The organism is Ruegeria sp. HKCCA6707 (assembly GCF_013033515.1).
In the GTDB taxonomy this organism is placed as follows: Bacteria; Pseudomonadota; Alphaproteobacteria; order Rhodobacterales; family Rhodobacteraceae; genus Ruegeria.
In genome coordinates this window covers 449,103-494,374 of the sequence record NZ_WQEG01000003.1, presented here as the reverse complement: position 1 = coordinate 494,374, position 45,272 = coordinate 449,103, and the positions used below count along the sequence as shown (strand labels likewise).

Annotated in this window: 42 protein-coding genes and 1 pseudogene; 30 read left to right on the top strand and 13 right to left on the bottom strand. The window is 55.4% G+C overall.

Features of this window, described 5'->3' with window-relative positions; translation table 11 throughout:
* Positions 1 to 194: 194 nt before the first annotated feature.
* Positions 195 to 917: a GntR family transcriptional regulator gene (locus GOW40_RS10925; protein ID WP_171136406.1), complete on the bottom strand. Its 723-nt coding sequence runs from the start codon at positions 915 to 917 to the stop codon at positions 195 to 197.
* 257 nt (positions 918 to 1,174) lie between these two features.
* Here GOW40_RS10925 and GOW40_RS10920 point away from each other — a divergent pair, with 257 nt between their 5' ends.
* The 13 genes from GOW40_RS10920 to GOW40_RS10860 all read left to right on the top strand — a co-directional run bounded on the left by GOW40_RS10920 (position 1,175) and on the right by GOW40_RS10860 (position 15,724).
* Positions 1,175 to 2,158, top strand: a complete 984-nt coding sequence (locus tag GOW40_RS10920) for a TRAP transporter substrate-binding protein (RefSeq protein ID WP_171130383.1) — start codon at positions 1,175 to 1,177, stop codon at positions 2,156 to 2,158.
* A gap of 84 nt (positions 2,159 to 2,242) precedes the next feature.
* Positions 2,243 to 2,734 (top strand): TRAP transporter small permease, encoded by a 492-nt coding sequence (locus tag GOW40_RS10915; protein WP_171130381.1) that lies wholly within the window; start codon positions 2,243 to 2,245, stop codon positions 2,732 to 2,734.
* Positions 2,731 to 4,041 (top strand): TRAP transporter large permease, encoded by a 1,311-nt coding sequence (locus tag GOW40_RS10910; protein WP_171130379.1) that lies wholly within the window; start codon positions 2,731 to 2,733, stop codon positions 4,039 to 4,041. The genes GOW40_RS10915 and GOW40_RS10910 overlap by 4 nt, the downstream gene beginning before the upstream one ends.
* A 46-nt stretch (positions 4,042 to 4,087) precedes the next feature.
* Complete coding sequence (locus GOW40_RS10905) at positions 4,088 to 4,831, top strand: SDR family NAD(P)-dependent oxidoreductase (RefSeq protein WP_171130378.1); 744 nt, start codon at positions 4,088 to 4,090, stop codon at positions 4,829 to 4,831.
* Positions 4,832 to 5,557: 726 nt separating this feature from the next.
* On the top strand, positions 5,558 to 6,859 hold the full coding sequence (locus GOW40_RS10900) for a GAF domain-containing sensor histidine kinase (RefSeq protein ID WP_171130376.1): 1,302 nt from the start codon (positions 5,558 to 5,560) through the stop codon (positions 6,857 to 6,859).
* 28 nt (positions 6,860 to 6,887) lie between these two features.
* Positions 6,888 to 7,619, top strand: coding sequence for a response regulator transcription factor (locus tag GOW40_RS10895; RefSeq protein WP_171130374.1), 732 nt, complete (start codon positions 6,888 to 6,890; stop codon positions 7,617 to 7,619).
* 163 nt (positions 7,620 to 7,782) lie between these two features.
* Positions 7,783 to 7,992, top strand: a complete 210-nt coding sequence (locus GOW40_RS10890) for a 4-oxalocrotonate tautomerase family protein (RefSeq protein ID WP_171130372.1) — start codon at positions 7,783 to 7,785, stop codon at positions 7,990 to 7,992.
* Between the two features lie 23 nt (positions 7,993 to 8,015).
* Positions 8,016 to 8,879 carry an SMP-30/gluconolactonase/LRE family protein gene (locus tag GOW40_RS10885; protein WP_217352278.1) on the top strand — a complete coding sequence of 288 codons (864 nt, stop codon included), beginning with the start codon at positions 8,016 to 8,018 and terminating at the stop codon, positions 8,877 to 8,879.
* A 209-nt stretch (positions 8,880 to 9,088) separates the two neighbouring features.
* Positions 9,089 to 9,544 carry an OsmC family protein gene (locus GOW40_RS10880; RefSeq protein WP_171130368.1) on the top strand — a complete coding sequence of 152 codons (456 nt, stop codon included), beginning with the start codon at positions 9,089 to 9,091 and terminating at the stop codon, positions 9,542 to 9,544.
* Between the two features lie 282 nt (positions 9,545 to 9,826).
* Positions 9,827 to 10,792: a TRAP transporter substrate-binding protein DctP gene (gene dctP, locus GOW40_RS10875; RefSeq protein WP_171130366.1), complete on the top strand. Its 966-nt coding sequence runs from the start codon at positions 9,827 to 9,829 to the stop codon at positions 10,790 to 10,792.
* A gap of 188 nt (positions 10,793 to 10,980) precedes the next feature.
* Positions 10,981 to 11,544, top strand: coding sequence for a TRAP transporter small permease (locus GOW40_RS10870; RefSeq protein WP_171130364.1), 564 nt, complete (start codon positions 10,981 to 10,983; stop codon positions 11,542 to 11,544).
* Positions 11,541 to 12,842, top strand: coding sequence for a TRAP transporter large permease (locus GOW40_RS10865; RefSeq protein WP_171130361.1), 1,302 nt, complete (start codon positions 11,541 to 11,543; stop codon positions 12,840 to 12,842). Before GOW40_RS10870 ends, GOW40_RS10865 begins: the two co-directional genes overlap by 4 nt.
* Positions 12,843 to 14,329: 1,487 nt before the next feature.
* Entirely contained in the window at positions 14,330 to 15,724 is a 1,395-nt protein-coding gene (locus GOW40_RS10860; RefSeq protein WP_171130359.1) for an aminotransferase class V-fold PLP-dependent enzyme, read from the top strand.
* 50 nt (positions 15,725 to 15,774) lie between these two features.
* Here the strand turns inward: GOW40_RS10860 and GOW40_RS10855 are convergent, their stop codons facing one another.
* The 3 genes from GOW40_RS10855 to GOW40_RS10845 all read right to left on the bottom strand — a co-directional run bounded on the left by GOW40_RS10855 (position 15,775) and on the right by GOW40_RS10845 (position 18,941).
* Positions 15,775 to 16,185 carry a PaaI family thioesterase gene (locus GOW40_RS10855; protein ID WP_171130357.1) on the bottom strand — a complete coding sequence of 137 codons (411 nt, stop codon included), beginning with the start codon at positions 16,183 to 16,185 and terminating at the stop codon, positions 15,775 to 15,777.
* A gap of 301 nt (positions 16,186 to 16,486) precedes the next feature.
* On the bottom strand, positions 16,487 to 17,233 hold the full coding sequence (locus GOW40_RS10850) for a hypothetical protein (RefSeq protein WP_217352277.1): 747 nt from the start codon (positions 17,231 to 17,233) through the stop codon (positions 16,487 to 16,489).
* Positions 17,234 to 17,300: 67 nt separating this feature from the next.
* Positions 17,301 to 18,941: a sulfatase-like hydrolase/transferase gene (locus GOW40_RS10845; RefSeq protein WP_171130353.1), complete on the bottom strand. Its 1,641-nt coding sequence runs from the start codon at positions 18,939 to 18,941 to the stop codon at positions 17,301 to 17,303.
* Positions 18,942 to 19,322: 381 nt separating this feature from the next.
* Here GOW40_RS10845 and GOW40_RS10840 point away from each other — a divergent pair, with 381 nt between their 5' ends.
* The 6 genes and pseudogenes from GOW40_RS10840 to GOW40_RS10815 all read left to right on the top strand — a co-directional run bounded on the left by GOW40_RS10840 (position 19,323) and on the right by GOW40_RS10815 (position 27,730).
* The gene (locus GOW40_RS10840; protein WP_171230962.1) at positions 19,323 to 20,681 is read left to right on the top strand and encodes a tetratricopeptide repeat protein; all 1,359 of its coding nucleotides are present in this window, start codon (positions 19,323 to 19,325) and stop codon (positions 20,679 to 20,681) included.
* Between the two features lie 664 nt (positions 20,682 to 21,345).
* Complete coding sequence (locus GOW40_RS10835) at positions 21,346 to 23,688, top strand: tetratricopeptide repeat protein (protein ID WP_171130349.1); 2,343 nt, start codon at positions 21,346 to 21,348, stop codon at positions 23,686 to 23,688.
* 351 nt (positions 23,689 to 24,039) lie between these two features.
* Positions 24,040 to 24,390, top strand: a complete 351-nt coding sequence (locus tag GOW40_RS10830) for a hypothetical protein (protein ID WP_171230961.1) — start codon at positions 24,040 to 24,042, stop codon at positions 24,388 to 24,390.
* 461 nt (positions 24,391 to 24,851) lie between these two features.
* On the top strand, positions 24,852 to 26,279 hold the full coding sequence (locus GOW40_RS10825) for a multicopper oxidase family protein (RefSeq protein ID WP_171130345.1): 1,428 nt from the start codon (positions 24,852 to 24,854) through the stop codon (positions 26,277 to 26,279).
* 180 nt (positions 26,280 to 26,459) lie between these two features.
* Positions 26,460 to 26,798 carry a YdeI family protein gene (locus GOW40_RS10820; RefSeq protein ID WP_171130343.1) on the top strand — a complete coding sequence of 113 codons (339 nt, stop codon included), beginning with the start codon at positions 26,460 to 26,462 and terminating at the stop codon, positions 26,796 to 26,798.
* Between the two features lie 240 nt (positions 26,799 to 27,038).
* Positions 27,039 to 27,730, top strand: a pseudogene (locus GOW40_RS10815) (IS6 family transposase).
* 56 nt (positions 27,731 to 27,786) lie between these two features.
* Here the strand turns inward: GOW40_RS10815 and GOW40_RS10810 are convergent.
* The 4 genes from GOW40_RS10810 to GOW40_RS10795 form a co-directional block, all read right to left on the bottom strand.
* A complete protein-coding gene (locus GOW40_RS10810) occupies positions 27,787 to 28,803 on the bottom strand; it encodes a DUF2955 domain-containing protein (protein WP_171130341.1) in 1,017 nt (338 codons plus the stop codon).
* Positions 28,793 to 29,857: an HlyD family secretion protein gene (locus GOW40_RS10805; RefSeq protein ID WP_171130339.1), complete on the bottom strand. Its 1,065-nt coding sequence runs from the start codon at positions 29,855 to 29,857 to the stop codon at positions 28,793 to 28,795. Before GOW40_RS10805 ends, GOW40_RS10810 begins: the two co-directional genes overlap by 11 nt.
* Entirely contained in the window at positions 29,854 to 30,933 is a 1,080-nt protein-coding gene (locus tag GOW40_RS10800) for an AI-2E family transporter (protein ID WP_171130337.1), read from the bottom strand. The genes GOW40_RS10805 and GOW40_RS10800 overlap by 4 nt, the downstream gene beginning before the upstream one ends.
* 187 nt (positions 30,934 to 31,120) lie before the next feature.
* A complete protein-coding gene (locus GOW40_RS10795) occupies positions 31,121 to 31,435 on the bottom strand; it encodes a potassium channel family protein (protein WP_254430597.1) in 315 nt (104 codons plus the stop codon).
* 351 nt (positions 31,436 to 31,786) lie between these two features.
* Here GOW40_RS10795 and GOW40_RS10790 point away from each other — a divergent pair, with 351 nt between their 5' ends.
* Positions 31,787 to 34,429, top strand: coding sequence for an AsmA-like C-terminal region-containing protein (locus GOW40_RS10790; protein WP_171130335.1), 2,643 nt, complete (start codon positions 31,787 to 31,789; stop codon positions 34,427 to 34,429).
* 56 nt (positions 34,430 to 34,485) lie between these two features.
* On the opposite strand, the gene GOW40_RS10785 is transcribed toward GOW40_RS10790, so the two are convergent.
* From GOW40_RS10785 to GOW40_RS10775, 3 genes are read right to left on the bottom strand one after another with little or no spacing between them, the layout of a single operon-like run.
* Positions 34,486 to 35,235: an SUMF1/EgtB/PvdO family nonheme iron enzyme gene (locus tag GOW40_RS10785; RefSeq protein WP_171130333.1), complete on the bottom strand. Its 750-nt coding sequence runs from the start codon at positions 35,233 to 35,235 to the stop codon at positions 34,486 to 34,488.
* 16 nt (positions 35,236 to 35,251) lie between these two features.
* Positions 35,252 to 36,469, bottom strand: coding sequence for a copper-containing nitrite reductase (nirK, locus tag GOW40_RS10780; protein ID WP_171136407.1), 1,218 nt, complete (start codon positions 36,467 to 36,469; stop codon positions 35,252 to 35,254).
* 53 nt (positions 36,470 to 36,522) lie between these two features.
* The gene (locus GOW40_RS10775) at positions 36,523 to 36,963 is read right to left on the bottom strand and encodes a pseudoazurin (RefSeq protein ID WP_171136408.1); all 441 of its coding nucleotides are present in this window, start codon (positions 36,961 to 36,963) and stop codon (positions 36,523 to 36,525) included.
* A gap of 162 nt (positions 36,964 to 37,125) precedes the next feature.
* On the opposite strand from GOW40_RS10775, the gene GOW40_RS10770 reads away from it, so the two are divergent.
* A complete protein-coding gene (locus GOW40_RS10770; RefSeq protein WP_171230960.1) occupies positions 37,126 to 37,854 on the top strand; it encodes a Crp/Fnr family transcriptional regulator in 729 nt (242 codons plus the stop codon).
* On the opposite strand, the gene GOW40_RS10765 is transcribed toward GOW40_RS10770, so the two are convergent.
* Positions 37,849 to 38,058, bottom strand: coding sequence for a DUF1858 domain-containing protein (locus GOW40_RS10765; protein WP_171130326.1), 210 nt, complete (start codon positions 38,056 to 38,058; stop codon positions 37,849 to 37,851). The two genes, GOW40_RS10770 and GOW40_RS10765, sit on opposite strands and share 6 nt — an antisense overlap.
* A 120-nt stretch (positions 38,059 to 38,178) precedes the next feature.
* Between GOW40_RS10765 and GOW40_RS10760 the strand changes: the two genes are divergently transcribed.
* From GOW40_RS10760 to GOW40_RS10720, 9 genes are all read left to right on the top strand, one after another.
* Entirely contained in the window at positions 38,179 to 38,631 is a 453-nt protein-coding gene (locus GOW40_RS10760) for a cytochrome c (protein WP_171130324.1), read from the top strand.
* A 12-nt stretch (positions 38,632 to 38,643) separates the two neighbouring features.
* Entirely contained in the window at positions 38,644 to 39,993 is a 1,350-nt protein-coding gene (locus GOW40_RS10755; RefSeq protein WP_171130322.1) for a cbb3-type cytochrome c oxidase subunit I, read from the top strand.
* 3 nt (positions 39,994 to 39,996) lie between these two features.
* Positions 39,997 to 40,791 (top strand): CbbQ/NirQ/NorQ/GpvN family protein, encoded by a 795-nt coding sequence (locus tag GOW40_RS10750; protein ID WP_171130320.1) that lies wholly within the window; start codon positions 39,997 to 39,999, stop codon positions 40,789 to 40,791.
* A gap of 5 nt (positions 40,792 to 40,796) precedes the next feature.
* Entirely contained in the window at positions 40,797 to 42,686 is a 1,890-nt protein-coding gene (locus tag GOW40_RS10745) for a nitric oxide reductase activation protein NorD (RefSeq protein ID WP_171130318.1), read from the top strand.
* A 1-nt stretch (position 42,687) separates the two neighbouring features.
* The gene (locus GOW40_RS10740; protein WP_171099983.1) at positions 42,688 to 42,870 is read left to right on the top strand and encodes a protein NnrT; all 183 of its coding nucleotides are present in this window, start codon (positions 42,688 to 42,690) and stop codon (positions 42,868 to 42,870) included.
* Complete coding sequence (locus GOW40_RS10735) at positions 42,867 to 43,106, top strand: NnrT protein (RefSeq protein WP_171130511.1); 240 nt, start codon at positions 42,867 to 42,869, stop codon at positions 43,104 to 43,106. Before GOW40_RS10740 ends, GOW40_RS10735 begins: the two co-directional genes overlap by 4 nt.
* Before the next feature lie 70 nt (positions 43,107 to 43,176).
* Complete coding sequence (locus GOW40_RS10730; RefSeq protein ID WP_171130316.1) at positions 43,177 to 44,370, top strand: NnrS family protein; 1,194 nt, start codon at positions 43,177 to 43,179, stop codon at positions 44,368 to 44,370.
* Positions 44,367 to 44,546: an NnrU family protein gene (locus tag GOW40_RS22345; RefSeq protein WP_171127982.1), complete on the top strand. Its 180-nt coding sequence runs from the start codon at positions 44,367 to 44,369 to the stop codon at positions 44,544 to 44,546. The genes GOW40_RS10730 and GOW40_RS22345 overlap by 4 nt, the downstream gene beginning before the upstream one ends.
* Positions 44,547 to 44,593: 47 nt before the next feature.
* Complete coding sequence (locus tag GOW40_RS10720; RefSeq protein WP_254444395.1) at positions 44,594 to 44,737, top strand: hypothetical protein; 144 nt, start codon at positions 44,594 to 44,596, stop codon at positions 44,735 to 44,737.
* A 283-nt stretch (positions 44,738 to 45,020) separates the two neighbouring features.
* Here the strand turns inward: GOW40_RS10720 and GOW40_RS10715 are convergent, their stop codons facing one another.
* Entirely contained in the window at positions 45,021 to 45,272 is a 252-nt protein-coding gene (locus GOW40_RS10715) for a hypothetical protein (protein WP_171099979.1), read from the bottom strand.

The following is a 45,272-nucleotide window of genomic DNA, read 5'->3' as shown; positions in this document are numbered from 1 at the left end:
GACAAGTATTTGCCAGGAGCATGAAGTGACGTCGCCAATGTCCGAATAGTCCGCAGACTGTGAGTTCGTGCACCCTGAAAATTTGCGCCTGCAGCGAACGGCCGGTTCGACGGGCCGCACCGCAGCGGCGACATGTGTCGATGAACGTCCGCTTCGGGCCGTTTCTCACTTCGCCTAAAACGATCGGTTCGGCACTAATGTTCGAAATATGCGCGGTGCGTTGTGTAGATCGCGTCGATAACCGGATCGAGCCGGCTTAGGTGCTGACGAAGAACCTCTTCGGCCCTTAAGGCGTTATGATCCATCATGGCCTCCAAAATGGCGACGTGATCTGCGAAGAGCGTTTCCATCGTTTCCGGGCTCGTTAGCGACAGCACACAGAGGCGATCCACCTGAGCTTTGTTTTCGGAAATGATTTGAAATGCTGCAGGCCGGCCCGCTGCCTCGCACATCAGCTTGTGGAATTCATAATCCAAATCATGGAAGGCCTGCGTATCGCCGGTGTTCACCGCTTCGCGTTGTGCCTTAATGCTGGATCGCAGTTTCTTGACGGCTCCCGGAACAGGGATTGCCGCCGCTTGTCGGACGACCTCCAATTCGATCGCCAGTCGCATGAACCGCGCGTCTGCAATGAGTTCCAAGGAAAACGGTCGAACGAGCGTGGCACGCTGAGGTCGGATCAGAAGAAGGTTCAAGTTCGCGAGCCGCGTAAATGCCTCTCGGACCGGTTGGCGCGAATACCCCAGGGATTTGGCAACTTCCGTTTCGGAGATCTTTGTTCCGGGCAACAGTTCAAGGCTGACAATTCGCTCGTAAAGAGAATCGAAGATGAGGTCAGTGCTTGTCGTGCGCTCAGCAACATTTGAGAGTGCCATATCGTTCCTTCTTGCGCGATTCTGTGCGTTCCGCTGCGCCACAACGCTCAGTTTCTCTTCGTATCTTGTATGCAAGCATTTCCTAGGCATCGCAAGAGGTCTGAGTTAATCTTATGTTTTTATGGCAATAAATAATCTTCTTCGATTCAGGTTGACTAGTATACAAGTTTTGGCGTCCTATCCGAGACATTCATCTTGGGTTCGTTACGGGCGTGGACCGCGTCTCTTCGAAGCCGGGAACAGACGGTCCGATCTAGCCGGGGGAGCGTCTGGGATAGGGAGCAAAATGGGAGGAAACCATGCTCAATTTTTCACTTAAAGCTGTGGCTGTCGCCGCGATGTTTGTGGGCGGTGTGTCAATCGTGCAGGCACAGACCACGCTCAAGGGTGCCAGCATGTTTGATGAAGAACATGCCTTCACCAAGACGATGCGCGAGTTCGAACGCCTGGTTGGCGAAAAGTATGATGGCGATGTTTCGTTCGACCTGCGCCTGAATGGCGAACTCGGCGTCGAAAGCGACTACGTCACCTACCTGAACCAGGGTGTGGCGGTCGACTATACGATCCTTGCGCCCTCGAACATGGCGGTTTTTTCGGAGTCCATCCCGCTGATGGACATGCCATTCCTTTTCCGCGATCTGGATCATTGGAATGCCGTTCTATCCTCGAATGTACTGGCACCGCTGGAGGACGATCTGCGGGAAGCCGCAGGTATCGTGATCATCGGGTATCACGGTGGCGGCGTGCGCAACCTGGCCTCTGCTGAGCCAATCACCAATATGGAAGAGCTTGCAGGCCACCGGATGCGGGTGATGGGTGCACCTATTCAGGCGCAAACATTCGATGCTGTCGGCGCGGCACCCTCAGCGATTGCATATAACGAGGTCTACAACGCCATTCAGACCGGCGTGATCGCCGGTTTTGAAAACGAAGCGGCTTCTATCCAGAACCTGAAGTTCTATGAGGTTTCGCCGCATATTTCCTTGACGCAGCATACGATCACCGTGCGCCCCATCGTGATGTCGGCCAAGACGTTCGATGCGCTGCCCGAAGACCTTCAGGCCGCGATCATGGAAGCAGGTGCCGAGGCGGGGGCCTTCGGTCGTGACCTTGAGAGCAGTGCCGACGGAAAAATCCTTCAGGAAATGGCCGACGCGGGCCAGATCGAAATTCACGAATTCGAAGGGCGTGAGAAGATGCTGGAACTCGTGAAACCTGTTCAGGATGATTATGCCGCAAGCCTCGGGGCGACCGAGCTTCTGGAGGAAATCCGGGGCATGTAATCTCCTCCCTGCGGGCGCGGGCCGCTGGTCTGCGCCTGCGCCTTTGTGGCACATCACTCCCATGTCTCCATTTAGGACAAAGCTATGATCGGACAGCTTCTGGATCGGTTTTGCACCGGTCTTCGTTTCCTGCTTGGTCTCCTGATGGGGATCCTTGCGATCCCGGTCGCGATGCAGGTGATCTCTCGCTACACAGGCATCATTCCGACGTTTCTTTGGACCGAGGAACTCGCCACTTTCATCTTTATCTGGATCGTGATGATCGGGTCTGTTGTTGCAGTATGGGACGGCACGCATTTCGACGTGCGGGTGATCCCGGACGCCGAGCGGCCTATACTGAAGCTCCTGCAGAAAGGAATCGTGTATCTCTCCATTCTTCTATTTGGACTGATGTTTGCCGTCTACGGCGTTGAATACGCCGAGTTCGGAGCGAAGCAGCGCTCGGTCATGATGCGGGCCAACCTTGTCATCACGCACATCTCGCTTTCGATTGTCGGAACGCTCTGGGCAATCCTCTCCGTGTATCGCCTGGTTGAATGCTTTACAGAATACAGACACGCGAGGAGCGCGGGATGATACTTGAGACCGCCACCGCGTGCCTGATGTTGGTTTCGGCCTTTCTGGTTCTTGTCATCATTAGAATCCCAGTCGCTTTTGCGCTTGGCCTGGCCACGGTCCCGGTCGTGCTGCTGGAGTTGCGCCTGACGCCGTTCATTGTGCTGGATCGGATGTTCCAATCCTATAACTCCTTCATCCTCCTGGCCGTTCCGTTCTTTCTGCTGGCCGCAAACCTGATGAATTCGGGAAAGGTGACCGATCGTCTGATCGAACTGGCCCGCGTTCTGACGGGCTGGATGCCGGGCGGGCTGGGCCATGTGAATGTGGCGGTGTCGATGCTGTTTGCGGGCATCTCGGGGTCTTCAACAGCCGACGCCGCAGGTATCGGGAAAATCCTGATCCCGGCCATGCAGCGCGAAGGCTATGACACCCGCTTTGCCGTCGCGATTACAGCCTGTTCGTCGGTGATGGGCGTTATCATTCCGCCCTCGATCCTGATGATCGTTTGGGGGGGGGTGATGCAGGTGTCTGTCGGGGCCTTGTTCCTCGGGGGCGCGGTGCCAGGCCTGATGATCGGACTTGCTTTGATCGGAACGGTTTACGGCTTTGCCAAAGTGCGGGGATATCCTGTGAATGCTGTTCCAAATTGGGCCGAGTTTTCTGCGGCATGGAAAGGTGCGGCACTTGCGCTGCTGACACCGGTTTTCGTGATCGGTGGCATCGTTGGCGGGATCGTGACACCCACGGAGAGCGCAATTATTGCTGCAGGATATGCGCTGATCCTTGGCATGTTTGTGTATCGCACAGTCAGGCCGCGAGATCTTGGCTTCATTCTTTACGACACGGCACGCTTTGCGGCGATTTCGCTGTTTGCCATTGGCACGGCAACGGCTTTTGGATGGCTTCTGTCGTTCTATAACGCACCGCGCATGATCGTGGCGATGCTGACGGCGTGGGAGTTTGGACCGTTCGGGACGGCCCTTGTGATTGCGGCGCTGTTCCTCATTTTCGGCCTTTTCATCGACGCGATCCCGACCATCATCATTCTGGGTACGGTTTTGATGCCGGTCGCTCAAGCCGGAGGGCTTGACCCGATTGCCTTTGCCATCATCGGCATTGTCTCTTTGGCATTTGGACTGGTGACGCCACCCTATGGCCTTTGTCTCTTGATCGCATCGGCCATTGGAGGGCTGAATGTCGTGCGGGTGTTGCGCGAAGTGGCCGTCATCCTGGCACCGATGCTCGCGATCCTTGTGCTGCTCGCGGCCTTCCCTGACATCATACTTTGGTTGCCACGTCTCTTGATGCCGGCGGCCTTTCCCTGACATACGAAATCGCAGGCACGCCTGCCCAAATCTATCGGAGACACTCATGAAACTTGCAGGTCAGACCGCAATTGTCACAGGCGGGGGGCGTGACATCGGTGCAGCCGTCGCACGCAAGCTTGCCGAGCAAGGGGCGAGTCTCGTGATCAACTACTTTGCGAGTTCCAGGAGTGCCGAGGCACTCGTCGCGGAGATTGAAGCAAACGGTGGGCATGCCATCGCCGTGCAGGGTGATCTGAATGACCCCGCAGCGGTCCAGGCCTTGGTGTCAAAAACAGTTGAGACCTTCGGCGGCCTGAACATCCTCGTCAATAACGCCGGGGGTCTGATCGCCCGCAAGACAGTGGCGGAGATGGAGCTTGAGCACTGGAACGCGGTCATGACGCTGAACCTGACCAGCACGTTTCTGATGACCAAGGCGTGCCTCGCGCACATGACATCAGGCGTGATCGTCAACATCGCAAGTCAGGCCGGGCGCGACGGCGGAGGACCAGGCGCCGTCGCCTATGCCACGGCCAAAGGCGCTGTCATGACGATGACCCGTGGCTTGGCAAAGGAACTGGGGCCGGACATTCGCGTCAATGCCTTATGCCCCGGCATGATCGATACGGATTTTCACAATATCCACACACCAGATGCCGGGCGGCGCGGCTTCGAAGCCAATGCGCCGCTCAAGCGGCAAGGGCACGTGGACGATGCAGCCAATCTTGTGGTGTTCCTCGCAACCGAAGACAGCGCTTTCATGACCGGCACCAACATCGACATCAACGGAGGTATGCTGTTTTCGTGACGGTTTGCGAACTCGTCGACCGCTATGCTCCAGGGTCGAATGTCTGGAATGCAGGCTGTGACTGCAGCATCGTTGATGCTGTTCAAGAGTCCGCAATGGGCCGTACCATAATGGCACGCTTGCAAACACGTGAAGCTGGGACAATGACGGCATTGAGCTCTACCGTGCATCAACAGCCTGCACGCCAATTTCCCAACCTTAAAACGAGGAAGGCTCTTTTAGCTTCGTCTGAAAGCTCCTGGGCTTCAATTGAGCAGCCAAAGTGTTTCAGATTTTATGTGTTTGAGGTTCCGGAGCACTGTCAGCTGAAGCAGGAAGGGCGCAGGCGAAGAGAAATAAATTGGCGAAAATACGCATTTTGACACTCCTGTGTAAAACAAATTGGCCGAGATTTTTTCGACGGGCGTTGCGAAAGAGTAAGATAGCAACAAGCCAAATCATGTCGTAACTATCGATTGGAGCCACTCAAAAGAGGCTGCTCTTGAACAAGTGCGGGTTCCCGCAAAAACGTTGCGGTCTTGACAATTTGCCGAGTGATCGATGTGCGGCATACTTAAAAGCTAAGTCCTCTGAAGGTACAAAACTTTTCTCGATCGCCAAAGGCATTCGGGCGAAGCCCTGGCGTGGACACCAACATCGAAAGTCTAAGGCCATTGCCCTGATCTCCAGTTCGAGTCGATGTCGTGCCTTTCGAGAACATGAAAGCCGGGATTGCACGAGGTTAGATTGAAACGGAAAATAGGCTATCATCAACCAAAGGTATCGGCAGAGGGATTTTCGGCATCAATGCCAAATGCTGACGAGGCTCTTCACTGTTATCTGTCGATTGCGCAAGCGATCGCCGGTCAAACTGAGTACGACTTGGTGTTGGAGAACTTTGCCAATCGTCTGCGTACACTGATTTCCCACGACCATCTCGATATTGTTTTGCTGCACCCATCTGGCACACAAATATGCTATGAGGCGCGTTTACATACCTCGTGGAGTCACACCCAAAACCCAGCGAAGCCGACTACTGAAAGTCCGATCCGCGATGTGCTGCGCGGTGACACGCCCTATATCCTGACCCACGACGCGTGGACCGACCCGCGGTTTCATTTTGAAGGGTCAGACAGCAAACCCCTTTTTGATGCAAATCTGCACAGCCGGATCGTTGTACCCTTGCGGGTTCAAGGTGAGTTGATTGGATCGCTCGCGATTTCCAGCCACAAGACGGATTTTTATGATGAAGAGCTCTTGGTATTAGCGCAAGGGGCAGCAGACCTGGTATCGGCCTACCTTTTTGCGCTTGAGCGGGGCAAGGAAGCCAAAGAGTCCGCTATCGCCGAACTGGAGGCGACTGGGCGTGAACAAGCACTTCGGCTTGGAGCGCTGCGGCTTACCGAAGGTATAGAACGCGAAAGGCAACGCCTTGGCATGGACCTGCATGATCAGACGCTGGCTGATCTCGCGCGAATACGTAGGCGCATGTCGCGGATTGATGGAGGTTCAGCGGCGGCGCAGAAGGAGATTGACGACCTGCAGGATGAGTTGGACCATTGTCTGGACGAGGTTCGAGGTATTGTCGAAAATATGAAGCCCGGCGTACTACAGATGTTTGGTTTTTCCGAAGCCGTCGAAGCGCACTTGCAGCGATGCCAAAAGCACATGCGACGTGAGATAGCAATGCGAGTGCGGGACTTATCGGACGCCCAAATGGATACCCTGCAAGACACAGTTCGCACGGCGGTGTTTAGGATCGTACAGGAAGCCGTGAATAATGCCCTGAAACACGCAGAATGTGATTCACTTGATGTTTGGATCGTAAAGGTTGGTGGCGAAATGGTTGTGACAATTGACGACAGCGGCACTGGTATTTCCGAGTCTGATCTGCGTTCGAACAGTGGGATCAGTAATATCAAAACTCGGGCTGATCTGATATCTGCCAAGGTATCGTTTGAACGACTGAAGGATCAGAAGGGCACTCGCGTAAGAATTACCGTACCACTGAGCGCCGGCAAGACTGTCGGTGAGGCGCTCGTACTATGATCAAATTCTCAAAGCTGCGGGATCTACCATGCGCCTCCTAATTGCAGAAGACGACAAGTTACACCGAGCATTTTTGGAGAAAGTGGCACTGAACACTTTGTCGGATCTGAGCTTTTTGAAGATAGCTGAAGATGGTGAGGAAGCTATCAAGGAATTTGACGCGGCCGAATATGAGTCAGTGGTACTGGATTTGCAGATGCCGCGTCTTACAGGGGTTGAAGTAGCCAAAAATATCTGGGCCAAGAAGCCATGCACCAAGATTCTGTTTTGGTCAAACTACACCGACGAAGCTTATATTCGTGGGATCACTAAGATCGTTCCCGGCGCCTCTGTCTATGGCTATATCCTCAAATCCGCTCCGGCAGAACAGCTGAAATTAGCTATGCAAGGGGTTTTTGTTGCCGAGCAATGCGTAATCGACCGTGAGGTACGCAGGGTACAACAGAGGGCGGGAGATCGGCTTTCTGGGCTGAGCGAGCCGGAATACGAAGCGCTGGTCGACCTCTGCTTAGGTCTGACGGACAAGGCGATGGCTGCGCGGCGCAATGTATCCTTGCGAGGTGCCCAGAGCCGGCTGCAGCATCTTTATCAGAAACTTGGTTTGGACAAAGGCGATATTCCCGTGGGCCAGTGGGGACCAACCTATAACTCTCGTACACGGGCCATATGTCTTGCATTAAGCCAAGGCATCTTAAACGCGGACGCGTTGCGCAAAGAGGAAGAAAACCTCCGCGTTTGGACCGGGCGTCATCTGAAGTAAACGTCCCTGCCGTTGTGTTGCGGGAACCCGCAGCTTTCTTGTGGGTGTCCGCTCAATTCCTGCGTAAGCCGACGCATACTGCCGCTTCCCGGTGATCTACCGTTGTTCTCACACGACCTGCGAGGTCGGTAGCATAGGGCTTTGATCGCAAGGGAGGATGTCGATGCCGTTTGTCAATATTCGCATCGTGAAGCAAGTTATTGAGCGTGACCCTGAAGGGATAAAATCTAGGGTGCAAACCTCAGTGACGGAGTCAATTGCTGAGTCCGCAGGAATTCCGAAAGAAAATGTTTGGGTAACCTTCGAGGAAGTCGATGAGACGGATTGGTTTGCGGGTGGTCAACGCGTGAAAGAACTCCGGGCCGAGTCATGAGTGTCGAGGTTCGGAATTATGGGATGCACGACATCGTAGATGCTGAAGCGACCCTCGAGAAAGTTGCGGAGGGGTTTCTCTTTACCGAAGGTCCAATCTGGCATCCGGTGGAAGCACATCTAACGTTCTCGGATATTCCAGGAAACGAGATGTTTCGCATGGATGCAAATGGCAATGTGACGTCGTTTCGCAAGCCGAGTGATATGGGTAACGGGAACACATACGACCACAAAGGCCGGATGTTGACATGCCACCATGCCACCAGCTCTGTCACCCGCACTGAACTAGACGGGACCATTACTACCCTTGCTACGCACTATGAAGGCAAAGAGTTAAATAGCCCGAATGACTTAGTGGCACGCCGCGATGGATTGATCTTCTTTACTGACCCGACTTATGGGCGCATGGAATACTACGGCGTGATACGCGAACCGGAGATGGGTGCGCAGGGTGTCTATTGTTTGACACCCGATGGTGGAACAATCACGCGGATCGCCGATGATTTCGCCCAGCCCAATGGGCTTTGTTTTTCGCTCGATCACAATACGCTTTACGTCAACGACACCGAGCACAAACACATCCGCAGGTTTGAGGTTGCTGAAGACGGCTCCGTTACAGGCGGGGACGTTTGGGTCGAGGTGACAGTCGGGGAGGGCGACGGCCACCCGGATGGAATGAAGATCGACAGCAAGGGCAACGTGTATTGCACTGGTCCTGGTGGAGTCCACGTGATTACGCCGGACGGGGAGACACTGGGCGTAATCCGCATGGCAGAGTTCACAGCAAATTTTGCCTGGGGGGGTGATGACTTGACGGATCTCTATTTCACCTCGTCCACGTCGATCTATCGCATTGCGGTCAAAACGCCGGGACTAGCGCTGTTCTAGTCTCTAGCTCGACAAGATAACGGACGGGTGACTGTCCGACATCCGGCACAGATGTCTGGGATCGTATCCTCCCAAAACGTGGTCGCGGCATCTGTTGCCGGATGATCTTTGGAGCGCGCCGCGCCGGAAGATCTGAAAGTACAATTCACGGATTCATTCAAGTTCATGGTGCTTGTTAAGCATCGAAATTCGGAAATAAGGAGAAGTTTATGGCACATGTGATGCCAGATCTGTTCAAGATTGATGTGCTAGGTCACGCAATCACACATGCCCGCACAGAGATGGTGGCGCGTGGTAAGGTCGTTAACACCGATGAGCCACCGGAACGTGGCGGCACCAATCTCTTTGCGACACCGCTGGAAACGATGCTGTCTTCCTTTCTAGGCTGTACAAATGTGATCGCGAACTACGTGGCCGGTCTGTTGAAGATCGAACTGCGTGGCATGGAAATGTCGGTTTGCGGCCACTTCGATACTCGAGGTGTATTTGGTAAGGCCGAGATTGCGTCGCCCTTTCCAGTCATTGAACTGCGAGTGGTTCTCGACACCGATGTGGGCGACGAACAGATCGCAGAATTGCAGCGAATGACAGGTGAGAAATGTCCTGTTTCCGTTCTGTTGCGCCGCGCGGGCTGCCAGATTCAAGAGAGTTGGGTGCGAAAGTAGGTGTCCAAGGACGTTGCTGCGGATGTACCCGTCAATGCTGCGGGTTCCCGCAAACTCAAAGCGCGATCCCCGGTACAAATGGATTGGTTTACGGCGGTATCAATCGACAGGAAGCGTGAAGAGCGCGAAACGACCTGAAGGGAGGAATTTAGCGTTTGAACGCAGGTATGCCTGAAGGGGCCAGCGGCCTCAGTATTTGACTAAGAAACTACGATAGGGAGAGAGACTAAGATGAAATCCTTCAGAACGCTGTTTGCAAGCGCGCTTGTCGCGGTCACAGCTTTGACCGCACCGGCAACCTCCATGGCAGAGGAAATTGACCTGAAGTACCATGCCTTTACCGGAGTAGGGCCTTCCAACCTTGCGACTCGATGGTTCATGGATGAAGTTGAGAAGCGCACCGATGGCAAAGTGAAATTCACTCGGATCTTCGGCGGGCCGCTTGGCAAGTTGTCTGGCCAGCCGGAGAACATCAAGGTCGGCGCTTTCGACATGGGAGAGTTTTCACCCGTATATAACCCGGGCATCTTTCCGCTGGCCAATGTGACATCGCTTCCATTCATGACGGACAACCCGATGGCGCACGCGCAAGCCGGGCACGAACTCTTCAAGACTCCAGCGGTCGAGGCTGAATTCACCGCGATGAACCAGAAGTACCTGTTTCCGGGTCAATGGGGTTCCATTCAACTACTGTCGCACGACCCCATTCGTACGATCGATGATCTAAAAGCGGCCAAGATAAGGGCCCATGGTGGGGCCGCTGAAATTCTGAAACAACTGGATATTTCTGTTTATGGAATCCCATGGGGCGAACTGCCTGCAGCTGCGGAGCGCAAAGTGGTGACAGCTGCAATCATCGGAGCGCCTGCAGATGCCTATGCCTTTGGCTTCGGGGAAATCTTCAGTTACTGGGACAACGTGGACTGGTTCTATTTCCCGATGCCGGTATCTATCAACCTTGACACATGGAACGAACTTCCAGCCGACGTGCAGGAGGTGATGGTACAGGTCGGCAACGAAACAGTAGCGCAGGCGCGCAATCTTCTTGAGGCTGAAGAGATTGAGGCGCGAGAAGCATTACATCGGTTGACAGAGGTGGTGAACTTGGAGCCGGCTGAACAGGCCAAGATGGATGCCGTGCGTGACGCGACCTGGCAGAGTTGGGCGGATGCGCGTGAAGCAGAAGGTCTTCCGGGTCAGGCGGTTCTGGATGATTTCCTTGTGATCCTCCAAAAGCATGGTGGGTGAAAGCTCTGCGGTTTGAGACCCGGGGCAACACCCGAACACAAACAAAGCGCCGCCCGGCACATCTGAGGAGGTTGTGGGCGGCGCAGCAATAATAAGACATTGCGAAATAAGCTGAAAGCACATGAGTTTGGATAAACTGAGCCATGCGCGGTCGAACGGATTTCTCGGTTCATAAGGGGGGGGCGACGATGCCGAATTCGGTGAGCAGCGGTATTGGGCTGCAACGCAGGCTGGAAGAGATCGCTTGTTATTTTTCGGCGCTGGCTGTTGCGACGATGATGTCCATCACCGTGCTAGAGGTTGTGGCAAGGGGGATTTTCAAGATCAGCGTGCCTGGGTCCTATGAATACGTCAGCCTGATGTTCGTTTATCTGATCTATCTCGGCCTGGCCTTTTCCCAGCGACGTGACGCCCATATCACGGTAGGCGTTCTATACGACCATTTGCCACGCGGTGCGCGAAAAACCAGCCAGGCGATTTACCTGCTTGTGGCATGCCTCTTCTTTTCTGCCCTGACTTGGACGAGTGCTGTGTCGGCCTTCAGCGCCTATGTCATGGGCGACACCGTACTTGGCATCATTGAAGTTAAAACCTGGTGGGCGCGTGCCGGAATTCCAGTTGGGCTGGCGCTCCTCTCCCTCCGGTTTTTGGTTCAGCTCTATTATTTAATCACTCAGGACCTGCTGCTTGAAGAAGCTGCTGAAAGCGAGACCGCCCTGCAAGAGACCGTAGAGGAAGAGACAGCAAAATGATGGACGCGCTTCAGTTGCCCTTTGTGCTGGGTATGGTGGTCGTTTTGATGGTCATGCGTATCCCGGTTGGGATTGCCCTGTTGTTGTCGGGCGCCATGGGCTTTGCCTTCATTCGTGGCATGCCGATAACGCTCGACACCATTGGCGGGCGGCTCTTCGATATTGGGTCGGGCTATGCGCTGAGCGCAGTACCGCTCTTTTTGCTTATGGGGCATGTTGCGGCCAAGGCGGGTATCACGCAGGACATCTACCGTGCCGCGAGGGCCTGGTTGGGGCACCTGAAGGGCAGCGTGGTATTTGCGACCACAGTTGCAGCTGTCGCCTTTGCCGCCTGTTCGGGGTCCACCACGTCCTCGACGGCCGTGTTCGGGCGCGTTGCCATCCCTGAAATGTTGCGGCTCAATGTGAACCGAAAGCTGGCTGCGGGATGTGTGGCCACCGTAGGTACGCTGGCTGGTATGATCCCTCCCAGTATCAACCTCATAGTTTATGGAATCATCGCGCGCGAATCCATTCCCAAGCTGCTTATTGCGGGGATTGTTCCGGGCTTGCTGACGGCCTTTGCCTATCTGGTAATGATCTACATCCGCGTAAGCCGGAACCCAGAAATGGCGCCTGCACTTCCGAAGGCGCCGATGGAGGAGCGGTTAAACTCGCTTAAGGGCGTCTGGAGCTTTCTGGCCCTTGGCGGTATCGTCATCGGCGGTATTTATGCCGGTATCATTACGCCAACTGAAGCGGGAGCCATCGGGGCTGTCGGCGCCTTCCTGATCGCGCTCTTTCGCAAGCGGCTGTCATTTTCTGTGTTGAGGGAAGTCTTCCTCGATACTGCGCAGACAACCTCTGTGATCTTTATCATCTTGGTCGGGGCGTTGATATTTTCATCCTATCTTGCGGTCAGTGGCGCGTCCGGAGCAGTGTCGGCCCATATCATTGGGCTTGATATGCCAATGATGGGGATTGTCTGTATATACGTGCTGCTTTTGCTGGTGCTCGGTTGTATGGTGGATCCGGTTTCGGTCATGTTCTTAACGGTGCCAATCTTCGTGCCGCCGCTGGTCGCACTAGGTGCGCATCCCATCTGGCTGGCCATCGTGATCGTCAAAACACTTGAGATCGGGCTGATCACTCCACCTGTCGGACTGAACGCTTTTGTTCTGAAAGGGGTCGTACCGTCGTTTTCGCTAAGAGAAATCTTTGGTGGGATCTGGTGGTTCCTTCAGGTGGAAGTGATCACCCTCATCTTGATCCTGCTCATCCCGTCAATCGCGACTTTCCTGCCCGAACTCGCGTTTTGACGTGGGAGATAACGCTGGTTTTCAGGATGTGTCGCAAACTTTGAACCTCGATTGACGAGCATGCATGATCCGAAGATTGTACTGGTCGACTAGTTTACTTTTGTCTGCGGTACACGGTGACCTAGATGGCGCTCAACGAACATATAGGAAAAGATCAGAAAGGGTTGTCTTCAGAATTAGTTCTTGTCGTCACGCTATAATTCTCATTGCTCTTCTCAAAAACCGATAACCCACGGTTGCTTGCAAAAAAGTAAAATTAAGCGGGATTTAAGGGAACCTAGCTTACAATCCAATCTGCGGTGTGGATAATGCCTAAACCAGCCAGATACCTGTTTTCATCCTGTTTATCGAACAACTTGTGAGACGTGCAGCTTGAAAGAGTGGAGTTATCCGCTCGCGAGAGACACTTTTCCGCTTCTTTTCCGCTAGACAAAACAGCGCTTCAGCCTCCGCCTCAACAGCCTCTAAGCGCCATTTAGGTTGAGTGTGACGGTACCGTGTTAGCCATTGATCACCAAGGACATCAACGAAGTCGGCGTCGAGCGCTCGCCGTAGCACTTGGATTAATGGCTACAAAAGTTGAACTACCATTCGTTCAGCGGAGACGTCTCGGAATAGGCGGCGAGTGAGACGGAGGGCGACGTATTGATCGAATGCATCAAGATCCACTTTTGCCGTGTTGAAAGACGGTGGCGATAGCGTAAGCTCGACATTGGGGTCGGCGTCGAAATCTACTCGGCTAAACTGCATCGGCTCGAAAGTGGAAAAGCTGATAGCCGATCGCGCGTTAATTGGTGCATGACGTGTCGATACTTTCTGAAACACTTCTGCCCCTTGGATAAGTGCTGCCCCTGCTGAGAGCACACGAGAGCTCTGTGACATGGCGGCTTCAACTGTGATTTACCCGCCAGTTGCCTGGTAGGGCGGGTCGAGAGTGATATGGGCATCTTCCTCTACCAAGCCTTTGATCTTAGCGCCAAACGAAATGAAGTCTTGCAGTGTCGCCAAAGCCGACAACGATTTCGAGAAAAGAGCGCGATCTTCTCCGTTTGGACCACCTGGCCGCACAATCAAATTTGCAGGTGCGCTTGCCTTGCATGGAAGAGCGCCGATAGAAAACGAGCATTTGCAGTGTTCGGCGCTGGGCGCTGGTTCTGAGGTTTAGATGAAGACTGGTTGTGTCGCTTAGGCTCGTTCAATAGCGCTGGCTTTGTGGTTCAAAGGAAACCGATTCAAAGTTGGAGTATAGCTGTTAAACATATGATGGCATTTAGCGGACACCCGGTGGTTTCGCAGCGGATGACCGCTAGGAGCCCTTAGTGACCAATGCTGCGCCTCGCTCATTTTGTAGCGATGTGCGGAAAGCCGTCATTGGTCCAGTTCGGGATAGTAATTTGGCAGTATTGCCGCGTGAATACCGCATGTTTCGGGTCGATGAACTTATTCAGCACGGATAGTTTCACACCAAACAACCACAGGAATTCCCGATGTACGGACGCGACGCACTCTTCCCGGATTTCGACCAAATAACAGACGCGGAAAACGCGTTGACCGAGCGCTTGAGCCAGGCACGCCGCGACTATGCCAATCGCAAGGCGACCTCGGCTGAGTTAACGCCTGACTGGTTGGGAGAGTTGAAATCCAAACAGTTTGATCAGGCAGAAGAACTCGAACCCCTGATGGATTGGGTGATTAATGCACTAGATGTCGGCAGCGTTCAGATGACTCATCCGGGATATCTTGGTCTGTTCAATCCCGCGCCAACCTTTGCCTCGGAATGTGCCGACCGGATCGCGTCAGCCTTCAATCCGCAAATCTGTGTGTATTCTCATGCGCCAGCCGCTGTCGAAATTGAACAGCATGTCATCAATGAACTGGCCAGGCGCGCCGGGCTTCCCAAGGGGTCCGGGGGGCATTTTACCAGTGGTGGGGCTGAGGCCAATTCGGCGGCTGTTTTATGTGCCTTGCAGGCCAAATGCCCGGAGTACAGCGACAAGGGCATCTATGAGTTCGGTGGCCAACCAACGATTTACGTTTCGAAGGAAAGCCATCTCGCATGGTTGAAGATGGCGCAATCGGCGGGCATCGGGCGCAACGCCGTTCGATTGATCGCAACTGACGGCCAAGGCCAGATGGACGCAAGTTGTCTTGCGACCGCCATTGATGAGGATTCGAAAAACGGTTGTGTCCCGGTCCTGATCGTAGCTACGGCTGGCACCACGAATGCCGGGATGATCGACCCCCTCAAACCTTGCGGTGCTCTGGCGCGAGAGCATGGTATGTGGTTTCACGTCGATGCGGCATGGGGTGGGGCGATGATCGCCAGCACCGAACGGCGAACCGCACTGGACGGCATTGAGCAAGCGGATTCGATCACGATTGACGCCCACAAATGGTTCGCCACCACGATGGGCGCAGGCATGTTTCTGACCTCGCGCCCCGACATACCCGCACAGGTTTTCCGTATCTCGGCCAGCTACATGCCGGAAAGCGAGGCAGCCAAGGATTTCTATGTGAATTCCAATCAGTGGTCACGCCGCTTCGTGGGATTGCGCCTGTTCCTCGCCCTTGGTGCCGCCGGATGGGACGGCTACGGCGACCATGTCGAGCGTACCATCCGACTGACCAACCGGTTCACGGAAAATCTTAGAAATGCGGGTTGGACAAAGGCAAACCAGTCTCTCATGGGGGTAAGCTGCATGGTTCCGCCGGAAGGGCACGACGCCGTGCAACGCTATGTCGATGCGGTTCACGAAGATGGGCGTTTCTGGATTTCCAAGGCGATGTTCGAGGGCAAACCGGTTTTGCGGGCCTGCGTCACCAATGGACGTACGGATGAAGCGATAATTGATCAGTTGACGGAATTTCTGACGACGGTTTGAGGCAAGGAAACATGCATCCGCCGCAAGAAGGGCGGGTGCTTTCCAGTTGGTCAACCGGCGCGCAGATGCGTGGTTGTCATGTCGATCAACAGACGCCCTGTTTCTCCGCGAACCTCGGTGCGAATGACAATGAGCTTGCCACCGCGTTTGACCGTTGTGGAGGTTGCAATCAGATCGCCTGCCTTTTCATTGCCCGACAGCACGGTATGAAGATCAACGGCGAGCGGAAAGTCTGACCCGTCTTCACCAATACTGTCCAGATCGCCGATGGCACACAAGGTTGCTGCGATATCGGCAAACCAGATCAAAGCGCCCGCGTGCATCGTTCCAAACGGGTTCTTTGCAGCTTCAGTTACCGGCATTCTGGCAACCACGCGTTCAGGCTCGCGGCTTTCAATGGTGAAGCCGATTTCGCCCTTCCATTCATTCTCAGCCAGTCTTTGTCTGATATTCAATTCCATACCCTCAACTTTCAGTGGCGATTGCAGGCTTGCATCTGAGATACCTGAAATCGACCCAGAACTTGCGCATTTGGTCTTACCGATGCGGGTAATGAAATGCGCTGCAACCGGACATTCGAGCAACTGCGGTGAAGGTCCGGAAGATCCGCGGAGCGGTCGCTCGTGGTATTCAGGCGAATGACCGCTTCGAGCCTAAAGGCGACCACGATGATCGCTGGCAGAGCCATAAGGCTTGTCGCAAGTACCATGGCGTATTGAGATGCGGTACAGGGCGCGACCGCAGTTTTAAGGAAATTACGACCTAATAATTGAATCTGAGTCCAATCCCGGCGCCTTGGTCATAGGGGCGATCAGCACCAATTCCGATCAGCACGTCTGCATAGAGCGCCACTCCAGGGCTCAGGTTCTTTCCGAACTGGAATTCTGCGGTCGCGGGCCAGGCGTCATTCTCCCAATCATAGGGCGCTTTAATATCTGCTTTGATCCAATACCCTTCACCAAATGGCTGAAGTGCAATTAGGCGCATCGCGGTTTGGCTGACATCAGTTGGTCCATTGTAAGATGCAAAGTGCTGGACCAGAGGGATCAGAGTCAGCCCAGTATTAGTGTTTGCAAATGCGAACCCACCAAATGGGGCTATCTGATCCGACCCGGTGCCGATGCCTTCGTCGGGGTCACCAAAATCGAGGATCCACTCCAAACCAAGTGCGGACTTCACGCTCCAGGTGTCATCCAAGGGTTTCTGTGAGGGAAAGTAGATCAGCTTGAAGCTTGTCTTTTCGAACCCTTTGAACCTTTCGCCAGTAGCATTCGTTGAATTGTAGTGGAGCTCGTATTTTAGTTTCAGATCGGGGCGTAACATGTATGCACCATCGACAAAGGTATCCCGACGGTCTGCATCCCCTCCAAGATCAAAGTACTGATATCGAATGTCGGTGTTGTCAACCGCAGCCAATGGATTTGACGCGTTTTCCTCAGCTTCGGAAGCAGAGCCTACCACGAGCAATGCACAGATCAGTGGAACAAGACAATGTAAGTTGCGTGACATCATACACCTGAGAGAAGTTGGAGGGTCAGGTGAGACGGCGACAGGTTCTCGCCGCCGTCTACCTTCATCATTGCCAGCTGGAGAAGATTTCTCGGGTCAACTCGCTTTCGGGACGAAGGTTCTCAATACCTTCATACGGCACACCCTTGCCCAGCGGCAGATGCGGGTGCTTTGCAATGGTTTTCTGATGGCGCTTGACCATGTCTTGGAATGATGCACCGGACCACAATGAATATCCGACAAGCGGATGTGCTTCACGTGGGTCGCGATAGACATTGAAAACGGGGGCCGCAGCTCCGGGCTGACCGGGGGCTGGCAAATGCATTTTGAACTCTTGCTTCACGACTGAACGCAACACGGGCCCTTCATACACATAGACGTAGTCGCGACGCGAGTTACCTTCACCTTCAAGTAACAGCGCCGTCTGGTCAATGCCGTCGATCACGCGGTCGCGAGGGATGCGGTCAGTTGCGCCTGCGATCCGCGCGAACGTGGTGAACAGGTCAGATACATGTACGATGTCACCTGCCGCACTGCCTGGCTCAATTGCGCCGGGCCAGCGGATGAACGCGTCAGTTCGCACTCCGCCTTCAAGGTGCTGCGTCTTGCCGCCGCGATAAATCAACTGGTTCAGACCGGACGTTCCTTCGTAGTGATACATCAAGCCATTGTCAGCCATGATCATGACGACGGTGTTGTCTGCCTTGCCAGTTTCATCTAGCTTTGCCAGAACCTCGCCTATCCAGCCGTCCAAAACCTGCAACTTGTCGGCATGGAAGCCACCATTGCGGGAAACAGCCTGATCCGGATAAGCAAAATTCAGCGGATAAAGTGGCCAATATTGCATGAAGAATGGATCATTCTGCGAGGTGAGGCGGTCTAGCTGTTCCAGTGCCTGACGCTGATAGCGCAGGTTCATTTCTTCGTATTTGGCTTGTGTCCATTCTTCGCCCGGCGCCATGTCTACTTCGCGAGCTGGGCCACCTGCTTCCCCTTCAACGCCGGTTACTAGACCGTAGGGCTTGAATCGCTCATCCAACTGGAATTGGTTGGACTGTCCGGACGGATGGAAGCCAAGCATATTGTTGGCAACCATCGCGTCGCGTGTCATCAGGCTGAGTTGAACCTGCTGATGCAAGGGGAATGCCGCCCAGTCAAAACCCTGATTATGCGGATAGGCCTGCTCAATATCGCCCTGATGCCATTTCCCAACGTGCGCGGTGTTGTAACCTTGTTCCTTTAGAATTTCGGCAATCGTGACTTCCTGGGCCGCAAGACCTTCGCCAACCAACGCAACTTTGACCTCCTCCACACCGGCACGTACCGGATGGCGACCGGTCAACATTGCCGTTCGTGTCGGTGTGCAAGATGGCTCGGTGTACATTCTCATCAAAGACATACCTTCGGTGGCAAAGTCGTTGATGTTGGGCGTGTCGAAACCTGTGACATAGTTCATTGTCCGGTTACCCATCTGACCGAAGCTCACATCGTCAATCAGAATATAGAGGAAATTAGGCGGTTGCCCCCCATTCGCGCCACGGATCTCGGCAAGTCGAGCATCTATCTCCATATCCTGTGCGTCCCATTGCTCCCCAAACTGTGCGCGGAGATACTCGAACTCACCATCGTGGATGATAGGCGTTTCCTGAGCAAAGCTCGCGCCAGCCATCAATACTATGGCCGCGACTTGTTTTGAGACTGATTTCATCGGTATCCCTTCCTCTTTTGAACTACGTCTTCCCGGCCCGCCGCAGTGACCGGGCAATTTCGTCCCGAAGACCATCCAAAGTTTCGCGGATGTCGCAGGCAAACTGGTACGACTTACTTCCAGGCTCAGCGCTCAAAGAGAGGTGCTCGTCACTGAGAAGCTGATAGTCTCGGCAAATTTCATCGAAAACCGTGTCCTCCCGCCTTAGGTCCGCTATCGCGGCCTCCTGATTGGGAAATAGATTATCAACAGCGTTACACTTCATTTAGACAGCTCATTCGATGGAGCAGCATGTTTCCAACGCGAACAACGAATTCACTTTTCACAATAGGTTTATCGGGGCATAATACGGTGTAACGATGGATGTAACTCTCTGAAAAAATGGTATTATCCGGCAGATCATCCCCAGCGGCAGAAGATCAGGAAAAGCCCGACGCCAAGGATGTGCGGGCAGCGCTTCAGCGGCTTGTGAACTCCACGACCTTCGAAGGGTCACTGCGACTACAGGACTTTCTCGTGTATGTAGTTGAGGAAACTCTCAACGGAAGGGCAGATCAAATTCGCGCCAAGACAATTGCAATGGATGTCTATGGTGGCTCAGTGGACGAGATAGAGCGCCGCGAGAATGTCGTGCGGGTGGACGCTGGTCGCTTGCGCCGCAAGCTTGCCGAGTATTACGCCGCGGACGGGCTTGACGAAAAGACGGTGTTTGAGCTGCCAAAGGGTGGTTACGCACCTCGAATTTCAAAAAGCGGCTCCGAAACCGCTCAGCCCGAGTTCTCAAAGCTGGAAATCAGTGCGCGCGCATGGGCTCGGCCAGGTGTTGGGGTTGTGGGGATTATCATTCTAGGCTGTTTTGCGGTTGCCTATCGTGTGAACTCGACGAAGCAGGATGTGCCGGCTGATTTGTCGGTAGATGGGCTAAGCCGTGATGAGCGTGGCGCGATTTTTGATGCATCCCCAATGCGACTGCAGGCTGTCAATCTGGCAAATACTGGTCGCGATCTGATCTTTCCCGCCTTGGAACCTGCGCGCCTTGAAGCGGCGTTGACCATTTTCAAAGGCGCAATTGAAAACGACGACAGCTATTTCGGCGGCCATGCAGGTGCGGCCCAAGTAGCTGCAACTATCGCGGTGCTGACACCTGATGCCGACCTCGGCAAAGAAATGTTGAACTACGCCAACGTGCAGGCCAACAGGGCCATTGAGTTGGCCCCGGAAACAGGTTGGAGCCAGTCCGCAATGGCCTGGGTCAAGTTTGCCACGGGAAACTGGCCTGAGGCCATGGAATTTGCGCAAAGAGCGCAGCGTTTGGCACCGCACGACGTTCATGTTTTGGAGTTCGTGTCGCTTGTCCTGCTCTATTCCGGTTCATTTGAACAAGTTGTGGAAATTAGCGAGGAAGCACTCTCAAAAATCGAGCTAGAGCGAGGCTATGTGTTTCAGAACGCGATGGGATCTGCAAAGTTCCATATGAAGGACTATGAAGGTGCCGTGTCGGCCTTTGAGAGAGCAACAGAAAAAGGCGGCCCTGTCGGACCTGTATCCGTTGCTTACCTCATGGCGTCACATCAGATGCTGGGGAATAAGGTGGAAGCTAAGACGCTATCGGAACAACTGTCACGCGAGTGGCCTGACAGTCGCGTGGATGCGCTGTTTGAGAGGCTTTTTGCAAATCCGCAATACGGGAAAGACCTTGGCGACGCTATGAGACAGGCCAATTGGAAACCACCAAGTTAAGAGCATACTCTAGAAGTGCGCCAGCCAGGGATTCTATCATTTTCACTGGGACCGAATTATTCGCAAATCTACCATGTCCGTTGCTTTCGCATTCCTGTCAGTCTGACATCGTCGGGTCTAGCGTCGACGCATGCGGCAATTACTTATAAAAATGCTGGTATGATCCAACAATCGGCGCAGCCGCTAATACGGGTTGCGGCAGACGAAAATTCGATTGACCGCGTCAAAATGATAGTTGCGCGTTGCAAGCAGCTTCCAAGAACCCGAAACTGTCTGAGCTTGGCTCTGTTCGGTCATTTGCAGGTTTTTTGTGAGATTCAGCTTTGCGGACTTTCCGGACTCGTGCAGCCGCAGTGAGTGCGATCGGTGAAGTAAGCTAGTGGTATTCGCGCCTGCGGCGACGCGAGTTCGCCAGCGCAGCGATTTTCCCCTGACGGGTCATTGGCGGGCGCCTTCAACCGCCGGATCCGTTGCCGTCATTCGCTGCGCCGGTGTGGAACTGGGAAGATGCGGACGAAGCTGGCTCCCATGCTGAAGCCCTCATCAGGGTCCACCAGTTTATTATCAATCGAAATTAGACTATCATGTCATGATTGGCAGGCAATTCCAGAGGCACCCGTAGCGTTCACGGGTGTTTCTCCTGCTCGCCCACGAGGATTTGCACATGATCGCGATGCCTCAAGAACGAAAACTCACGACCATACTGTCGGCAGATGTCGTCGGTTACAGCGCGATGATGAATCGTGATGAGAGCGGGACGCTCGCATCGTTGAAGGAACTGCGCCGGAATCTCATCGAACCCAAAATTGAACAATACCACGGACGAACCATAAAACTCATGGGCGATGGAACGCTTATGGAGTTTTCAAGCGTTTTCGACGCGGTCTGCTTTGCGGTGGATATTCAGCACAAGGTAGACGAATTCAATGCAAGCCGGGACGAGGAACCGATCCTGTACAGGATCGGCATCAATGTCGGCGACATTATCGTAGATGAAGAAGACATTTACGGAGACGGAGTGAATATTGCTGCCAGGCTTGAGGCCCTGTCCGATCCGGGTGGCATCTGCCTTTCGGGTTCCGTGATGGAGCACATCGCCGGAAAACTCGATCTCGACATTACACCGCTTGGTGAACGACTGGTCAAGAATATCCCGACTCCAATTCTTATCTACAAAGTCGAGCGAAACGCGAAAGCGGCCAGCCTCTCGACGCCGATGCTGGAAGTGCAATCGCCACCCTCCAAGCGCCAGTTCACCCCTTGGATCGCGGCAGTCATTTTGGCCGTGCTATTCCTCACAGGTCTTGCCGTTTGGCAGCCTTGGAAACCCGAATTCTCCCGCGCGTCCGTTGACCGGATGGCCCTACCATTGCCAGACAAGCCGTCGCTTGTCGTTCTCCCATTCGAAGATTTCAGCGACAGCAAAGAAAACGAGTATTTTGCCGACGGAATGACAGAAGATCTCATCACCGATCTCTCCAAGATATCAGGTATCTTCGTCATCTCGCGCAATTCAAGTTGGACCTACAAGGACAAGGCCGTCAGGTCGCAGCAAGTAGCCGAGGAACTGGGCGTGCAGTACATACTAGAAGGCAGTGTCAGGCGGGCAGGAGATCAGGTCCGCGTGAACGCGCAGCTCATCGACGCGCTCGGGGGGCATCATATTTGGGCCGATCGTTATGACAGCCAGATTGAAGATGTCTTTGCCTTGCAGGACCAGGTTCTTCGGGAAATTACCACCGCTCTTGCCGTTCAGCTGACGGCGATTGAAGAAGGTGGATTGGAACGCGCGGAAACAGAGTCTCCGCTGGCATATGACGCTGTGCTGCGTGGCCTCGACCTTTTGCGACGTGACAACGAAGACGCTACCGCGGAAGCGATCTCTGCTTTCGAGAATGCGATTGAACTCGATCCCGACTACTCGCGAGCCTATGCAGGGCTGGCTGCGGCGCACTGGCGTATCGTTCAAAGTGTTTGGTTCCTTGCCGCCGGAGGCGGCTTCGAACGCTCTTGGAGAGAGGTCCTGAAAAACATCGATAAAGCGATGGAGGCTCCCTCTGCGCTTGCCTATTCGCTAAAAGCGCAGATTCTCGTTGAACAAGGGCGTCACTCCGAGGCGTTTGACGAGTTGGACAAGGCGCTCGCTCTGTCACCGAGCGATCCGGATATACATGTTGCAAAGGCAAAAGTACTGAACGCCACCGGTCGGGCCGCCGAAGCGGAGGTTGCGCTGCGTTACGCGGTCCGATTTGACCCCTTGCAGACCACGCGCTACCTGCGTGAGTTGGGCGTCGCGCAACTTCATCAAAGGAAATACCGGGAAGCGGTAAGCACGATGCGGCGTGTCATTGCAAGGGAAAACGACAGTGCGCCGGATATCATGACCCTTGTTTCCGCTCTCGGCCATCTGAACGAAACAGATGAAGTGCCCGCCTTGATCGAAAAATACAACGAGATCGCGGTCCCTTCTTTTTATGACCCATTCACTGCACAGGAGAGTCTTCTGTGGTGGTACGGAGACATGTTTGGATACGACCCCGAATACAGGCAGCACCTTTTTGAGGGGTTGGTCAAAGCAGGGGTTCCGGAAGGTGCAGGGAGTGATCTGAAATGGTCGACGGTACGCGAACTCGTTTCTCAATCAGAGGGGCTCTATTCGGTCGAAGATGTTCGCATGATCTCAACAGAGGAAGCGCATGAACTTTGGAGGAATAACGCCGCGGTTTTCGTGGACGTTCGTGCCGAACTCGACTTCGATGCCGGTCATATCCCTGGCGCACACTTCCTGTCGTTGATGGTCGGACTTTCACGCGAAGCGTTGATGGAAATCGCGTCAAAAGACGACACGCTGATCTTCAGCTGCCATGGACCACACTGCCCTTATTCTGCATATGCCGCAGCTAAGGCGCAGCTTTGGGGCTTCGAGGAGCCCCGCTACTATCCCGGTGGGTTCCCCGCATGGCAGGAAGCGGGTTTGCCCACAGAAACCACTGAAAGTCAGCAATAACGACATTCATATGAAGGGTGAATGTCTTGTTTGGGTTCAGAGCCCGAATTAGCGGCGTCCGGCGTGATCGTCGCCTACCGATGGGCGAATGTCTCCGGATCGACAGAGACGGCTAAAGATCAAGAACTTCGCGCTCTTGACGAACGGCAGGTTTCATGCGGCCCGAACTCAGCGACCTGTCGCGGTGGCATTGAGCGGCTCAGAGCCCATAGCGACCGATGCTACGGTCGCCTTCAACGTCGGCGATGCGCAGAATGCGTTCATGGCGTATCTGCTGAGAATTCGGCATTCCGGGTATTGAGAGCGGCTATTGTCGTATCTCGAAGACCTTGAGCTGAAGGAGAGACAGCCATGAATAATTATGTTGGCTTAGATGTGTCCCTGACCAATTGCCCAGATTGTGTGTTGCAAGAGGATGGCACGCGCGGTTTTGAGGGTGAGTGTTCGACTGACCCGGACGCGATCAGCGAGACGATTTATCTATATGCTGTCTGCGTTGAACGGTTCTTGCATGAGCCTGTGCCGCTCTCAATTTGGCTCTCACGCGAGTGCGATCGCCCAGCTGTGACGGTGGTATATACTGAGCCCGAAGAGGGAATTTCGCGGCAGTGGCACGGTTTGCGGATTGAGTTACTCTCCGTAACTAGAGAGCGTTCTATGACCCGCCATTTTGGAATGGATCAAAGGCCGATGATGCATTAACAATCAAACGGGGGCAGCCAGATGAGGCTGCTCATGATATATTTGCTGGCAGTTGGGTTTCGGGTTGCGGCTTTAGCTCCGTTTCATCCGTTGGCGCTACAAGACTCTGACTACGCAATCTTTCGTGCTTCGGCGAAATCGCGGGCATTACGGTGCCGGTGCTTGTTTTTGTATGGCTTGCATTTGCCTGGTTCATGAGTGGAACCCTCGCGGCGGTGCTCTCCACAGCTTATGGCCAAGCACTTGTTATCAAGGCAATGCTCTTTTTCGGGTTACTGAGCCTTGCTACCTTTAACAAACTGAATTCGTCCCCGCGTTAGAATATGGTGGCTCAGACGCGGCGTCTAAGTTGCGCCGTTCAATCAAGATTGAGGGCTTTGTTGCCCTCTTGATACTTATTACGACAGCAACATGTTCTTCTGTAACGACTCCGCCTGTGAACCTTTATGAAGAGTAGACTTATGACATCGCTTTCACGTCGCTTATTTGTAACTGGTCTATCTGCGGTCGGAGCAGTTCCCTTGCTACCAATAAACAGCCATGCCAACGGAACTCAGTCGGTACTTCGAGCAACGACATCAACAGCGCAACTCACCCCTGAAGGGTATCCGCGAACGGATGTTTGGGCCTATGCCCAACAAGGTGCCGGATCAGTTCCAGGTCCTGCGATAAGGGTTAAGGCCGGCGAGCGGGTGTCGCGCACGTTGCTGAACGAACTGCCACAGCCTACAGCTGTACACTGGCACGGCATCCGTATCGACAATGCAATGGATGGTGCGGCTCCGCTCACCCAAGCACCTGTGCCAACTGGAGGCGAGTTCGATTACGATTTTGTCTGCCCCGACCCCGGAACATACTGGTATCACTCCCACAACCGGAGCCGAGAGCAGGTGGCACGCGGACTTGCAGGTCCATTGATCGTGGAAGACACCGAGCCCTGGCTGGGCCTGTCCGGCGCGGCAACTCGCGAATTGATCCTCGTGCTAGATGACTGGTTACTCAACGAAGATGGATCGATTGTAGAGGATAGATGGGACGATCTTCATGCAGCGGCTCATGCAGGACGGATGGGCAATACAGGGACAGTAAATGGACAGTCATACCCGGAGTTTGCGCTTCGCCCCGGGGAGCGTGTGCGCCTGAGGATGATCAACTTCGCAACCGACCGGATCATGCCAATTCGCCTGCCTGACCTATCCCCGACCCTGATCGCGCTGGACGGTCATCCCGTTGCACCGCGTAGCCTGGAAGTCTTGGAACTGGCGCCAGCGCAGCGGGCCGACATAGTCGTTGACGCACCGGCGACCTCTCCAGAAACGACCAGTCTCCTGGTCGACATTGGAAGAGGAAATCAAGTGGAGTTTGCCTCGTTCCGTATGGAGGGCAAACCGGTACAGCCCTCGGAAGAAAATGTCCGACCATTACCACCGTGGAAAACACTGCCAGAGGTTGATTTAGCATCTGCGCAAAACCAACCGCTGCTAATGAACGGTGGTGCCATGCGGGGTATTGATGAAGCCATTTATCAAGGCGAGACGATGGATTTCCGCGAACTGACATCTCGCGGCATGGCATGGGCATTCAATGGGGTCGCCCATGGTATGGAGGAACCATTGTTTGTGGCAAGGCTTGGTAGAACCGTGCGCATGGAGTTGGTCAATCGCTCAGCGTTCCCACACGGCATACATATCCACGGACATCATTTTACTGTTCTGTCACGCAACGGTGTTTCTGCCCCTTACAAAGACGTACGGGACACCGTTCTCATCCTTGCTGATGAAACTGTCGAGCTGGCTTTCGTCGCGGATAATCCTGGCAAATGGATGATCCACTGTCATATGTTGTCACATCAGGCGACTGGGATGATGGGTTGGTTCGAAGTCGCTTAGTCATATGAACCCCAGGTCCGCAAAGCAGATGCTCACGAGTACTTTGCGAATGACCGCACCGAGCCCAAAGCAGCCTTCAGACCAACCGTCGCCAACGCCTGCTATACTACTCTGCATTGTCGAAGGTCATCCGAAAAACCTCAACTGGTTCGCGGATAAGCATGAACACTATGGTGGCGCATGACTGATATTGAGGTTACATCCCGTGATCAGCTGTGGGAGTGGTCGAGCACGCATTTTACCCAACGAGATAGCGTCCGCCTGATCACGTGGAAGTCGGCACATCCGCAGAAATATGTCAGTCGGGGAGAGGTGCTGGATGCGCTGATCGCGCATGGTTGGATTGATGGAAGACGATTTATGATCGATGAAGACCGGACGGCGCAACTGATCAGCCCGCGAAAACAGCAAGCTTGGTCCCAAAGCTACAAGGACAGAGCAGAGCGCCTTAGGCAAGCAGGCTTATCGGCAGCGCTCCCAAATACCGATGCGATTTCATACAACTTCAGGCTCACATGAACTCTAGCTGGACCGCAAATAGTGCGGTTTAAAGATGTGTTTGGGGGTACGATTGGGGGTACGTTAGAAAACGTAGATAGTAATTATATTTATATACAAATATTTAGATTTTAATTGGGAAGACGTGTGGGGGCGCCATTTTCCCATATTTCAAAGTGCAGTGACATCCATCTAAGCCATGTAGGTCTTGTCAGCAGAACTTTGCTTGAGCGGGGCAGGGTGCTCTCGTAGCCTTCGCGTATGATTAAACAATCGCCATTCAAGTATTTCAAAACCAGCCCCGAGATCATCCGCCTTGCGGTGATGTTGCACCTCCGCTTCCCGCTGTCGCTTCGGATGTCGAAGATCTGTTGCACGAGCGAGGCATCGGCGCGAGCCACGAAACTGTCCAAATTTGGTGGAACAGGTTAGGGCCGATGTTTGTTGCTGAAATCAGACGGAAGCGTGCGCGCATTCTCGAAATGGAAGTGGCACGTGGACGAGGTTTTCGTGAAGCTGAATGGCAAGCGGCATTATCTTTGGCGGGCTGTTGATCAGGAAGGCGAGGAACTGGAAGCCGTTGTCACCAAACGCCGAAACAAAGCTGCGGCAGTGAAATTCCTCAAGAAATTGATGACGCGGCACGGTTGCGCCGAGGAGGTCGTCACAGATAGCTTCGCTTCCTATGAGGCTGCGCTCAGAGAAATGGGCGCGCTTGCAAAACAACAGACGGGCAGGTGGCTTACCAACCGCGTTGAGAATTCGCACCTCCCGTTTCGACGACGCGAACGCGCGATGCAGCGTTTCAGGCGCATGCGAAGTTTACAGAAATTCGCATCCGTTCATTCCTCGGTCTACAACCAGTTCAACCGGGAAGGATCGCTAACCGAGACGCCTTCAAGCAGAGACGCAGCGCTGCTCTTGCCGAGTGGCGTCAACTTTGGTCCGGATAGGTTCGCGGTTTCTACGGTACACTGAGACTGGTTCGAATTCGTCTGACAGCACCCTGTCAGGTGCTTGCCGAAGTCTGCCGTTTCTTTTCCGGCCAGAACTCATCCACCACGACATAGGCAACGATCACGAAGATCGCGGCACTGGCGACTTGCAGAACGCGCGTGATGCTTTTGACGTCGGCCTCATCCGAAAACGGAGAAATCGATCCACCATAGACGATCAGCACCGTTGTCAGGGCCGAGCCGGCCGCCGCGGCGAGCGAAGCTTGAGATTTTCCGAGCGCCCCAAGCGTTATACAGACGAAAAAGCAAAGCAGAACGGGTGTCAGAATAATAGGGGCGATGACGTTGATTTCGTAACAAAGGATGGATACTGCCGCACCAAGCAGGTTTGCCGTTAGCATTGCCTTTGCCACGGTTTTGCCCGCCGCAGGCATCGCCGCCAACTGCTGGCTGAGAAGCGCAACAAAGAACAGAACCAGCAACGCCGACGCGCCGGACACAAAAAATACCAAAGCAAATGGAACCGTGACAAGCGACATTCTGACGATCCGGCGATACGGATCAAAGTCTGGTGGGGACGCAGCTTTTTTCTCGGTCGCTGTCTGAGGTGCGGCTGGTATCACCACAAACATCAGTGTCGAAACAAAGCCTGCAAACAGCAGGTTCAGTGGGATCCAGAATACAAGCACCAAGGCCAGATCTTGCGATTGAAGCGCAAGGTTGGGGATCATCAATGCCCCCATCAGAGCGATGACCCCCGGTAAAACACCTGCGCCGGAAATCGACCAAATGAACGACAAGATAATCCCCATGGCCACCAGAATGAGGAAAACCAGCGGATAAGGCGCGAAGGTCGATGACAGTAGGAAAGAAATGAACATCAACCCAATTGAGAACACAAACAACTTCGCGAAGGCAGCCAATGGCAGTGCGGCTGGGGCCTGAAGAAACAGGGCCGTGAACACGGCCCCGACAATGGACAAAGGCCACCCCAGAAACAGGCCCAGTGCGAAGACGCTGGTTACACCTAGCGCTAGTCTGTGTACTGCGCGCCGATCTTCAGTACGCATAGGACAGGATCGAAACCACGCGAATGTAGGCGCGGCCCACCGCGTTCAGCAGAGAGCTGTCGCTAAGGTACATGATCACGTCGGCTTGCCCGTTGAGCTGAAAGCGCAGGTCATCCTCAGCGCTTCCGGCCTCGTAGCCCGGCAGCACGATACGTACCGGAAAGCGCTCGGGTTCGCGAAGAAACCCCTTGGTGCTTGGTGGGCTGGCCAACTGTCCGGGTGTGTCGCCACCGCTTAGGGAAACGGCTGCGCTGAAGCTTTCGATGACGCCTGGGACAATTTTGCCGGGATGCATGTCCAGCACCACATCCACGGGAGATCCAACCGACGCCCGGCCCAGGTTGTTTTCGGTGAAATACGCCTCGATCCAGATATCCGTCGCATCCAGGAAGGTCAGCAGGTCCTGCCCGGACCGGGCATAGGTTCCGGGTGCTATCAGCAGGTTAGAGATCACGCCTGTCGCCGGGGCGCGCAGTTCTGTCCATTCAAGGTTAAGCTCTGCATCCGCCAACGCGGCCAACGCGCGCTGAATCTTGGGGTTTTCAATTCCTTCGTCACCCAACCGCTGCTTGGCCTTTTCCAGATCTGCTACGGCGTTTTCAAAATTCGCCTCGGATTCGGCCAGTTGACCTCGCGCATCGTCTGCTTTTGAGACGGCAATCAATCCTTTCTTTTCAAGTGCAAAAACGCGTTCTGTTTGGATGCGCATGGTGTCCAGATCACTCTGCGCCCTTGCCAGTTTGGCCTGAGCGGCGCTTACTTCTGCCGACGAGGCGCCAACCTCTTGGGTTGCTGCTTCCAGGTCAGCTTCGGCTTTGTCGCGATCAATTTCGTACGGTCTTGGGTCGATACGAACCAGAAGATCACCGGCCGAGACGACCTGACCATTTTCGACCAAAACCTCGATCACAGTTCCGGTGACTTGCGGGACGATCTGGGTTGCCACGGCCTTGACCCTGGCATTTCCGGTAAATGGCGTTTTTCGATCAGCAACCAGATACCAGACGAGAAGAATCATTATGACGGCTAGGGTCGTCCATATCGTCTTCCTCATTGCGCCGCTCCGTCCGCAGCGTCATGACCGTCCGGCGTGGCATCGATCCAAACCTTGAACAGCTCGTAAAAAACGGCAAACAGAACCGGTCCCATGAAAATGCCGATCAGTCCATAAGCCATCATACCGCCGAGAACACCGATCAGGATCACCAGCATAGGCGTTTCTAGGCCCTTTGAGATGAAGACGGGCCGCAGGAAGCTGTCCATTATCGTTGTGGGAATGGCGAGAATGGTGAACGCCAAAGCCGCGCCGCCTGACATAGAACTCCACGCGTAGATGATAACTGGCAAAAGAACCAATCCCGGCCCGATCTGGATGATCGAGAGGATCAGGCAGATAAACGCCAGAGTCGCAGCGGATGAAATCCCGAACAGCGACAGCAAAATCCAGACAACCACGGCCTGAATGGCAGCAACACCGATGACACCCTTGGTCACATTCCGGATCGTCGCACCCGCCAGCGTCACGAACTCGCCACCTCGCGGCGCGAATACCCGGTTGGCAAAGCGTTGAAGGCCTTGAACCAAATTCGGGCCGGGGCTGAACATGCCACCCATGATCAACACCGAAAGGGCAAGGCCCAACAGTCCGATTCCGATGCCCAGTACCTTTCCGAACAGCGACTTGGTGATCTCAAGAATCTGCGCCCCGTATTTTGCGAGCGCACCATCCAGATTCCGTTCAAACAACCCCCAGACTTCTGCAATTCTTTCTCCGATCAGGGGCAAGTCCTTGATGCTGTCCGGGGCAGGTGGAATTTTCAATTCGCCGCTGTCAGCCTGTTCGGCAAACTCGGACCCAAGTTCAGCAGCCCCCGACACCGCAGTGGCAACCGGCCCCAAGGTCAGCACAAGACCCAGCAAAACCAGTATCGTTGCGGCCAGCGACTTTCGTCCGCCCAGCTTGGACTGCAGCCAATCGAATACCGGGTAAAGCGCTACACAAAGGATTGTGGCCCAAATCACCACGCTCGCCAACGGGGCGACCATTACCAACGCGCTGTAAAGAAATACCCCGAGAAAGAGCAAACGTATCGCAAGGTCGACGATCTTGGCGTCCTGTGTCTTTTCCATTCCATCCCTCCGTTACTTTGGCAACAATACACTCAAAAAACCCAATATGAATATCTTTTGTGAAATCCGGGCTTTGGTCGTCGTTAGGGCCCTTGCGTCGCCTTGGATGGAGATCTGCCTAATCATCTAGAACCCGACCGTCAGGCGATCTTGCAGCACTTGAGTTTTTTGGCGTTTTTGTCGGTGACTATTCGTCGTCCTGAGATAGGATTGTGTTTGCGATTGTGGTCGCCGCGGCCACAAAGATGCCCAGTCCTACGATGATGTAGACCATCGTAAAGATCTTCCCCGCCGCAGTCTGAGGGGAAAAATCACCGAAACCTACGGTCGAGATTGTCACGACAGAAAAGTAGATGGAATCTAACCAACTCCAGCCTTCAACATAGTGATAGAAAACAGATGCCCAGAGGACCATTCCAAGTGTGAAAGCAAGCAGGCTTTTGACCCGGCCGTCCCGCAAGGCGGCACCTATTCCCCGTGTAATTCTTGTCAGTGAGTTCATTGGTCCCTCATATATTTGAATTATCATATATCATTAATTTTATGGTATGAGAAACCGGCACTTGCTGCCTGCCAGAACCGTTAGAAAGATCGTGCATAGAATGACTTTTCGTTATCGAAATGTCCCGATAGGGCAGGTGTTACCGATATTTGGTGCGAGGCTGCCCGGCATGACGACATCGCAGGTGTTTATGCGGACTGAAGTTGTTTCCTGTTTGATCAAGTCACTGGAAATTGGCAGCTTAACCTTCAGGCGCGCGCAGTGCTCAGAGCATCAGCAGAGCCGCGTATTGAAGTGTCGCACGTGGAATTGGCCTGGCCACACAGTGCTTCGAAACCAAAGGAGTAGAACGTGCGTTTGATATTCAACGGCATTTTGATTTGCTGCGCGATCGCGTTTGTTGCTGTTTTGGCGGCTTGGCTGTTCCTGTCCTCGGCGTTGTTTTCTTCGCTTAGGACCGGTTTCGTTGAAAACCTGATCTCCAAGAAACTTGGTCAGGACGTTTTGATTGAGGACGAAGTGCGTTTGGGCTTTGGTCGGCAACTGCAGGTCTCGGCAGCGGGGCTGGTGCTTCCCGGATCGTCTGGGGTAGACGCGAATCTGGCAGCCATCGACGCGATTGAGTTCCAAATCTCGGCCCGCGATATTTGGAACAGCAAGCTGTCGCTCAGCAACCTTTCCATATCGGGTGTTCACCTGAATCTGATCACCGACAAAGACGGAAACGCGAACTGGCAGTCGCTTTCCATGGCGGAAACCCAAAGGTCTGGGAATTCTCAGGACCCTTCTGTCGGTGGAATTTTGGCGGATCGTCGAATTGACCTGACGGACGTCACTGTTCGTTACCAGAACGACCTGAACGGACTTGATCTGGATCTGCAACTCGAGGACCTGGTGCTGGCGCGTGACGAGGGAACGAAGACGGCATCGGCGGTTGGGACAGGATCGTTAAACGGTGAAACATTTGACCTGAATGGGACATTCCCTGCAAAAAACCCGTTTCAGATGGCAATGGATTTCGAGCAGATATCGATTGCGGCTGAACAGATCCCCCAAGAGAACGGGTTACAGGTCAAGGCGACTGTGGAGGTTGCAGAACTCGGACAGCTACTGGACGCACTGAAACTTAACCGTGTGTTGGAAGGGGCGGGTAGTGTCGCGGCAACCTTCAAATTGGCTGATGGCGTCGCCCGGATTGATGATCTGAGCGTGTGGGCTGAATTGGACGGCGGGCAAAGCCTTTCGCTGACGGGCCAAATCGGAGAGTTGGGGAACCCCGCAGATGTGTCGCTGACGACCCGCATTCGGCTTTACCCCGAAGATGCGGAACCGGCCCCTGCGGCATCTCGCTATGATCTCAAGCTAATTGCGGTTGACATGGTCATGGACAGCGTGCCGGGGCAGGTGCCTCAGCGGCAAATGGTTATCAAAACCAACGGTTTTACCTTGGAAACCGCTGGTGAAGGGCCGCCGCCGATCAAATTTTCGGAACTTTTCAGAACGGCCGACGGTAATTTGCGGGTCGGAAACATAAACCTGCGCATCGGGAACCCGGCTGATCCATTTATCATTCTGAATGGATCAGTTGATAACGCGCTGCAATTGCAAGGCGTATCAGCCGAAGGCCAGATGGATATTCCCGCGAGCAGCTTGATTTCGCCCGAACTCATCGGGCCAGACGATCAGCTGGGTCGGTTTTCGGGTGACTTTCATTTGAACGGGAACATCAATCAACTTTCGCTGACCAACCTTGATGGCAAGACGAGCGAAACGGATGTCTGGTCCCTTGAGGTGCACGGCACGGTCAAGAATGTCCTCAAATTCGAAAACCTGGATCTGGCAATCGATGTCGACGTTCCGTCCGGTGCAGACCTGTTGGCCGCATTGTCGCTGGACCCGGTTGAAACGGGGCGGGCGCGCTTTGGGATCGATTTGGTGAGCGAAGGCACCGATTGGAACGCAAACGCCAGTGTCGAACTCGCCGAGTCCGTACTGCGCATAGAGGCCGATCTTGATGATGCGACAAGCGATCCAGTGCTGCGGGGCACTATTGAAAGTGACCTGATTAAGATCGATCAACTTCGTGACATCGTTCAGGCCGCGGCGCAACTGAGAAAACTCGGCGGCTCAGCGGAGGATGTCGAAGACGCCAGTGGCGAAGCAGATGAACCCGGCGCATTGAGGGATGTGACGCTGAAACCCATCGGACGTTCCATTCTTCTGTCGGGTATTGATATGGATGTTGATATTGACCTTCGGCATATCGAAGGCGCCAAAGGTATCAGCAGCTTGCAGAGTGAACTGACACTCAACAAAGAGGAATTGCGCGCAGGTCCGCTGGCATTTGAATATGGTGGGGCCCAGTTTGATTTGAGCGGGCAGATAGATCTCTCTGATGAGGCGCATCTGCTGACCCTATCCGGCAAGGCCGGTGGTTGGCAGTTGGACGACATCCTTCACAACCTGAACTTCAAAAAGGGTGCAAGTGGCACAATCTATGTGGATTTTTCGGTGACCGGAGGAACCGATTCCGCCAAACACTTTGCCAGTACCATGAGCGGCAGTGCCACGGTTTCTATGCGCGACGGGTCAATCGAGACCCAGTTGTTGGATCTGGCGGGGCTGGGCGTTTTGCCCTGGGTTTTCTCCAAGGAAAAGCAGAAGGTTGCGCCAATCGTATGTATGCGCGCCCCCCTTAGCATTTCCAACGGCACCATTACGACCAAGCAAACCACGTTGGAAACGGATCAGGTGCAAGTCGTCGTCTTCGGCGGTGTTAACATTGCCGACAAGGCCCTGGACCTGAACCTGCAACCGCGCAAAATCGGCGAGCCGCTTTCGCGCAGCCCGTGGCCGGTCACGTTAAAAGGCCCGCTGACCAAGCCGAACGTCAAGGTAAAGGACGGGCCAAAACGGCTCAAACGATCGGACGGTGCGGATCAAATGCCGACACAGCGGAAGCAGTGCATCCCAGATATCCTGCAATTGAAGTAGCGGTGCGGTCGGACCATCAGTAGGGCGAGGACAATCGCATAGGGCGCGTCAGATGCTCAAACCGCTGTGTCGCTGATCAGGCGCATCCCGAGGTGGGCCGGCGGCGTTCCGACAGCGCAACCTCCACGTGCGGGATCCCTGACCAAATAAGACATCGCTGCCAAGTGCTCTCCACCCACGAAGAACGCCGGGCAACGATCAGGAGCGGTGCCACCATCCAGTCCATCGTAGCATTCCGTTGTCCATTCCCAGACGCTGCCGTCGAGATCGATGACGCCTTCGGGGGATGCAGAAAAGCTGCCTTGAGGCTTGAGCGCTCGTGGGGCTAGGCCTTCAACGAGATAGCTGGATGCCCAGGTTAACGACGGGTCCGTAAAGATAGGATCGGGTTTCTCGGGAAGAACCGCGGCGGCCATCGAGTTCCATTCTTCAGCTGTCGGCAGCCGGAAATCGTGGCGGCTTCTTTTGTTGATCCAAGAGACATACTGCTGAACGTCCACATAGCTCAGCCCGGTTGCCGGTGTTGTAGCAGGGTCCTGGTCAGGTCGTGCGCGCAAGGTCAGCTCACAGGCACCTTCGTCCGCGCATCTGTTCCATTCGGTTACGGTGACTTCATACTTTTGCACGTAGACCGAACGCCCATCCGGCAAATTGACGGCCCGCTCGGCCATCGCGGGCAAAAAGGCTGGATCCGGGCCGCGCTGCATGAGCGCGACCCAGACGATGCTTGCCGCCGCAAGACCCAAGATGGCGAAACGAAGGGACGTCTTACCAAGTCTTGCTTCTGAGTTTGCGGCGACCGACATCGGTCCTCCTCCTCTCTTAGGTCTCGAAACTGCGCGGAGCGACAACCTGCTCCATCAGCGCATTGTCCCACTGACCTTCGACCACCACGTGAGCGGTCGCCCCGAGCATCACGCCCTCGATGAGGTTGTGGTTCACGTAGGCATAAACACCCGGTTGTTCGAAGGTGTACATCGCCGCGACCGCACTGCCACCCCGCACGAACCAGGTTTCCATGTCCTGCAAAGGCGGGTCAGTGAACGAGCTTTCCCAGACATAGTTGCCGTGCCCGCCGATCAGGTGTGGACGGGAGTCGCGGTTCGCCTGGTTGTGAACCATCAGCACGGTCTCGCCGACCTTCGCTTTGATCGCGCCTTCTCCGGTCAGAGCGCCCACGGCACCGTTGAACACCGAATGGGTCGGGATCAGACCGCGCATCACCTCAAGACTGTCGGCATAGTCTTCGCCTGCCGCCTCATAGGTGCGATAGTCGCCGTTTTCGTCCTTGGGCAGGTAATAATCCTGCTCACCGAAGTACGCGATGCTGTCATAGCGCAGCGGATTGCCTTCTTTGTCCTTCAGGCCATCGCGCGGCAGCACCATGATCGCGCCGTTCATACCGTGCGTGACGTGGTAGGGGATCATGTCACCACCGGGTGCGCAGTGATAGGTGAAGCAACCCGGTTTCGTCGCCTTCCAGCGGAGCACGCATTCCTCGCCGGGATAGACATGAGTCAGGCCACCGCCCCCCAAAGCGCCGGTTGATGCGTGGAAGTCGATATTGTGCTCCATCATGCTCGACGCGGGGTTGCGCAGGGTGAGTTCGACCATGTCACCTTCGTGAACAATGATCAGCGGGCCCGGCACAGAGCCGTTGTAGGTCAGCGCCCAGATGCTTGCGCCGTTGTCCTCGTCGACGACCATCAGCCGCTCTTCGGTCTCCATGGTGATCTCAATGATCTTAGGCCCCCCGGTCGCGACCTGCTCGTGTACCGGAGCGAAAGGTGGGGGTACGAGTTCTTGCTTCACCCGGGTGTAGCCTGACAAATCAGCAGGTTTGGCATCTGACGCGGCCTCTTCCTTGCCCGCAGCGTTGTAGATTTTGGCCGATGCGGCGTTGATGCCGTGCAGCTTGGGTGCCCGAGGTGCAGCCATTGCACCGGCTCCCGTCATGGCAGCGGCACCGGCGAGCATACTGCCGCGCAAGACATTGCGGCGGCTTGTCTTGATGAGGCCGGGATTGATGAATTTGGTCATGGGTCCCTCCATTTGGGTTGTTTCTGAAGGCGGACGTTAGATCCGCCGAGCCGTTAATTTGTTGCGAGATTGGCGAGCTGTGCTTCGAAGCGCTCTTTGGCTTTCGGTGGAACCCGACCTTCGAAAAAGTCGTCAGGCACCTCGACGTCACCAACGGCGATGCTCATCACCATGCCCATGGCGTAGTGCGGTTTGCAGATCACGCCGTAGACGCCTTCGGTGTTCAACGTGACCTCTATCTCTTCGTTGATTTTGCCTTTGAAGACGTCTGCGCCATCCGGAAGCATGCCTTTGTTTACTTCGGCGTTGTGGCCCTTATCAGCCGCGATGAACTTGATCGTGTCGCCGGGTTGCGCCTGGATGAAGGCAGGTTCAAAGACCATCCGTTCCCCATCCGCGCCCTTGTTGAGCATCTGAACTTCGAAGGTTTCGGCAAAAGCTGCGCCCCCCATCAGGGCGGCAAAAGCGAGACCGGATACAACAGTGCGAAGCATTTTCGTTTTCCTTTCCGTTCGCGTTGTTCGTTGAGGACAAGGTTAAGATTTTCGACGAAGAGAACTTTGCGCTGGCGCAAATTCAAATTCGATCGCGCTGCAGGTGGCTCTGAACCGATAAGCGATGGAATTTACGGTAGATATTGTGGCATGACTTTGTGCATGACCGATTTGTCACATCGCAAGACCCTGCCGTGGCTCGATGAAAGCCTGCTGACGCATCTGCCGCCCTTCTCCAAACTGGAGAAGCGCGAGATCCGCACGATTCTCGATCAGGCGACGTCACGCAGATACGACGAAGGCGTCGCGATTTTTGACGAGGGCGCACCCGCCGAACGCTTCTTCATGTTACTTGATGGATATGTGCGGGTGGTGCGGGTCACTCCAACGGGAGAGCAAGTGACGGCTTTGCACATTCCCACTGGGCAGCTGTTGGGAATTGCAAAGGCGATTGGGCGAGAGATCTACCCGGCAACAGCACTGACCGCGACCGAGTCGATCGTGCTCAGTTGGCCTACCCGGCTTTGGGATACATTTGTTGCAGACTATGATGGGTTTGCTACGGAAACATACAAAACTGTTGGTGATCGCATGGGCGAAATCCAAAATCGCGTTGTGGAGATGGCAACACAGCAAGTCGAGCAGAGGGTCGCGAATGCACTGCTGCGGCTAATCAACCAGACGGGTCGAAAAGTATCGGACGGGATCGAGATTGATTTTCCAATCACGCGGCAGGACCTGTCGGAACTCACCGCAACCACGCTTCATACCGCCAGCCGCCTCCTCAGCGCTTGGGAAAAACAAGGGCTGGTGCAAAGCAAGCGCAAACGCATCAAGGTACTGGACCCACACGCGCTTGTCGTGATTTCCCAGCCCAAGAGTGATTTATAGACCCGCAGCCTCCATCAACTCCGCGATAAACGTGTCTTCTTCCAGACCGTACTCCGCGCAGGCATCAACAATCGTGTGGAAGGGGCTGATGAGGCACCCGACACAAAGCATCTTGTGCCTGTTGAAAACGGCAATTGTCTGTGGCCAACTCGATATCAAATCTGACAGCGGCAGGTCGGGATCATTGAGTTTGATCATTCCCATGTGTCTCTCCTGATGACCCAAGACTAGACACCCAAACAGGCGAAACGTTGTGCTGGCGCAAACTTTGACGTGTCGCACCGCGCTAGAGATCGGTCATCCCGAATTCAAGGAGACCGGCTCATGGCGGAAATTCTTACAAAATCGCGGGCGCGAAACATCTTCTACGGGGGCTCGATTTTCTTTGTCGTGGTCTTCGTGGCGATGACCGTCCACTCCCATAGATACGTCGTGAATGTCTCGACGGCGGGTATGCCGCTGAGCGAAGAGGTGATTCACGGCAAGCATGTGTGGGAGCAACACTCCTGCATCAACTGCCACAGCCTGCATGGCGAGGGTGCGTATTTCGCACCTGAAGTCGGCAACGTGATGACACGCTGGGGCGTGCTCGACAGCCCTGAAGACGCATTTGAAACTCTCAAGGCCTGGATCGAAAGCCAGCCCAGCGGAATCGATGGACGCAGGCAAATGCCGAAATACGAACTGACGGACGAGGACATTCGCGGTCTCGCGGAATTCCTTCGTTGGGCTGACCAGACCGACACCCAGGGCTGGCCGCCAAACGAGGCCGGATAAGGAGACGAAAAAATGAAATATCAATCACAGAAAGTGGCCTACTGGTACTTCCTTGCGGCCATGACACTGTTCGGCATTCAGGTGCTGGGCGGGCTTCTCGCAGGCTGGATTTATGTCTCGCCCAACTTCCTGTCCGAGCTTTTGCCGTTCAATGTGATCCGGATGATCCACACAAACGCGCTGATCGTTTGGCTGCTGCTCGGCTTCTTCGGTGCAGCTTACTTCCTCATCCCAGAGGAGTCCGAACGCGAGATATGGTCGCCCAAACTGGCCTATGTCCAGCTGATCATCCTTTTGGTTGGCACACTTGGCGCAGTCGGCAGTTACCTCGTCGGCATCCATGGTGGACGCGAGTTTCTCGAACAGCCGCTTTGGGTGAAGTTCGGTATCCTCGTGGCGGCTCTGATCTTCCTTCTCAACATCTCGATGACGGTGCTCTCCGGCAAGAAGACAGCCATCACCAACGTGCTGCTGATGGGCCTGTGGCTTCTGTCGCTCTTGTGGATCTTCGCCTTTATCAACCCGGATAACCTCTCGCTCGACAAGATGTACTGGTGGTTCGTCGTACACCTCTGGGTGGAGGCAACCTGGGAGCTGGTGATGGCCGCGATCCTCGCCTTTCTGCTGCTGAAGCTGACGGGCGTTGACCGCGAGGTGGTCGAGAAATGGCTCTATGTCATTGTCGCTACCGCTTTGTTCTCCGGCATCCTTGGCACCGGACACCACTTCTACTGGATTGGCCTTCCAGGCTACTGGCAGTGGATCGGTTCGATCTTTTCGACCTTGGAAGCAATCCCATTCTTCCTGATGATGAGCTTTGCCTTCGTCATGGTCTGGAAGGGCCGCAAAAACCACCCAAACAAGGCCGCTCTCTTGTGGTCGCTCGGGTCCAGCACCGTCGCGTTCTTCGGCGCTGGCGTCTGGGGCTTCCTACACACACTGCATGGGGTCAACTTTTACAGCCACGGCACGCAGATCACCGCCGCACACGGGCACCTGGCATTTTTCGGAGCCTATGTGGCGCTCAATCTCGCGGTGTTCACCTATGCGATGCCGATGCTGCGGGAACGTGCGCCTTACAACCAGGTGCTGAACATGGCGTCTTTCTGGCTGATGACCGGTGGCATGGCCTTCATGACCTTCGTGCTGACCTTTGCAGGCACCATCCAGACGCATATGCAGCGGGTGATCGGCGACTACTACATGACGGTGCAGGACGATCTGGCGATCTTCTACCTGATGCGGTTCGGTGCCGGTGCGGCGGTCGTTCTGGGGGCGCTCCTTTTCATTTACTCGATGCTGGTGGTGCGCAAGGACGAAATCATCGAACCCGGCCCCGCCAACCCTGTGCCAGGAGAGTAGGCCATGAACATGCAAACCACGCCGACCCTGCCTTTCTATCAACCGACGGGTCGCGAATGCGACCTGTTCGAAACGGCACATGACAACGGTTTGCCCCTTCTTCTGAAGGGGCCGACCGGCTGCGGAAAGACGCGCTTTGTCGAACATATGGCGGCGCGTCTGGGCAAACCGCTTTACACCGTCGCCTGCCATGACGACCTGTCAGCCGCAGATCTCATCGGGCGGTACCTTCTGAAAGGCGGAGAAACTGTCTGGGCCGATGGCCCCCTGACCCGGGCTGTGCGAGAGGGTGGCATCTGCTACCTTGATGAGGTGGTTGAGGCCCGCAAGGACGTCACTGTCGTTCTGCACCCGCTTACGGACACGCGTCGCACGCTGATGATCGACCGCACGGGCGAAGAGCTCGCGGCACCCGCGTCGTTCATGATGGTGGCCAGCTACAATCCCGGCTACCAGAACGTGCTTAAGCGGTTGAAACCCTCGACCCGACAGCGGTTTCTGTCGATCAGCTTCGATTTCCCCGATGCAGAGACAGAGATTGCGGTGGTCGCATCCGAGAGCCGACTGGAGCCGGGGCGTGTCGCGCCGTTAGTCCGTCTGGCAGGCCATATCCGCAACCTCAGCGGCATGGATCTGGAGGAAGGCGTTTCAACGCGCCTTCTGATCTACGCCGCGACGCTGATGGCCGGCGGTATGGGGGTAACCCAGGCGCTGGAGGCGGCAGTCATCGAACCATTGAGCGACGAGCCGGATGTACAGCAATCGCTGCGCGATCTGGTCAGTACGATCTACGGGTGACGATGATGCAACTGCGCGACCTCATGGAACCCGAAGAGACGGTCGGAAACATCTGGCACGACATGGCCAGCGGGATCGGGGCTGGCGTCACATACCCCGAAGCGGGGGTCACGCTGGCCTCGGTCCGACCCAGCCTTGCCGTTCTCTTCCGCGCGCTCGGCGGCGCACCGGGGGTCGAACTGGCCGAGGTTGCACCAAGCATCGTGCAGCATCGGCAGGTCATGCGCCGCAAGCTCGGGGCCGAGCGGGATCGCGAATGGGTGGCCCGCTTCGATGGCGAACGGCTGGCATTACCGCCCGTCATGGAAGCCTTCCCCGACCCAGACCTGAACCGTGCCGCCTTTTTGTGGCTGACGGCACTTGCTGCTATGACCGAGGTTGACGCACTTGATCCGGGAGCGTTCGGCCCCATGCTCGATTGCGCCTACATTCGCGCGAATGCAGCGGCCGCGGAGAAGGCTTTTATTGCCTGCCCCGGATTACGCGACCGCTATGTCGCCATGGCCAAGTTCTGTGCCGAGGCTCGGACAAACATGCACCGCCCTGCGCAAGAGGCCGCAATGGAACAAGCTGTCCGCGACCAGCTGTGCGGCCAGAGGCCCGCACTTGATACTATTGACGCTGACGCTCGCAGCTACATGCCCTGCGCGCCTGTCCCCATATGGCTGCGCTTTGAACGCCCGGGCACGGGCGGTCAGGCTGCCGACGATGCCGAGGCCGATACCGCCGCGCCGGCACCCAACGCCGCTCTCAGCAACCGCAAGCTGGGCGAGCGCAAGGATCAGGATCAGCAAAACCGCAAGGACAGCTTCATCATTCACCGGTTTGAATCGATCCTGTCATGGGTCGAGTCGATGAACATCAACCGCAGCGTCGATGACGACGATGACGAAAACGCACGGAAGGCGGCCGACGATCAGGACCGGATCACACTGTCGAAACAGGACCGTAAGGTCGCCACGCGGCTGCGCCTGCATCTCGACCTGTCGCCGGCTGATGCCGATCACGAGGCTCTGGCGGGCAAGCATACCTATCCAGAATGGAACCATCGGTCACGCAGCTACATGGAAGATCACTGCCGGGTGCTCGACGCACCGATTGTGGCCGGTGGGGAAACCTACACACCCAACGAACGCTATATCCGTGAAGTCCGCCGCCAGTTTGAGGCCCTGCGCCCGCGCCGCATATTGCAACCGCGCCAGATTGACGGGACCGAGCTGGACCTTGACGCTGTGCTGACCGCACGTGCCGACATGGTGGCGACCGGGCGCGGATCGGATCGAATATGGCAGTCCGCGCGGCAAATGGATCGCGACGTGTCAGTTGCTTTCCTGATCGACACGTCGCGGTCCACCGAAGCGGCAATCGGCGATGCTTGCGTCATTGACGTGGCCCGTGACACGATGGCGGCTTTGGCCGCCGGGATCGACGCGGCGGGCGACCGCTGCGGTATCTGGGGCTTTTCTTCATTGCGCCGTGACCGAGTGTTCCTGACCCGCTGCAAGGGCTTCGAAGACCCGATGTCACCGGCGATCACCGCCAATATCGGCGCATTGAAACCCGGCCACTACACCCGGCTTGGTGCTGCGATCCGCCACGTCAGCGCGCAATTGGCCGAGGAACCGAGCGTCCGTAAGCTGCTGATCGTGCTGACAGATGGCAAACCCAACGATCTGGACCACTACGAAGGCCAGCACGGGATCGAAGACAGCCACATGGCCGTGCGCGAGGCTCGTGCAGCGGGCCAGAGCCTGCATGGTGTTGTAATCGACGAAGACGGGCAGGACTGGTTCGCGCGCATCTTCGGGCGCGGTGGGTTTGCCCTTCTGCCTAATCCCGAACGCCTGCTGCGCGCGCTGCCTGACATCTACAGAACACTGACACAGGAGACCTGATATGCGCTTCTTTCTTCCCCTCACCGGCGTCTTTGTCCTCGCAGGCTCGCGCCTCTTCGCGGACGGCTTCGACCGGCCGATCCCACAGGCGCAATCCGCTACGGCGGAATTCTGGTACGCCATGGCCTGCATCACGCTTGTGCTGAGCATGGTGGCGGTACAATGGTTGGTGTCGCGCAGATGACACGGGCGGGCTGGTCCACAACCAAAATCGCGGTCGCGCTATACCCGTTCGGTGCGGGCGCGACGGCGGTCAATGTGTTCTTTGCCTCACTGATCTTCAGTTGGGTAGGCGGACCCGTGCTACCCACCAGCTTGACGGTCCTCATTGGCGCAATCGTCGGTGTGCCTGCGACATGGTACTTTGCGCGGCACATCCGCCATCTGATGGATGTCGCGGATGAAAAGGCAGAGGTATGAGACTGCAACGGACCCGCGCCGCGGACGGCAGAGTTTCAATGCACAACAGACCGCAAGCGGGAGCTCTATGATGGCTCAGACATCTGCAGAACAAATGCGCCGTTGGCAGGGGCCCGCTCTGTTCAGTTTCGGGTTTCGGCCCTTTTTCCTCTTTGGAGCGGTCTGGGTCATTGTCGCCATGAGTCTTTGGCTGGCTATTCTGGCGGGAATGCTCGACTTGCCGACCCGCTTTGACCGTGGATCCTGGCACGCCCATGAGTTTCTGTTCGGCTATCTTGGCGCGGTGCTCGCCGGGTTCCTGCTGACAGCCGTGCCCAACTGGACCGGACGGTTGCCGATCGTTGGCTGGCCCTTGGCGGGACTCTTTGCGCTATGGTGCGCCGGGCGCGGGGCCATCCTGTTCTCCCGGGTATTGCCGCCCCTGATCGCTCCCGTAATCGACCTCTTGTTTCCCGTCGCGCTCGGCGGTCTGATCCTGCGAGAGATCATTGCAGGCAAGAATTGGCGCAATCTGATCGTGCTGAGCCTGCTAGCCGTCTTTACGCTGGCCAATGCGCTGTTTCACTTTGAGGTGCTTGTCGGTGAATATGCGGCGCAGGGCTATGGATTGCGGTTGGGCCTGGCGACAGCTGTGATGATGATCGCCGTTATCGGTGGGCGGATTATCCCGTCCTTTACCCGCAACTGGCTGGTGCGCGAACAGCATAGGGCACGTCCTACACCGCCGATGCAGCGCTTCGACAAGGCCACCTTGTTGCTGAGCCTGCCGATCTTGGCGATCTGGACGCTTCGGCCCTTTACGGCAAGCACCGGGCTCTGCCTGCTGGTGTTGGGCATTTTGCATCTGATGCGGCTGGCCCGGTGGCAAGGGCACCACACGCTGAGCGAGCCTTTGTTGTTTGTCCTGCATGCGTCCTATGCGTTCATTCCCCTGGGCGCCTTGGCGCTTGGCCTGGATCAGATCTTGGGCAATCCGGGCACCGCGGGGGCACAGCATCTGTGGATGGCAGGTGCCATCGGGGCGATGACACTCGCGGTCATGACCCGAGCCACACTGGGCCATACAGGCCGCGCATTGACGGCGGGCAAGGCCACGGTTGCAATATTTCTGTGCGTCTTTTTAGCAGCTCTGATGCGGTTGCTGACCCCTCTCCACCAGGGCCTGAGCACCCTTTCCGGCATGTTCTGGCTGCTGGCCTTCGGGGGGTTTGTTCTTGTCTATGGTCCGATGCTGCTGCGGCCAAAGGTCGTACAAAGCACGTGACCGGGGCAGGCTTCATCGGCATCATTGCCTTGTCTTTGTCAACGCACTCGATCCCGGTGCGGCCCGCGATAAAGTCGCGCATCGTTGCCCAGGTCGGTCCGCTCGGGTTTGCCGTCGGCCACTCGATCTTGTCGTTTGCAATGCTGGCATTGCTTATTTGGTCGGCCGAGCGCTGATCAACCGCCGCAAAAAACGTGAGATGAGATCGGATCAGTGGCATCGATTGAACGAAATCGTTGCAGAGACTCCGGTTCTCGGAGGACCGGCGTCTTGGTTTGGCGACATGGCCCGACTTGTACTCGGCGTCGTCCTGTTTGCTGCCCTGATCGTCCTGCACCCCATTGTCATCGGTGTGTCGGCGCTGTGAACTTCGCAGCGATCTTCGCTTTGTCCGGTCGCTCGGGGCGCTCATGAGTAACGCAGGCCCTTTGAGACATGTTGATCAAATACTGAAGCAATGATGCGGGTGAGAGGCTGACGCTCGGGCAAAAATCGCGATGCATGATCCATTCTTTTTGACGAAACAAGCGAAGCGGCCTTCAATTTCAGAAAGCTGGGGTATCAGGGCCGCTGCACGGCGTCCGAATTCAGGCCTCATATCCTCCAGATCCAGAGCGAAGGTGCACATCAGACGCTCAATCGCGCGTGCATTAGGGCGATCTGATTGGCGTCATCTCTGCCCCGGTGAACTTCTCCGCCGCCAGCGCCGTTAGCGTATACCGCGTCATATCATCTGGCAGAGCGTCCTCGTCGATCAACTTCTGCCGCCTTGAGACCCAAGGCATATGCGCATAGCCGTGTAGCGCAACGCGGTCCGGCTCGAAGGTCAGAACCTTGTCAATCGTACCGTCATTTCGTTGCTGTCGCGCGCCGATCTGATTTTGCCAGAATCCGCTACGCAT

Excerpts from the sequence above, each read along its gene's own strand:
- GOW40_RS10920 (WP_171130383.1), top strand. The coding sequence starts at position 1,175 with ATGCTCAATTTTTCACTTAAAGCTGTGGCTGTCGCCGCGATGTTTGTG.
- GOW40_RS10915 (WP_171130381.1), top strand. The coding sequence starts at position 2,243 with ATGATCGGACAGCTTCTGGATCGGTTTTGCACCGGTCTTCGTTTCCTG.
- GOW40_RS10910 (WP_171130379.1), top strand. The coding sequence starts at position 2,731 with ATGATACTTGAGACCGCCACCGCGTGCCTGATGTTGGTTTCGGCCTTT.
- GOW40_RS10905 (WP_171130378.1), top strand. The coding sequence starts at position 4,088 with ATGAAACTTGCAGGTCAGACCGCAATTGTCACAGGCGGGGGGCGTGAC.
- GOW40_RS10895 (WP_171130374.1), top strand. The coding sequence starts at position 6,888 with ATGCGCCTCCTAATTGCAGAAGACGACAAGTTACACCGAGCATTTTTG.
- GOW40_RS10890 (WP_171130372.1), top strand. The coding sequence starts at position 7,783 with ATGCCGTTTGTCAATATTCGCATCGTGAAGCAAGTTATTGAGCGTGAC.
- GOW40_RS10885 (WP_217352278.1), top strand. The coding sequence starts at position 8,016 with ATGCACGACATCGTAGATGCTGAAGCGACCCTCGAGAAAGTTGCGGAG.
- GOW40_RS10880 (WP_171130368.1), top strand. The coding sequence starts at position 9,089 with ATGGCACATGTGATGCCAGATCTGTTCAAGATTGATGTGCTAGGTCAC.
- GOW40_RS10870 (WP_171130364.1), top strand. The coding sequence starts at position 10,981 with ATGCCGAATTCGGTGAGCAGCGGTATTGGGCTGCAACGCAGGCTGGAA.
- GOW40_RS10865 (WP_171130361.1), top strand. The coding sequence starts at position 11,541 with ATGATGGACGCGCTTCAGTTGCCCTTTGTGCTGGGTATGGTGGTCGTT.
- GOW40_RS10860 (WP_171130359.1), top strand. The coding sequence starts at position 14,330 with ATGTACGGACGCGACGCACTCTTCCCGGATTTCGACCAAATAACAGAC.
- GOW40_RS10855 (WP_171130357.1), bottom strand. The coding sequence starts at position 16,185 with ATGGAATTGAATATCAGACAAAGACTGGCTGAGAATGAATGGAAGGGC.
- GOW40_RS10850 (WP_217352277.1), bottom strand. The coding sequence starts at position 17,233 with ATGTCACGCAACTTACATTGTCTTGTTCCACTGATCTGTGCATTGCTC.
- GOW40_RS10845 (WP_171130353.1), bottom strand. The coding sequence starts at position 18,941 with ATGAAATCAGTCTCAAAACAAGTCGCGGCCATAGTATTGATGGCTGGC.
- GOW40_RS10840 (WP_171230962.1), top strand. The coding sequence starts at position 19,323 with ATGGTATTATCCGGCAGATCATCCCCAGCGGCAGAAGATCAGGAAAAG.
- GOW40_RS10835 (WP_171130349.1), top strand. The coding sequence starts at position 21,346 with ATGATCGCGATGCCTCAAGAACGAAAACTCACGACCATACTGTCGGCA.
- GOW40_RS10830 (WP_171230961.1), top strand. The coding sequence starts at position 24,040 with ATGAATAATTATGTTGGCTTAGATGTGTCCCTGACCAATTGCCCAGAT.
- GOW40_RS10825 (WP_171130345.1), top strand. The coding sequence starts at position 24,852 with ATGACATCGCTTTCACGTCGCTTATTTGTAACTGGTCTATCTGCGGTC.
- GOW40_RS10820 (WP_171130343.1), top strand. The coding sequence starts at position 26,460 with ATGACTGATATTGAGGTTACATCCCGTGATCAGCTGTGGGAGTGGTCG.
- GOW40_RS10810 (WP_171130341.1), bottom strand. The coding sequence starts at position 28,803 with ATGCGTACTGAAGATCGGCGCGCAGTACACAGACTAGCGCTAGGTGTA.
- GOW40_RS10805 (WP_171130339.1), bottom strand. The coding sequence starts at position 29,857 with ATGAGGAAGACGATATGGACGACCCTAGCCGTCATAATGATTCTTCTC.
- GOW40_RS10800 (WP_171130337.1), bottom strand. The coding sequence starts at position 30,933 with ATGGAAAAGACACAGGACGCCAAGATCGTCGACCTTGCGATACGTTTG.
- GOW40_RS10795 (WP_254430597.1), bottom strand. The coding sequence starts at position 31,435 with ATGAACTCACTGACAAGAATTACACGGGGAATAGGTGCCGCCTTGCGG.
- GOW40_RS10785 (WP_171130333.1), bottom strand. The coding sequence starts at position 35,235 with ATGTCGGTCGCCGCAAACTCAGAAGCAAGACTTGGTAAGACGTCCCTT.
- nirK (WP_171136407.1), bottom strand. The coding sequence starts at position 36,469 with ATGACCAAATTCATCAATCCCGGCCTCATCAAGACAAGCCGCCGCAAT.
- GOW40_RS10775 (WP_171136408.1), bottom strand. The coding sequence starts at position 36,963 with ATGCTTCGCACTGTTGTATCCGGTCTCGCTTTTGCCGCCCTGATGGGG.
- GOW40_RS10770 (WP_171230960.1), top strand. The coding sequence starts at position 37,126 with ATGACCGATTTGTCACATCGCAAGACCCTGCCGTGGCTCGATGAAAGC.
- GOW40_RS10765 (WP_171130326.1), bottom strand. The coding sequence starts at position 38,058 with ATGGGAATGATCAAACTCAATGATCCCGACCTGCCGCTGTCAGATTTG.
- GOW40_RS10760 (WP_171130324.1), top strand. The coding sequence starts at position 38,179 with ATGGCGGAAATTCTTACAAAATCGCGGGCGCGAAACATCTTCTACGGG.
- GOW40_RS10755 (WP_171130322.1), top strand. The coding sequence starts at position 38,644 with ATGAAATATCAATCACAGAAAGTGGCCTACTGGTACTTCCTTGCGGCC.
- GOW40_RS10750 (WP_171130320.1), top strand. The coding sequence starts at position 39,997 with ATGAACATGCAAACCACGCCGACCCTGCCTTTCTATCAACCGACGGGT.
- GOW40_RS10745 (WP_171130318.1), top strand. The coding sequence starts at position 40,797 with ATGCAACTGCGCGACCTCATGGAACCCGAAGAGACGGTCGGAAACATC.
- GOW40_RS10740 (WP_171099983.1), top strand. The coding sequence starts at position 42,688 with ATGCGCTTCTTTCTTCCCCTCACCGGCGTCTTTGTCCTCGCAGGCTCG.
- GOW40_RS10735 (WP_171130511.1), top strand. The coding sequence starts at position 42,867 with ATGACACGGGCGGGCTGGTCCACAACCAAAATCGCGGTCGCGCTATAC.
- GOW40_RS10730 (WP_171130316.1), top strand. The coding sequence starts at position 43,177 with ATGGCTCAGACATCTGCAGAACAAATGCGCCGTTGGCAGGGGCCCGCT.
- GOW40_RS10715 (WP_171099979.1), bottom strand. The coding sequence starts at position 45,272 with ATGCGTAGCGGATTCTGGCAAAATCAGATCGGCGCGCGACAGCAACGA.